Annotated in this window: 50 protein-coding genes (1 of these 50 running past the window's edge); 20 read left to right on the plus strand and 30 right to left on the minus strand. The window is 71.6% G+C overall.

Features of this window, described 5'->3' with window-relative positions; genetic code table 11:
* Positions 1–250: 250 nt before the first annotated feature.
* The 5 genes from ABZX11_RS41045 to ABZX11_RS41065 are packed head-to-tail and all read right to left on the minus strand — an operon-like array spanning position 251 to position 6,605.
* Entirely contained in the window at positions 251–1,705 is a 1,455-nt protein-coding gene (locus ABZX11_RS41045) for an aldehyde dehydrogenase (NADP(+)) (RefSeq protein ID WP_354923799.1), read from the minus strand.
* 15 nt (positions 1,706–1,720) lie between these two features.
* Complete coding sequence (locus tag ABZX11_RS41050; protein WP_354923801.1) at positions 1,721–2,848, minus strand: hypothetical protein; 1,128 nt, start codon at positions 2,846–2,848, stop codon at positions 1,721–1,723.
* A 4-nt stretch (positions 2,849–2,852) separates the two neighbouring features.
* Complete coding sequence (locus ABZX11_RS41055; RefSeq protein ID WP_354923803.1) at positions 2,853–4,109, minus strand: glucarate dehydratase family protein; 1,257 nt, start codon at positions 4,107–4,109, stop codon at positions 2,853–2,855.
* Complete coding sequence (locus ABZX11_RS41060; protein ID WP_176171243.1) at positions 4,109–5,044, minus strand: 5-dehydro-4-deoxyglucarate dehydratase; 936 nt, start codon at positions 5,042–5,044, stop codon at positions 4,109–4,111. Before ABZX11_RS41060 ends, ABZX11_RS41055 begins: the two co-directional genes overlap by 1 nt.
* 52 nt (positions 5,045–5,096) lie before the next feature.
* The gene (locus ABZX11_RS41065; RefSeq protein WP_176171244.1) at positions 5,097–6,605 is read right to left on the minus strand and encodes a sodium:solute symporter family protein; all 1,509 of its coding nucleotides are present in this window, start codon (positions 6,603–6,605) and stop codon (positions 5,097–5,099) included.
* 152 nt (positions 6,606–6,757) lie between these two features.
* Between ABZX11_RS41065 and ABZX11_RS41070 the strand changes: the two genes are divergently transcribed.
* From ABZX11_RS41070 to ABZX11_RS41080, 3 genes are all read left to right on the plus strand, one after another.
* Positions 6,758–7,567: an IclR family transcriptional regulator gene (locus tag ABZX11_RS41070; RefSeq protein ID WP_176171245.1), complete on the plus strand. Its 810-nt coding sequence runs from the start codon at positions 6,758–6,760 to the stop codon at positions 7,565–7,567.
* A gap of 42 nt (positions 7,568–7,609) precedes the next feature.
* Entirely contained in the window at positions 7,610–8,416 is an 807-nt protein-coding gene (locus ABZX11_RS41075) for an NAD(P)-dependent oxidoreductase (protein ID WP_176171246.1), read from the plus strand.
* 76 nt (positions 8,417–8,492) lie between these two features.
* The gene (locus ABZX11_RS41080; RefSeq protein ID WP_354923807.1) at positions 8,493–9,224 is read left to right on the plus strand and encodes a polysaccharide deacetylase family protein; all 732 of its coding nucleotides are present in this window, start codon (positions 8,493–8,495) and stop codon (positions 9,222–9,224) included.
* On the opposite strand, the gene ABZX11_RS41085 is transcribed toward ABZX11_RS41080, so the two are convergent.
* Positions 9,166–10,155: a histidine kinase gene (locus tag ABZX11_RS41085; RefSeq protein WP_354923809.1), complete on the minus strand. Its 990-nt coding sequence runs from the start codon at positions 10,153–10,155 to the stop codon at positions 9,166–9,168. The two genes, ABZX11_RS41080 and ABZX11_RS41085, sit on opposite strands and share 59 nt — an antisense overlap.
* A gap of 23 nt (positions 10,156–10,178) precedes the next feature.
* Here ABZX11_RS41085 and ABZX11_RS41090 point away from each other — a divergent pair, with 23 nt between their 5' ends.
* The gene (locus ABZX11_RS41090; RefSeq protein WP_354923811.1) at positions 10,179–10,757 is read left to right on the plus strand and encodes a response regulator transcription factor; all 579 of its coding nucleotides are present in this window, start codon (positions 10,179–10,181) and stop codon (positions 10,755–10,757) included.
* 88 nt (positions 10,758–10,845) lie between these two features.
* On the opposite strand, the gene ABZX11_RS41095 is transcribed toward ABZX11_RS41090, so the two are convergent.
* Complete coding sequence (locus tag ABZX11_RS41095; RefSeq protein WP_354923813.1) at positions 10,846–11,463, minus strand: TetR/AcrR family transcriptional regulator; 618 nt, start codon at positions 11,461–11,463, stop codon at positions 10,846–10,848.
* 56 nt (positions 11,464–11,519) lie between these two features.
* On the opposite strand from ABZX11_RS41095, the gene ABZX11_RS41100 reads away from it, so the two are divergent.
* From ABZX11_RS41100 to ABZX11_RS41125, 6 genes are all read left to right on the plus strand, one after another.
* Positions 11,520–12,140: an MSMEG_1061 family FMN-dependent PPOX-type flavoprotein gene (locus tag ABZX11_RS41100; RefSeq protein ID WP_176171251.1), complete on the plus strand. Its 621-nt coding sequence runs from the start codon at positions 11,520–11,522 to the stop codon at positions 12,138–12,140.
* A 1-nt stretch (position 12,141) separates the two neighbouring features.
* Positions 12,142–13,008: a PDR/VanB family oxidoreductase gene (locus ABZX11_RS41105; protein WP_176171252.1), complete on the plus strand. Its 867-nt coding sequence runs from the start codon at positions 12,142–12,144 to the stop codon at positions 13,006–13,008.
* Entirely contained in the window at positions 13,008–13,802 is a 795-nt protein-coding gene (locus ABZX11_RS41110; RefSeq protein ID WP_354923815.1) for a siderophore-interacting protein, read from the plus strand. Before ABZX11_RS41105 ends, ABZX11_RS41110 begins: the two co-directional genes overlap by 1 nt.
* Positions 13,803–14,373: 571 nt before the next feature.
* Positions 14,374–15,243 carry a helix-turn-helix domain-containing protein gene (locus ABZX11_RS41115; RefSeq protein WP_354923817.1) on the plus strand — a complete coding sequence of 290 codons (870 nt, stop codon included), beginning with the start codon at positions 14,374–14,376 and terminating at the stop codon, positions 15,241–15,243.
* A gap of 136 nt (positions 15,244–15,379) precedes the next feature.
* On the plus strand, positions 15,380–17,122 hold the full coding sequence (locus ABZX11_RS41120) for a maleylacetate reductase and hydroxyquinol 1,2-dioxygenase domain-containing protein (protein ID WP_354923819.1): 1,743 nt from the start codon (positions 15,380–15,382) through the stop codon (positions 17,120–17,122).
* Positions 17,119–18,861, plus strand: a complete 1,743-nt coding sequence (locus tag ABZX11_RS41125; RefSeq protein ID WP_176171256.1) for an FAD-dependent monooxygenase — start codon at positions 17,119–17,121, stop codon at positions 18,859–18,861. The genes ABZX11_RS41120 and ABZX11_RS41125 overlap by 4 nt, the downstream gene beginning before the upstream one ends.
* Before the next feature lie 100 nt (positions 18,862–18,961).
* On the opposite strand, the gene ABZX11_RS41130 is transcribed toward ABZX11_RS41125, so the two are convergent.
* The 9 genes from ABZX11_RS41130 to ABZX11_RS41170 all read right to left on the minus strand — a co-directional run bounded on the left by ABZX11_RS41130 (position 18,962) and on the right by ABZX11_RS41170 (position 33,842).
* Positions 18,962–19,858: a peptidylprolyl isomerase gene (locus tag ABZX11_RS41130; RefSeq protein WP_354923821.1), complete on the minus strand. Its 897-nt coding sequence runs from the start codon at positions 19,856–19,858 to the stop codon at positions 18,962–18,964.
* A 66-nt stretch (positions 19,859–19,924) separates the two neighbouring features.
* Positions 19,925–22,192: a Tat pathway signal sequence domain protein gene (locus ABZX11_RS41135; RefSeq protein WP_354923823.1), complete on the minus strand. Its 2,268-nt coding sequence runs from the start codon at positions 22,190–22,192 to the stop codon at positions 19,925–19,927.
* 25 nt (positions 22,193–22,217) lie between these two features.
* Complete coding sequence (locus ABZX11_RS41140; protein WP_354923825.1) at positions 22,218–24,512, minus strand: glycoside hydrolase family 95-like protein; 2,295 nt, start codon at positions 24,510–24,512, stop codon at positions 22,218–22,220.
* A 125-nt stretch (positions 24,513–24,637) separates the two neighbouring features.
* Positions 24,638–26,041: a M1 family metallopeptidase gene (locus ABZX11_RS41145; RefSeq protein ID WP_354923826.1), complete on the minus strand. Its 1,404-nt coding sequence runs from the start codon at positions 26,039–26,041 to the stop codon at positions 24,638–24,640.
* An 80-nt stretch (positions 26,042–26,121) separates the two neighbouring features.
* Positions 26,122–29,997 carry a Pls/PosA family non-ribosomal peptide synthetase gene (locus ABZX11_RS41150; RefSeq protein WP_354923828.1) on the minus strand — a complete coding sequence of 1,292 codons (3,876 nt, stop codon included), beginning with the start codon at positions 29,995–29,997 and terminating at the stop codon, positions 26,122–26,124.
* Positions 29,998–30,330: 333 nt separating this feature from the next.
* A complete protein-coding gene (gene der / locus ABZX11_RS41155) occupies positions 30,331–31,830 on the minus strand; it encodes a ribosome biogenesis GTPase Der (RefSeq protein WP_354923830.1) in 1,500 nt (499 codons plus the stop codon).
* A 15-nt stretch (positions 31,831–31,845) separates the two neighbouring features.
* Positions 31,846–32,505 (minus strand): lysophospholipid acyltransferase family protein, encoded by a 660-nt coding sequence (locus ABZX11_RS41160; protein WP_176171262.1) that lies wholly within the window; start codon positions 32,503–32,505, stop codon positions 31,846–31,848.
* Positions 32,502–33,206: a (d)CMP kinase gene (gene cmk / locus ABZX11_RS41165; protein ID WP_176177788.1), complete on the minus strand. Its 705-nt coding sequence runs from the start codon at positions 33,204–33,206 to the stop codon at positions 32,502–32,504. The genes ABZX11_RS41160 and cmk overlap by 4 nt, the downstream gene beginning before the upstream one ends.
* Positions 33,207–33,296: 90 nt before the next feature.
* Entirely contained in the window at positions 33,297–33,842 is a 546-nt protein-coding gene (locus ABZX11_RS41170) for a TetR/AcrR family transcriptional regulator (RefSeq protein ID WP_176177789.1), read from the minus strand.
* Positions 33,843–33,958: 116 nt separating this feature from the next.
* Between ABZX11_RS41170 and ABZX11_RS41175 the strand changes: the two genes are divergently transcribed.
* The 4 genes from ABZX11_RS41175 (at position 33,959) to ABZX11_RS41190 (ending at position 37,591) form a co-directional block, all read left to right on the plus strand.
* Positions 33,959–34,327 (plus strand): DUF4267 domain-containing protein, encoded by a 369-nt coding sequence (locus ABZX11_RS41175; protein ID WP_354923832.1) that lies wholly within the window; start codon positions 33,959–33,961, stop codon positions 34,325–34,327.
* Between the two features lie 36 nt (positions 34,328–34,363).
* A complete protein-coding gene (locus ABZX11_RS41180; RefSeq protein WP_176171264.1) occupies positions 34,364–34,846 on the plus strand; it encodes a cation:proton antiporter regulatory subunit in 483 nt (160 codons plus the stop codon).
* Between the two features lie 7 nt (positions 34,847–34,853).
* Positions 34,854–36,047, plus strand: a complete 1,194-nt coding sequence (locus ABZX11_RS41185; protein ID WP_176171265.1) for a cation:proton antiporter — start codon at positions 34,854–34,856, stop codon at positions 36,045–36,047.
* Positions 36,048–36,472: 425 nt separating this feature from the next.
* A complete protein-coding gene (locus ABZX11_RS41190) occupies positions 36,473–37,591 on the plus strand; it encodes a hypothetical protein (protein ID WP_354923835.1) in 1,119 nt (372 codons plus the stop codon).
* A 25-nt stretch (positions 37,592–37,616) separates the two neighbouring features.
* On the opposite strand, the gene ABZX11_RS41195 is transcribed toward ABZX11_RS41190, so the two are convergent.
* Positions 37,617–39,458, minus strand: a complete 1,842-nt coding sequence (locus ABZX11_RS41195; RefSeq protein ID WP_354923837.1) for a Xaa-Pro dipeptidyl-peptidase — start codon at positions 39,456–39,458, stop codon at positions 37,617–37,619.
* A 67-nt stretch (positions 39,459–39,525) separates the two neighbouring features.
* Between ABZX11_RS41195 and ABZX11_RS41200 the strand changes: the two genes are divergently transcribed.
* The gene (locus ABZX11_RS41200) at positions 39,526–40,356 is read left to right on the plus strand and encodes an SAM-dependent methyltransferase (RefSeq protein WP_354923839.1); all 831 of its coding nucleotides are present in this window, start codon (positions 39,526–39,528) and stop codon (positions 40,354–40,356) included.
* Here ABZX11_RS41200 and ABZX11_RS41205 read toward each other — a convergent pair.
* The 6 genes from ABZX11_RS41205 to xerD form a co-directional block, all read right to left on the minus strand.
* Positions 40,335–41,087 (minus strand): pseudouridine synthase, encoded by a 753-nt coding sequence (locus ABZX11_RS41205; RefSeq protein ID WP_176171269.1) that lies wholly within the window; start codon positions 41,085–41,087, stop codon positions 40,335–40,337. The genes ABZX11_RS41200 and ABZX11_RS41205 overlap by 22 nt on opposite strands.
* Positions 41,074–41,901 (minus strand): SMC-Scp complex subunit ScpB, encoded by an 828-nt coding sequence (gene scpB, locus ABZX11_RS41210; protein ID WP_354923841.1) that lies wholly within the window; start codon positions 41,899–41,901, stop codon positions 41,074–41,076. Before scpB ends, ABZX11_RS41205 begins: the two co-directional genes overlap by 14 nt.
* Positions 41,898–42,794, minus strand: coding sequence for a segregation/condensation protein A (locus ABZX11_RS41215; protein WP_176171271.1), 897 nt, complete (start codon positions 42,792–42,794; stop codon positions 41,898–41,900). Before ABZX11_RS41215 ends, scpB begins: the two co-directional genes overlap by 4 nt.
* Positions 42,794–43,207, minus strand: coding sequence for a cobyrinic acid a,c-diamide synthase (locus ABZX11_RS41220; RefSeq protein ID WP_176171272.1), 414 nt, complete (start codon positions 43,205–43,207; stop codon positions 42,794–42,796). The genes ABZX11_RS41215 and ABZX11_RS41220 overlap by 1 nt, the downstream gene beginning before the upstream one ends.
* Positions 43,204–44,175: a ParA family protein gene (locus ABZX11_RS41225; RefSeq protein ID WP_176171273.1), complete on the minus strand. Its 972-nt coding sequence runs from the start codon at positions 44,173–44,175 to the stop codon at positions 43,204–43,206. Before ABZX11_RS41225 ends, ABZX11_RS41220 begins: the two co-directional genes overlap by 4 nt.
* Before the next feature lie 146 nt (positions 44,176–44,321).
* Complete coding sequence (xerD, locus tag ABZX11_RS41230) at positions 44,322–45,224, minus strand: site-specific tyrosine recombinase XerD (protein ID WP_354923866.1); 903 nt, start codon at positions 45,222–45,224, stop codon at positions 44,322–44,324.
* A 93-nt stretch (positions 45,225–45,317) separates the two neighbouring features.
* On the opposite strand from xerD, the gene ABZX11_RS41235 reads away from it, so the two are divergent.
* Positions 45,318–45,821, plus strand: a complete 504-nt coding sequence (locus tag ABZX11_RS41235; RefSeq protein WP_176171274.1) for a DUF1707 domain-containing protein — start codon at positions 45,318–45,320, stop codon at positions 45,819–45,821.
* Positions 45,822–45,841: 20 nt separating this feature from the next.
* On the opposite strand, the gene ABZX11_RS41240 is transcribed toward ABZX11_RS41235, so the two are convergent.
* From ABZX11_RS41240 to ABZX11_RS41260, 5 genes are all read right to left on the minus strand, one after another.
* Positions 45,842–46,471, minus strand: coding sequence for an NUDIX hydrolase (locus tag ABZX11_RS41240; protein WP_354923844.1), 630 nt, complete (start codon positions 46,469–46,471; stop codon positions 45,842–45,844).
* The gene (locus ABZX11_RS41245; protein WP_354923846.1) at positions 46,468–48,168 is read right to left on the minus strand and encodes a CTP synthase; all 1,701 of its coding nucleotides are present in this window, start codon (positions 48,166–48,168) and stop codon (positions 46,468–46,470) included. The genes ABZX11_RS41240 and ABZX11_RS41245 overlap by 4 nt, the downstream gene beginning before the upstream one ends.
* Before the next feature lie 89 nt (positions 48,169–48,257).
* Positions 48,258–49,418 (minus strand): acyltransferase, encoded by a 1,161-nt coding sequence (locus tag ABZX11_RS41250; RefSeq protein WP_354923848.1) that lies wholly within the window; start codon positions 49,416–49,418, stop codon positions 48,258–48,260.
* Between the two features lie 234 nt (positions 49,419–49,652).
* Positions 49,653–50,849, minus strand: coding sequence for a peptidase S8 (locus ABZX11_RS41255; RefSeq protein ID WP_354923850.1), 1,197 nt, complete (start codon positions 50,847–50,849; stop codon positions 49,653–49,655).
* 163 nt (positions 50,850–51,012) lie between these two features.
* Entirely contained in the window at positions 51,013–51,681 is a 669-nt protein-coding gene (locus ABZX11_RS41260) for a GntR family transcriptional regulator (protein WP_354923852.1), read from the minus strand.
* Positions 51,682–51,829: 148 nt separating this feature from the next.
* Between ABZX11_RS41260 and ABZX11_RS41265 the strand changes: the two genes are divergently transcribed.
* From ABZX11_RS41265 to ABZX11_RS41280, 4 genes are all read left to right on the plus strand, one after another.
* Positions 51,830–53,251: an NCS1 family nucleobase:cation symporter-1 gene (locus ABZX11_RS41265; RefSeq protein WP_176171279.1), complete on the plus strand. Its 1,422-nt coding sequence runs from the start codon at positions 51,830–51,832 to the stop codon at positions 53,249–53,251.
* The gene (locus ABZX11_RS41270) at positions 53,248–53,955 is read left to right on the plus strand and encodes an aspartate/glutamate racemase family protein (protein ID WP_354923854.1); all 708 of its coding nucleotides are present in this window, start codon (positions 53,248–53,250) and stop codon (positions 53,953–53,955) included. Before ABZX11_RS41265 ends, ABZX11_RS41270 begins: the two co-directional genes overlap by 4 nt.
* A gap of 91 nt (positions 53,956–54,046) precedes the next feature.
* Positions 54,047–55,309 carry an alginate lyase family protein gene (locus tag ABZX11_RS41275; RefSeq protein ID WP_354923856.1) on the plus strand — a complete coding sequence of 421 codons (1,263 nt, stop codon included), beginning with the start codon at positions 54,047–54,049 and terminating at the stop codon, positions 55,307–55,309.
* 98 nt (positions 55,310–55,407) lie between these two features.
* Complete coding sequence (locus ABZX11_RS41280) at positions 55,408–55,830, plus strand: peptidase inhibitor family I36 protein (protein WP_254896840.1); 423 nt, start codon at positions 55,408–55,410, stop codon at positions 55,828–55,830.
* Between the two features lie 16 nt (positions 55,831–55,846).
* Here the strand turns inward: ABZX11_RS41280 and ABZX11_RS41285 are convergent, their stop codons facing one another.
* Positions 55,847–56,797, minus strand: a complete 951-nt coding sequence (locus tag ABZX11_RS41285; protein ID WP_176171283.1) for a copper transporter — start codon at positions 56,795–56,797, stop codon at positions 55,847–55,849.
* Positions 56,794–57,671, minus strand: partial view of a putative cytokinetic ring protein SteA gene (steA, locus tag ABZX11_RS41290; RefSeq protein ID WP_176177791.1) — the 3' portion only. Its footprint extends 307 nt past the window's final position; only the last 878 of its 1,185 coding nucleotides appear in the window; its start codon lies off the right edge, out of view; its stop codon occupies positions 56,794–56,796. Before steA ends, ABZX11_RS41285 begins: the two co-directional genes overlap by 4 nt.

The following is a 57,671-nucleotide window of genomic DNA, read 5'->3' on the forward strand; positions in this document are numbered from 1 at the left end:
GTCCCGGCCCGGCGCCCTGCGGGAAGGGCGCCGGGCCGGGTCGGCGCTCCCCGGGGAGCGCCGCTTTCAGCGGGTCAGCGGCTCCGGAAACTGTCGGTGCCGAGGGGTAGAGTGGAACCGGGGGGCGCCCCGGCGGCCTGGATGATTTCGATGCTCCGGCCCCGAAAATTGTCGGTGCCGACGATAAAGTGGAACCGGGGGGCGCCCCCGCGGGCCCGTGGTGCCGGTGGGACCAAAGAGGCCGGTGGGGTCAGCGAGCGCCGTCAGTGCGCCGGGGCAACTGCCACGGGTTGGCCTCCTTCAGCGGTTCCGGCAACAGCGCGTCCGGGAAGCCCTGCCAGGCGATCGGCCGCAGGAACCGCTCGATCGCCGCCGTCCCGACCGAGGTTGTCGTCGGGGCCGTCGTGGCCGGGTACGGGCCGCCGTGCTGCTGGGCCCAGCTCACCGTCACGCCGGTGGGCCAGTCGTTCCACAGCAGCCGGCCGGCGATGCGGGCCAGTGCGGGCAGCACCGGCCGGAGCCAGTCCACATCGGACTCCTCGCCGTGGATCGTGGCGGTGAGCCCCGGTTCGATCACCTCCAGCAGGCGCAGCAGCTCGGCCTGGTCGGCGTACGTCACGATCAGCGACGCCGGCCCGAAGCACTCCTGGTGCACCGTGTCGCCGCCTTCGAGGAACTGCTTGCCCGTCGTCGCCAGCAGCGTCGGGGTGAACGCCGGCGAAGACGAAGGCGACGAAGACACGACCTCGACGCCCGGAACCTCGCGCAATTCGGACAACCGGGAAGAGAACCCAGCCGCGATCCGGTCGTTCAACATCGGCTGGGCGGGCGCCCCGTCCAGAGCCGCCCGCAACACGTCGGTCAGACCGTGGTCTTCCGGCAGGAACAGCAATCCCGGCTTGGTGCAGAACTGGCCCGCACCGAGGGTGAACGACCCGGCGTACCCCTTGGCCACGGCTTCCCCGCGCGCCGCGATCGCGGCCTCGGTGACCACGACCGGGTTGACGCTGCCCAGCTCGCCGTAGAACGGGATCGGCCGCGGTCGAGCCGCAGCGATGTCGAACAGCGCGCGCCCGCCGGGGATCGAGCCGGTGAAGGACGCCGCCGCGATCCGCGGGTCCTTCAGGGCCGTCACCCCCTCCTCCTGGCCGAAGATCACGTTGAACAGCGCCGCCGGTGCGCCCGCCTTGATCAGCGCCTCGCGCACGATCGAACCGGTCTTCGCGGACAGCTCCGGGTGCCCGGGGTGCGCCTTGAGGACCACCGGGCAGCCCGCGGCCAGCGCGGACGCGGTGTCCCCGCCCGCGACGCTGAACGCGAACGGGAAGTTGCTGGCCGCGAACACCAGCACCGGCCCGATCGCGGTCTTGACGCGGCGGATGTCCGGACGCGGCCCCATCGGCCACTCCGGGTCGGCGTGGTCGACGGTGGCGCCGAGGTACTCGCCGTCGGAGAGGACCTCGGCGAACAGGCGCAGCTGGAACGTCGTGCGCTTCAGCTCGCCGGCCAGCCGCGGCGACTCGGGCAGGTGCGTCTCGGCGTGCGCCAGCGGGACCAGCTCGCCCGCGGCGGCGTCGAGGGCGTCGGCGACGGCGGCCAGCCAGCCGGCGCGTTCGGCCGGGGTCGACTCGGCGGCCGGACCGGCGGCTTCGGCGGCTCCCGCCAGGATCTTCTCGAGCGTGGCGGCGTCAGTGGCCTGGCTCATGGGTGGAACAGCTCCTCAGTTCTCATGGGCGGCGGCGGTGGCCGTTTCCAGGTCGGGCCAGCGACCCAGCCCGGCCAGGCCGAGGTGGTACAGGTGCAGCTCGGCGGCGCCCGCCTTGGCCAGCTCGCCGACGTAACCGGCGATGTCCGGCACCGGCGTGGCGGCCACCGCCGTGATGTAGCTCCCGATCGCCACGCGTTCGGGCAGGGCCTCCCGAGCCGCCGCGACGGCCTCGGCGCCCGTGGCGGGAGCCCACCCGAACAATACGACCGCGTCGACGTCGTCCGCAGCGGACGGCGTCAGCCCCGGCAGCGCGCCGGTGACCCACGGGTCGAGCGCGCCGTGCAGCACGATCCGGGTGCCCGGCGGCAGCGTGGCCAAAACCGCGGCCCGCAGCGCGTCGGTCGCCTGCTGCCGGCCCCGCAGCAGCATCTGCGTCGACGACGGCGGCAACCGGTCGCCGGTGATCCCCAGATCACCGGTGGCGATCAGCCGCCGGACCTCTTCGACGAGCTGGGCCCGCACCGTGTCCGCGTCGGTGTCCCAGGCGGCGGCGCAGGCGTCGCAGCAGCAGATCGACAGCAGCCGGGCCACGGCCGGTGCCCACACGCCGTCGGTCTTCTCGTGCTGGTGCTGGTGCACCGCGCCGAGCGGACCGCAGGCCTCGAGGATCACCGACGACAGCTCGAGCCCGGCGACGGAATTCGCGACCACGGCCGCGGCGTACTCGCGCACAGCGGGCTGCGAAGGGCACAGCGCCCACGGGTAGCTCTCGCCGAAGCAGTTGCGCACCACGACGTCCGGGTGCTCGTAGCCGAGCCGGGAGTTGTGGGTCAGCACGATCCAGGCGGCGGCCGGGATCCCGGCCTCGTTCAGCAGCCGGACGGCGTCACCCCCGGAATCTTCCGGAGAAACCCAGTCCGGAGTGGACGGACGCAGCGCGCCCCAGCCGTCGGTCACCGGCCGGTAGAACGCCGCGTGCCGCGCCACGACCGCCGTCCGGGACGGCGACCACGGCGTCGCCGCGCGAGCGCTGTGGTACGACAGCGCCACGGCCACCTCGTCGACGCCGAGCGCCTGAACCCGCGGAACGAACCCGTCGTCCAGGACGTCCCAGGGGTAGGCGTATCCCGTCACCTTCACCGGCTCACCACCTCGCCGTGTTCGGCTGGAAGTCCGGGACGTACTTGCGCATGTAGGTCACGTCGTCCCGTTTGGTCAGTCCACATCGGACGTAGTTCTCGTGCAGGCGGGCCAGCGCGTCCTCGTCGAGGGTGATCCCCAGCCCCGGGGTGGCCGGCACCGCGACGGCGCCGTCGCGGAACGCCAGCACACCCGGTTCGATGACGTCCTCGACCTTCCACGGCCAGTGCGTGTCGCAGGCGTAGGTCAGGTGCGGCGTGGCCGCGGCGACCTGCACCATGGCGGCCAGGCTGATCCCGAGGTGGCTGTTGGAGTGCATCGACAGGCCGACGCCGAAGCTCTCGCAGGTCACCGACAACGACTGCGTGGCCCGCAGCCCGCCCCAGAAGTGGTGGTCCGACAGCAGCACGCCGATCGCGCGCGCCCGGAAGCCCGGCTCGATGTCGCCGAAGTTGACCACGCACATGTTGGTGGCCAGCGGCATCGACGCCTCCGCCGCCACCTGGGCCATCCCGTCGATGCCCGGCGTCGGGTCTTCCAGGTACTCCAGGACGCCGTCGAGCTCGCCGGCCACCCGGATGCCGGTTTCGACCGTCCACGCGCCGTTCGGGTCGATCCGCAGCGGGTGCCCGGGGAACGCTTCGGCCAGCGCGCGGATCCCGTCGACCTCCTGCTCGGGCTCGTAGACGCCGCCCTTGAGCTTGATCGAGCGGAAGCCGTACTCGTCGATCATCCGCTTCGCCGAGCCGACCAGCGTCTCGGGCGTGGTGATCTCGCCCCAGGAGTCCTCGCGGCCGTCGATGTGCTTGCCGTACTTGTAGAACAGATACGCGGAGAACTCGACGGCGTCGCGGGCCGTGCCGCCGAGCAGGTCGGTCACCGGGCGGCCGAGGTAGTGACCCTGCGCGTCCAGGCAGGCGACCTCGAACAGCGAGTACACGCTCGCGATCGTCTTGCGGATGGAGAAGCCGCCGATCAGGCCGTGCGCGTCGGTCAGCACGGTGTCCGAGAGCGCCTCCGCGACCAGCCGCTGCAGGCCGGGCAGGTCGAACACGTCGTGGCCGCGCAGCCGCGGCAGCACCTTGCGCACCTCGCCGAGGAAGGCGTCGTCGCCGTAGGACTCGCCGAGCCCGACGATCCCGTCCTCGCACTTGACCTGCACGACGCTGCGCAGCGCGAACGGCTCGTGCACGCCCATGACGTTGAGCAGCGGCGGGTCCGCGAACGCGACCGGGGTCAGCACCACGTCGAGGATCTGCATCAGCCGAGCCCCTTCAGCGTCACGAAGCCGTCCTCCACGATCTTCTCCAGCCGGCGGACCTGCTCCGGCGTCGGCTCGACCAGCGGCGGCCGGACCGGGCCGACCTTGTCGCCGCGCAGCCGCGCGGCCGCCTTGACCAGCGAGACGGCGAAGCCGGACGTCTCGTCCCGCAGCGCCACCAGCGGCAGGTAGAAGCCGGTGAGCAGGGCGTCCATCACCCGCGTGTCGCCCTCGCCGAGCGCGCGGTGGAAGCGGTGCGCGATCTCCGGGGCGAAGCAGTGCACGGCCGAGGAGTACCGGGCGACGCCGATCGCGGCGTACGCCTTGGCCGAGACCTCCGCGGTCGGCAACCCGTTGAAGAACAGGAAGTTCCGCGCCCGCTCGGTGTCCAGCGACCGGATCGTGGTGACGATCCGGGTCATGCACTCGACGTCGCCGTAGCCGTCCTTGAGGCCCACCACCGACGGGATGTCGAGCAGCGAAGCCGCGGCCGGCGCGGTGAACACGCCGGTGCCGCGGTGGTAGACGATGACCGGCACGGACGAGTCGCCGACCGCGTAGCGGACGAAGTCGACCAGACCCGCCGACGGCCCGGTGACCAGGTACGGCGGCAGCAGCAGGACGCCGTCCGCCCCGCCCTCCTGCGCCGCCGCGATGCCGGCCCGTGCCGAGGCCGCGCCGCCCCCGGCACCCACCCAGACCGGGACGCGGCCGTCGGCCACCTCCCGGGCCCGGGTGAGCACCGAGGTGACCTCGGCGGGCGAGAGCGAGCTGAACTCGCCGGTGCCGCACGCGACGAACAGCGCACCGGCGCCCGCCGCGATGTGGCTCTCCACGTTCTCCGCGAGCGCGTCGAGGTTGACCTCGAGGTCCTCGGTGAACGGGGTGAGGGGGAACGCCAGCAGGCCGTCCAGCTCGATCTCGTTCTGTGCCATGTGTTTTCTGCTCTCTCGTCCTTATATCGGTTCGGCCGGGTGAGGCCTCTCGTCAGGCGGGCACGGTCGTGCCTTCCTGCTTTCGGCCGACGGCGTCGTCGGCGGTGTTCACGGTGTCGACGATCTCATCGGCGGCCGCGCTGCGCTCGGGAGCGAGCAGCCCGAGGCCGACGTAGAGCGCGAGCGAAACCAGGATCGGTGTCGCGACGAGCACCGTCTGGTTCGCCTTGAAGACGTAGTACACCAGCGCGTAGTCGATCAGGCCGCCCGCCCAGGAGATCAGCGCGGCGCGCGGGCCGCACTTGCGGAACCACGGCAGCATGCCCAGCAGCAACGGGATCGAGATCGGGCCCATCAGCGCGGCGACCCAGTTGACGACGATCTGCAGCACACCGCCGAGGTTCTGCGCCTGGGTGGCCACGAGCATGGTCAGCGCGACGAACACGACCGTGGTGATCCGCGCCGCCTTGAGGCCCTGGGTGTCGGTCCACTGCCGGGCGCGGCGGAACATCGCCGGGATCATGTCACGGGTGATGACCGCGGAGATCGCGTTGGCGTCGGAGGAGACCATCGCCATGGTGTGCGAGAAGATCCCCGCCAGCACCAGGCCGATCAGTCCCGGCGGGAGGAACGTCGTGGTCATGATCGCGTAGGACTGAGTCGGGTCCTTGATGCCGGGGATGAGCAGCGGCGCCGCGAACATCGGGAACATCAGCACCAGCGGCCACAACAGGTACAGCGCCGAGGACAGCCGCGCGCCGCGCTTGGCCTCGTGGGTGTTCGGCGCGGCCATGTACCGCTGCGCCAGGTTCCACATGCCTCCGTTGTACTCCAGCGTCTTCACCAGCACGTAGACGAGCAGGAAGATGGTGGTGTACTTGGACGTCACCGGGTTGACGTGCCCTTCGGGCAGCTTGTCCCACATCGTCCAGAGCGCGGAGATCCCGCCCAGCTTGCCGAGGACGACGACGATCATCACGATCGCGGCGATGGCCTGGATGACGAACTGGCCGAAGTCGGTGAGCGCGTCGGCCCACAGGCCGCCGATGGTGCAGTAGACCAGGGTGACCGCGCCGGTGATGAGGATGCCGAGGTTGTAGTCGAGGCCGGCGAAGACGTGCAGCAGCGTCGCGACGGCGAACCACTTGGCCGCGATGTCGAAGATCTTCAGCAGGCTGCCGCTCCAGGCGAGCGCCTGCTGCGTCGGCACGTTGTAGCGCTTGGCCAGGTACTCCAGCGGCGAGGCGACGCCGAGCTTCGAGCGCAACCGGTTCCAGCGGGCGGCGAACAGCCAGCTGCCGATGCCCACGCCGATGCCGATGCTGGCGAAGCCCCAGAAGTACACGGTGACGCCGCTGGTGTACGCGACGCCCGCGTACGCGACGAACAGCACGGCGCTGTAGCCGGACATGTGGTGCGAGATGCCGGCCAGCCACCAGGGCATCCGGCCGCCCGCCGTGAAGAAGTCCTTCACGTCGCTGACCCGTTTGTGCGACCACCAGCCGATCACGATCATCAGCGCGAAGTACGCGCAGATCATCGTCCAGTCGAGTGCGTGCACCGCAGGCTCCCTTCCGCGTCCACGTCGATGTGGGTCACTGTTCACATCTATGAACGGAGTCTGTTATAGTGATTATGTTCATCCATAAGAACGTTGTTCGGGACGCTAATATGGCCGGGGTCACAAGTCAACGGCCGGACGGAGGCACACAAATGCCGCAGAAGGTGGACAACCCGGCGGTGCCCGACGGGGCCCCCGCCGAGTCCTCGGGCGTCAAGTCCGCGCGCCGGGCCGTCGACCTCATCGAGACGTTCGCGGCGAACGACGTCTGGCTGTCCCTGTCGGACCTGCACGCGCGCACCGGCTTCCCCCGCTCGTCCCTGCACGGCCTGCTGCGCACGCTCCTGGAGGCGGGCTGGCTGGAGGCGGACGCGAACACCGCCCGCTACCGCCTCGGTGTCCGGGCGCTGATCTGCGGCACGGCGTACCTGGACCGTGACGCGGTGGTCCCGTTCGCCACCGAGGCCCTGGAGCGGATCCGGGAGAAGACGGGCTTCACCGCGCACTTCGCGCGCCGCAACGGCACCGAGGTGGTCTACCTGGAAACGCGCGAGTCACAGCGGTCGACGCACCTGGTCTCCCGCGTCGGGCGCACGCTGCCGGCGCACGCGACAGCGCTGGGCAAGGCGTTGCTGGCCGAGCTGACGCACGACGAGATCGAGGCGCTGATGCCGGCCACGCTGACCGCACTCACCCCGAACACGATCACCACCCTCGAGGGCCTGCACGCCGAGTGCGCGGCCACGCGCGAGCGCGGGTACGCGGCGGAGATCGAGGAGGGCACGCTCGGCGTCCGGTGCGTCGCCGCGGTGATCCCGTACCGCATCCCGGGCACCGACGCGATCAGCTGCTCGATGCCCATCGCCCAGGTGAGTGACGACGACGCCCGCCGCGTCGGCGAACTGCTCGCCGAAACCACCGCCGAGCTCGGCCAGCAGCTGCGCCGGGCCGGGATCCGTTAATCACCACAGTCCGCCGCCATTCCTGGTTGGGAGAGAAAATCCATGACGGACCAGCGCGTGCTCATCACCGGGTCGGCGGGTGTCGTCGGCACCCTGATGCGCCCCCGCCTGAGGCGCGAAGGCCGGGTGCTGCGCCTGCTCGACGTGGCTCCGCAGACCGCGTCCGACGCTGCGGAAGAGATCGTGACGGCCTCGGTGACCGACCCGGAAGCGATGGCGGCCGCGTGCGAAGGCGTGGACGCAGTGATCCACCTGGGCGGCCACAGCCGCGAGAACACGTGGGAAGCGACCCTGGACGTCAACATCAACGGGACGCAGACGGTCCTGGCGGCCGCGCAGGCCGCCGGGATCCCCAGGGTGATCCTGGCTTCGAGCAACCACGCGGTGGGCTTCCGCAGGGTGGACGAGGACCTCCCGGCGGACTCATCCCCCCGTCCGGACACGTACTACGGAGTGTCGAAGGCGGCGATCGAGGCACTGGGAAGCCTGTACCACTCCCGCTACGGCATGGACGTGATCGTCATCCGCATCGGCTCGTGCTTCGAGACCCCGTTGCCCCTGGGGCCCCGCGGCCTGACCACCTGGCTCTCCCCCGACGACGGCGCCCGCCTGTTCGAGGCCTGCCTTGCGGCACCGAACCCGGGCTACCGCCTGATCTGGGGTGTATCGGACAACACGCGCCGGATCTATTCGCTGGAGGAAGCGGAGGCCCTGGGCTACAAGTCCCTGGACGACGCCGAGGTGTACGCGGAGCAGCTGGCAGGCAAGCCCGCCCCGGCAGGACCGGCGGCCGAGTACGTGGGCGGCCCGTTCTGCACAGCCCCACTGGGCGTATACAACCCGCTCTGACGGTTCCGGGAAGCCGCGGAGGTACTAGTACCTTCGCGGCTTCCGCCGTTCCCCGGTCCTCGCCAGGGTGACCGCCATGATCTTGAAATCCCGCCGCGCGCGGAAGTGGACGATCGCCGTCGCGAGCGCGCTGGTCGTCGCCGTCGCCGGGGCCTACACCCTGCTCCAGGTGGCGAAGTCGCCCAGCTTCCAGTTCTTCGGCACGATCGTGGACCGCGTCGACACCGCCGAGAAGGTCGTCGCCCTCACCTTCGACGACGGCCCCGACCCAGCCGGAACCCGGACCATCCTCGACACCCTGAAAACCCATCAGGTACCGGCAACGTTCTTCCTCATCGGCCACGAGATGGCGGCCCACCCCGACCTGGCCCACGCCATAGCCGCAGCAGGCCACGAAATCGGCAACCACAGCTTCAGCCACGATCGCATGATCGGCGTGACCCCGGCCTGGGTCGCCGACGAGGTCGAAGCCACCGACGCCCTCATCCGCGCCGCCGGCTACCCCGGCGAGATCTTCTTCCGTCCCCCGAACGGCAAGAAGCTCTTCGCCCTCCCGCACTACCTGGCCGAACACCACCGCACGACCATCACCTGGGATGTCGCCCCGGACTCCGACGGAATCCCCGACACGGCGACCGTCGAGCGCACCGTCCTCGACCAGGTCCGCCCGGGCTCGATCGTGGTGCTGCACGCCATGTACGCCTCCCGCGAGCAGACTCGCGAGGCGATCGACCCGATCCTGGACCAGCTCAAGCAGCGCGGCTACCGGTTCGTGACCGTGTCCCAGCTGTTGGCAGCTCGACACTGACGACCCATTCGCCGTCCCGCTGCCCGTGGCTCAGCGCACCCCCGGCCGCCGCGGCCTGCTCCGCGAGCCCGGCCAGCCCGTGACCACCGCCTTCGCGGGCCGTCCCCTTGAGCGCGTTCCGCGCGGTGATCCGCACCCGGTCCCCGGATTCGACGGACAGGCGCAGCCGGACACCGGGACCGTTGTGCCGCAACGCGTTCACCGCCGTCTCCGCGACGAACCGCTCGGCCAGCTCCCGCACCGGGCGCGGCAGCGCGGGCAGCACCGGATCGCGGTCGAGCACCAGTCCCGCGGTGCGGAGGCGGGCCAGCACCTCGGCGAGGTCGGGGGTCCGTTCGGTGTCGTCACGCAGGTCGTCCAGCGTGCGGCGGACGAGGGTGAGCGCACCCCGGCCGGCGGCCAGCAGGGTGTCGAGGCGTTCGCGGTCGGCTTGGGTGAGGTCGCCGACCGCGCGCAGCGTCTCGGCCTGCACCAGCATGACGGCGGTGGTCTGGGCGAGCGTGTCGTGCAGCCGCCGGGCCGCCCGCTCGGCCCGCTCGGCGAGCGCCCGGCGGCGTTCGGCCCCGAGCAGCCAGGCGACGGCGGAGATGGTGACGGCGAGGACGGTCCCGTCGAGCGGCCCCTTCGCCGGGAAGACGGCGGCCCCGACCATTAGCGCCGAAGCCACGGCGAGCCACCGCTGCGGCGTGCTGTAGAGGGCGAGCAGCACGGGCACGTACATCGTGTTGCGCGGCTGGTCGAGCAGCAGGTGGCCGGCGGACGCGAGGGTCACCACGGCGAGCACGAGAGCCGGCGCACGACGGGCCCACAGCAGCGGGACGAGCTGAACCGCGCTGAGCCCGGCGGCGAGCCACCCCTGCTGCGGCGTCCACGCCCCGCTGGCGAAGAACACCAGGGCGACCGCCGCCGTCGTGACGAGAGACTGACGCATGGGCCGACAGTAGAGTGCCGGACATGATCCGGGTGCAGGTCGTCGACGACCACGCGCTGGTGCGCGAAGGCATCGCCCTGGTCCTGGGCGCGCAGCCGGACCTCGAAGTGGTCGCGCAGTACGGTTCGGGGCCGGAACTGCTCGCGTCGCAGGTACCGGCGGACGTGGTCCTGCTCGACCTGTACCTGCCCGGGATGGACGGCCTCGATGTCCTGCGCCGGCTCGGTCCGTCGGCGCCTCGGGTCCTGATGCTGACGACGGTCGGACGGCCGCGGGAGATCCGCGAAGCGCTCGGTTCGGGCGCGGCGGGGTTCGTGCTCAAGGACTCGTCCGGCGACGAACTCGCGGCCGCCGTCCGCGCCGCCCACCAGGGCGTGACGGCCCTGAGCCCGGCGGCGGCGTCCGCGCTGAGCGGCGGCGGTGTGCTGACCCCGCGCGAGCGTGACGTGCTGGAGCTGCTGGGCGAGGGACTGTCCAATCGCGACATAGCGGCCCGGCTGCGCCTGGCGGAGCGGACGGTGAAGGTGCACGTGGGCAACGTCCTGGCCAAGCTGGGTGTGACAAGCCGCACCCAGGCGGCGCTGGTGGCCCGGGACCGCTGAGTGGACTGGCTGCCGTCTGGAGGTCGGGTACGCCGACCCGGCTGGACCGCGACCGACCACAACGTCTTCCACGACGGACAGCGGCCGTTCACCCCTTGACGTACCGGGTCAGCATCGCGACCATCTCGTCCTCCAGCCGTTCGGCGTCGATCGGGTCGGGTTCGGCCAGCAGGTCGTGGACCGCCAGCTCGACCGTCGCGATCACCAGGCGGGCCGCCGTCTCGACGTCCGTGACGTGAACCTCCGGGTGGCTCTCCAGCAGGGCGCGGGTGTAGCCGACCATCTCCTGCTTCACCCCGCCGATCCGCTCCAGCAGCTCGTTCGACCGCGGCGCCTGCTCCAGCAGCATGCGCAGGAGGTGGGGGTCGTCGCGGTGGGCTTCGACGGCGAGCCGGACGAACACGCGGAAGATCTCTTCGATCGACTCCGGCAGCGGACCGGTCAGGACCTTCGCCGCGGCCGCCGTGCCGCCGTCGAGGTGGCGGGTCAGCAGCTCGGCGAGGATCGCGTCCTTGTTCGGGAAGTACTGGTACAGCGAGCCGATGGAGATGCCGGCGTGCTCGGCGATGCGGTTGGTGGTGCCCGCCGCGTAGCCGTGGTCGGCGAAAACGTGAGCAGCCGCGGTCAGGATCCGCTGCCGGGTCAGCTCGGCGCGGACCTGGCGCGGCTGTTTACGTGGCTGGATGCGGCGCTGGTCCGGCGTCACGGATCCCTCCCGGAAAGCGAGTAGTCAAGACCTGAGTATTTGCTCATAATTGTGCCATGACCAGCACAAACACGCTGCCCCACGTCTCCGGGGCCGAGGTGCGGGCCCGGCTGGGCGAGCCGGAGGCGATGATCAAGGCCAAGATCGGCGACCGCATCGACCCCCACGCCCGCCGCTTCATCGCGCACTCGCCGTTCCTGACGCTGGCGACCGCCGACGCCGCGGGCCGCGCCGACTGCTCGCCCCGCGGCGACTACCCCGGCTTCGTCAAGGTCCTCGACGAGCACACCCTGGCCCTGCCCGACCGGCCCGGCAACAAGATCGCCGACTCCTTCCGCAACATCGCCGAAAACGACGGCGTCGGCCTGCTGTTCTTCGTCCCCGGCATGCGGGAAACCCTGCGCGTCAACGGAAGCGCGTACGTCACCGACGAGCCGGACGTGCTCGCCCGGATGCGCACCGAGGCCAAGGCACCGATGCTGGCGATCGTCGTCGACGTCGCCGAGGTGTACTTCCACTGCGGCCGCGCGCTGATCCGGTCGCGCCTGTGGGACCCGGCGAGCCAGGCGCTGGCCGCGGAACTGCCGTCGCCCGGCGAGATCGCCGCCGAAAAGATGAACATCGACCCGGCGCTGCTCGACCGGCTCCTCGAAGACGGCTACCGGAAGCTGTACTGACATGCAGAAGACGATCCTGGAGCGCATCGAGCGCGTCACCGACGACGTCGTTTCCCTGGTGCTGCGCGGCGACGAAGGCCCGCTGGCCCCGTGGGAGCCGGGCGCGCACATCGACCTGGAACTGCCGAACTGGCTGACGCGGCAGTACTCGCTGTGCGGCGACCCCGCCGACCTCTCGGCCTACCGCATCGCGGTCCGCCACGACCCGCTGAGCCGCGGCGGCTCGGAGTACGTCCACCTGTTCCTGCAGCCGGGCCGGACGCTGCCGGTCTCGTTGCCCCGCAACCACTTCCCGCTGCGGCCGGCGGCGGAGTACCTGTTCGTGGCGGGCGGGATCGGGATCACGCCGATCGTGCCGATGCTGCGGGCCGCCGTCGCCTCCGGCGCCGCGGTGACGCTGGCCTACGCGGGCCGTCCGTTCGCCGCGGAACTGGCCGCCGAGTACGGGGAACGCGTGCGGCTCGGCCGTCCGGACCTCGTGGCGCTGGCCGAGGAGTTCCCCTCGGCGGAGGTGTACTGCTGCGGCCCGGCGTCGATGCTGGACGCGGCCGAGGCGGCGTTCCCGCGCGTGCACACCGAGCGGTTCGAGCCGGTGCGGCGGACGTTCGGCCCGGACACGCCGTTCGAAGTCGGGTGCGCCCGCTCCGGCGGCACGATCCAGGTCCCGGCGGACGAGTCGCTGCTGGACGCGCTGAACCACGCGGGACGGCCGGTGCCGTCGGCGTGCCGGGAAGGGGTGTGCGGCAGCTGCGAGGTGGGGGTCGTCGACGGCGAGCCCGAGCACCGCGACGACATCGGCGCGGCGGCGGGCCGGATGTACCCGTGCGTGTCGCGCGCGCTCTCGCCGCGGCTGGTGCTGGACGTCTGATGATCCCGAAGGTGCGCCGCCCCCGGACGCGGCGGATGATCACCCTGGAGGTGCGCGCGAACACCGCGCCCAGCCCGGCGTTCCGCACGGTCACCCTCGGCGGTCCCGGGCTGGCGGAGTTCGAGCCGGCCGGCGACGACCAGGCGGTGCGGCTGTTCTTCCCGCGCGCGGGCCAGGACCGGCTCCGGATGCCGACGCTGGACAACGAGGGCTGGATGGCCGAGCTGCTGGTGATGCCGAAGTCCCGCCGCCCGTGGGTCCGCAACTACACGATCCGCCGGGCCCGCCCCGGCGAGATCGACATCGAGTTCGCCCTCCACGACGGCGACGCCCCGGCGGCCGAGTGGGCCCGCCGGGCCCGCCCGGGCGACCCGGCAGGCGTGTTCGACCTCGGCGTGAGCTACCTGCCGCCGCCCGGGGTGCCCTGGCAGCTGCTGGCCGGGGACGAGAGCGCGCTGCCGGCGATCCTGGCGATCCTCGAGAACGCGGCGGACGACCTGGTGGCCGAGGTGTTCCTGGAGGTGCCGTCGGCGGCGGACGTCCGGGAGGTCGAAGCGCCGCCCGGGGTGCGGGTGCACTGGCTGCCGCGCCCGGAGCCCGGCCGCCCGGGCGCGCTGGCCCTGGCGACGATCCGGGAGGCTGGTTTGCCGTCCGGTCCCGGGTACGCGTGGGTGGCCGGGGAGGCGGCGCTGGCGACCGGCGTGCGCCGTCACCTGGTGCGTGATCGCGGCTGGCCGAAGGCGGACATCGCGTTCCTGGGCTACTGGCGCCACGGCCGCGCGGCGCCCGGCTGAGCCACCTGCCTCGCCCGAGCCAAGCTGTCACGACAAGCCGCCCGGCGCGGGGTATCAGCTCCCGGCGACGGAAACGGTCGGGTCGCGTACCTGGAGAGTCGGGTCGCGTACCTGGAGAGTCGGCTCGCGTACCTGGCGGGTCGGCTCGGCCACCTCGGCGGGCGATTCTTGAGGCGACCCTCCCGGTACGCCAGCCGACCCTTCCGGTACGCCAGCCGACTCCCCCGGTACGCCGGTCGACCCTTCCGGTACGCGAGCTGACCGCTTTCGAGCGGAGCTGGGGAGTCCGGGATGCTCCGTTCGCAGCGGACGGCGACCATGCCTTCGACCAGCGCGGCCCGCTTCGAGCGACCGGAATTGTCGGTGCCCTCCGGTAGCGTGGAAAACGGGGGGCGCCCCCGCGGCGGGGTGCTCGACGCGGCAACAAGCGCCGACCGGGCCGGGCAACCGGAGCACTCGGAGCAGAGGCACCACGGCGGCCAGGTGCGAGGGTGAACGCCCGGTTCGCAAGTCCGGGCGACCAGCTCAAGGCGGGTACCATCGCGAGCAGCCTCGACGTCGAGGAGGCACCGTGGGCGAACTCGGGCTGGCCGACACCAACGGCATCCTCGCGCTGCCCTGGGTCCGCCCGGACCGGACCAGCGCCGGCCTCGGCTGGGATCGCGTCTACCTCTCGCGGCAGCGGGAACGCCCCTACCGCGCGGAGTTCGGCGCGGCGCGCAGCCACCAGCTGATCTTGCACCTCGACGGCCCGGTGACCGTCCGGCGCGGGGTCGGGACCGCCCGCGAACAGAGCCGGCGGATGCCCGTCGGCGGGTTGTTCCTGCAGCCGTCGCACGCGGAGCTGTCGGTCGAGCTCGGCGGTGAACTCGACACCGTGCACGTCTACGTCGACGACGCCGCCGTCCAGGAGGCCGCCGGGGCGCCCGTGCGGCTCGCCGAAGAGCTCGGCAGCCGTGATCCGCTGCTCGAACAGCTCGTGCTCGGCCTCGACGGCGTCGTCCGCGACTGGGAGCCCGCGGCCCGGACCTACGCCGACCAGCTCGGCGCGCTCGTCGCCGCCCAGCTCGCGCGCCACCACCGCGCCGGGCACGTCCCCGAGCGCGAACCGGCCCGCGGCCTCTCCGACCGCCAGTTCGCGCGGGTCCGCGACCTGATGGCCGACCGGCTCGCCGAGCCGGTGCCGCTGGCCGAGCTGGCCGCGCTCGCCGGGCTGAGCGTCAGCCAGTTCTCGCGCCGGTTCAAGGCGCGCACCGGGCTGCCGCCGCACCGGTACCTGCTGCGGCTGCGCGTCGAACAGGCCGGGCTGCTGCTGCGCACCGGCGACGACCCGATCGCCGAGATCGCCGTCCGCTGCGGGTTCTCCCACCAGGAGCACCTCACCCGGGTGCTGCGCGCCCAGCTCGGCACCACTCCGGCAGCGCTGCGCCGCAACGGCTGACTGTCTTTCGGGGGTCCGGGTGGCGGAGCCCCCGGCCGGGGCGAAGCCCCGCATGTCACAGCACACGCGCGTTTCGTGCCGTCGCGCAGCACGAACGTGCAGGACCGGCCCCGGCGGCCGCCGGATACTGCCTCGCATGACCTCGTTCAGCTACGCCGCGAACCCCGTCCGGGTGGTCTTCGGCTCGCTCGACACCCTCGGCGACGAAGCCGCGCGCCTCGGGCTCGACCGGGTGCTGCTGATCGGCAGTCCGCGCTACGGCGACCGGGCCGCGGCCGCACTCGGCCCCCGGCTGGCCGCGCGGTTCGAAGACGCCGCCATGCACACCCCGGTCGACGTCACCGAACGCGCGCTCAAGGTCGTCGCCGAGCACGACGTCGACGGTGTCGTCGCGATCGGCGGTGGCTCGGCGACCGGGCTGGCCAAGGCGATCGCCCTGCACACCGACCTGCCGCAGCTGATCGTCCCGACGACGTACGCGGGCTCCGAGCTGACGTCGGTCCTCGGCCAGACCGCCGACGGCCGCAAGACCACCCAGCGGACCGCGAAGGTCCGGCCCGAAGCCGTCCTCTACGACGTCGGCCTGACGCTGTCCCTGCCCGTGCCGCTCACCGCGGCCAGCGGGCTCAACGCCCTCGCGCACGCGGTGGAGGCGTCCTACGCGCCGGACGCCAACCCGATGACCGACCTGTTCGCCGCGGAGGCCAAGCGGCTGATCACGAGCGCACTCCCCCGCATCGCGGCGAATCCGTCCGATGTGGACGCCCGAACCGACCTGCTGCGCGGTGCATGGCTCGCGGGGACGTGCCTCGACGCCGCCACGATGGGCCTGCACCACCGGCTGTGCCACCACCTCGGCGGCAAGTTCGGCCTGCCGCACGCCGAGACCCACGCCGTGCTGCTCCCGTACGTCATGGCGCACCAAGGTCTCGACGACGCCGCGGAGGTGTTCGACCTGGCCGCGTCGCTCCCGATCCCGCACTCGCTCGCCGAACTCGGCCTCACCGAAGCCGACATCGAGGGCGAGCCGGAGCCGGTGCGCCAGGCATTGCACGGCACCCGCCCGGCCACGCGCCCGAACCTGAAGGCGCTCACGAAGCAGGTCGTCGACAGCTTTGCCGGGGCACCGGACCGCGTGCGCGTCCTGCTGACCGACCTCGTCGAGACGCTGCACGGCTACGCGATCCGCACCGACCTCACCCAGGCCGAATGGGAGTACGCGATCGGGTTCCTGACCCGCGCCGGGCACATCACCACCGACACACGGCAGGAGTTCATCCTGCTGTCGGACACGCTCGGCGTGTCGAGCGTCGTCGACGTCCTGACCAACTCGCGGACGCCGGACACGACACCGTCGGCCGTGCTCGGGCCGTTCTACGTCGACGGCCCGCCGGAAACGCCGCAGGGCGCCGACCTCGCCGCCGGGCTTCCCGGGACTCCCCTGGAAGCGGACATCCGGGTGGTCGACACGGACGACCGGCCGGTGGCGGACGCGGTCGTCGACGTCTGGCAGTCCAATGAGGACGGCTTCTACGACGTCCAGCTGCCCGAAGTGGACGGTCCGGTGCTGCGGGCCCGCTTCCGCACCGACGCGGAAGGACGGCTGCGGTTCCGGACGATCGTGCCGAGCGCGTACCCCATTCCCGCCGACGGTCCGGTCGGGCAGATGCTCGATGCCGTCGGCCGGCACCCCTACCGGGCGCCGCACGTGCACTTCATGATCGCCAAGCCCGGCTACCGCACGCTGATCACGCAGCTGTTCGTCGCCGGCGGCGAGTACCTCGGCTCGGACACCGTGTTCGGCGTCAAGGACGGCCTGATCGTCGACTTCACCGACGGGCTCGACTTCACCTTCCGGATTTCAGGGAGCAGCGCATGAGCTATGACACCGACGTCATCGTGGTCGGCAGCGGCCCGGCCGGCGGCGCCGCGGCGCTGCTGCTGGCCACCTACGGCGTGCCGACCGTGCTGGCCACCAAGTACGGCTGGACGGCGAACACGCCCCGCGCGCACATCACCAACCAGCGGACCATGGAGGTGCTGCGCGACCTCGGCGTCGAGGACAAGGCGCTCGCCGTCGGGACGCCGCCGGAGCTGATGGGCGACACCGTGCTGTGCACGTCGCTGACCGGGCCGGAGATCGGCCGGATCGCCAGCTGGGGCACCGGCGACCGGTCGGCGTCCGAATACACGGCCGCGAGCCCGTGCCACATGATCGACCTGCCGCAGACCTACCTGGAGCCGATCCTGGTGAGCGAGGCGGCCGCCCGCGGCGCGAAACTGCGGCTGGACACCGAGTTCCTGTCCTTCGAGCAAGACGGCTCGGGGGTCACCGTGCGGTTCCGCGACCGCGTGCGCGGCGACGAGTTCACCCTGCGTGCCAAGTACCTCATCGGCGCGGACGGCGCCCGCAGCCGGGTCGCCGAACAGGCCGGGCTGCCGATCGCCGGGCAGACCGGCAAGGCCGGCAGCATGAACATCACCTTCACCGCCGACCTGGCGCAGTACGTGGCGCACCGGCCGAGCGTCCTGTACTGGGTGATGCGGCCGGGCGCGCACCTCGGCGGGATCGGGATGGGCCTGGTGCGGATGGTGCGTCCGTGGAACGAGTGGCTGCTGACCTGGGGCTACGACATCGCCCAGCCGCCACCCGAGGTCGACGCCGAGGAAGCGACGCGGCTGGTGCGTGACCTGGTCGGGGATCCCGCGCTGGAGGTCGAGATCACCTCGACGTCACTGTGGACGGTCAACCACAACTACGCGACCGAGTACCGCAGCGGCCGGGTGTTCTGCGCCGGGGACGCGGTGCACCGGCACCCGCCGTCGAACGGGCTGGGGTCGAACACATCCGTCCAGGACTCCTACAACCTGGCGTGGAAGCTGGCGATGGTGCTGCGCGGCGAGGCGGGCGAAGGGCTGCTGGACAGCTACACCGCCGAGCGGGCGCCGGTGGGCAAGCAGATCGTCGACCGGGCGAACCTCAGCCGTGACCAGTTCGGGCCGATCTTCGCCGCGCTCGGCATCTCCGGCGACACCGACGCCGACGGCATCACGGCCGGGCTCGAGACCTGCCTCGCGGCGACGCCCGAGGGGGCGCGCAAACGACGTGAGCTGGAGCAGGCGATCGAGCTCAAGCACTACGAGTTCAACGCCCACGGCGTCGAACTGGACCAGCGGTACGTGTCCGGGGCGGTGCTGCCCGACGGCGTCCCGGCGCCGCCCGAGCGCGATCCGGAGCTGTTCCACCGGCCAAGCACCGAACCGGGCGCGAAGCTGCCGCACGCGTGGCTGGTCGGCCCGCACGGCCGTCGCGTGTCCACTTTGGACCTCGTGGGCGGCGGCCGCTGGACGCTCCTGACCGGCCTCACCGGCACGCCGTGGCGCGACGCGGCGGCCAAGGTGGGCGCGGAACTGGGCCTGGACCTGCGGACGGTCCGCATCGGCGACCCGGGCGTCCGCGACGCCTACGGCGACTGGTCCCGCCTCAGCGGCATCGCCGAGGACGGCTGCCTCCTCATCCGCCCCGACGCCTACGTCGCCGCCCGCCACCGAACTCTCTCCCCCACCCCCGCAGCCACCCTCCTCAAGGACCTCCGCCACCTGCTCGACCGTGCTTGAACCCGTACTTGGCGTGATTGAGCACGGGACCCGCGTGATTGAAGCCGTAACTCGCGAGTTCGGGCTTCAATCACGCGAGTTACGGCTTTGATCACGCGAGTTACGGGGTGGCGGTGACGTGGGTGAGGGTCACCGGGGTTTTCGGGGGGCCGCTGCCGTCGCCGATGCCGGGTTTCGCGGTGTCGATTCCGGCGCGGGCGATCGCGTCGAGGGTGGCCAGGCCCGGGTCGTCGATGCTGCCGAAGACCGTGTACTCGGGCGGGATGTTCGTCTCGCCGAAGACCAGGAAGAACTGGGAGCCGCCGGAGTCCGGGGCGGCCGTCTTGGCCATCGCCAGGACGCCGCGGCCGTAGGTCAGCTCGGGGAACACCTCGTCGCGGATCGTGTAGCCCGGGCCGCCGGTGCCGTCGCCGACTGGGTCGCCGCACTGGAGCATCTGCAGCCCCGTCTGCACCGACAGCCGGTGGCACGACGTCCCGTCGTAGAAACCCTGGCCGGCCAGGCTCAGGAAGTTGACCACGGTGCACGGCGCCAACGCGCGGTCCAGGGTGAGCCCGACTTCTCCCGCACTGGTCGCGAGCCGGGCTTCGACCGTGCCGGACGACGGCGCCGGGCCGTCCGGCGGGAGCGCGACCTTCTTCGGCGCCGGTGTGCCGGGGTCCGGGGTGAACGCGCACGTCACCGGGTCGGCCAGCGGGCGAGGCCGCTTGGGCATCGGCGCCCGGCCGCCCGGCAGCGTCACCGGGGTGCTCGGCGCGGTCGGGGTGACGACCGTCGCCGAGCCGGCAGGCCAGTGTCCCGGCGCGACCTCCGCGTGCCCGTCCGCCTCCCGCAGGAACCCGGGATATCCCCAGGCCAGGAAGGCCAGCGCCATCAGGATGACGACCACGACCGACCCGGCGATGAGCACCACGGCCGCCGGTGACATCCGCTTCGGCGGCACCGGCGGCTGCCACGGCGGGTACTGGTACGGCGGTCTGCCGTCCGGCTCGCTCATCGTGCTCCCCTCGTCCGAGAGCACCATTCTGCCGTCAAGGCCACCGCTGCGGGCGGGAACGCCCGATCACGGCAGGCCCCACGGCGCACTCGGCCCGGCCGGCGCCACCGGCCGGACGCCGAAGTCCGGCTTGTCCCCCTTCCGGTACACGAACGCGTCCTCGCCGCGGCCGAGTTCGACCTGGACGTCCCCGGTGGGCAGCCGCCGCCAGCGACGGGCCCGGCCCCGCGCGTCGGTCACCGCCAGCTCGCCGTCGATGCCCGGCCGCAGCACGCACGGCGCCCCGGCCTCGCTGTGCACCTTCAGCCAGCGCGTCTTCCCGCCGGCTCGGGACGCGCTGAGCAGGAACGCGCCTTCGGTGCGGAAGTCCCGCAAGGCGACGTCCCCCCAGGCGGCGGGCGCCGCCGGGAACAGCCGGAGCACGCCGCCCCAGCTCTGCACCAGCATGTCCTGCAGCGACTTCGCCGCCGAGAGCGGCGTCTCGATGACCGGCCCGGACTCCTTGTACATCGTGTTCGGCTGGATGTACCGCCGCTGCAGCTCGCCGAGGTAGAACGCGGCCTGGTCGCCGCGCAGCATCTGCGCCGAGATCGACGCCGCCCCGGTGAACGTGTAGCCCTGCAGCGCGCCTTCGAAGCCGACCCAGTGGTTCAGCGATGTCTCGATGATCGCCCGGTGCTCCGGCTGCTCCCAGGTGACGTCGTAGAGCGGGTAGATCTGCAGCAGGTGCGAGTAGTGCCGGTGCGACTTCGCGAACGGCACCCCGGCCCCGATCATGTAGCCGTTGCCGTCGGCCGGGTAGTCGACGAGGTTGGCGAGCACGTCCTGCCAGCGCGGCGCCAGCGGGTCGCCGGGCGCGTGCTGCAGCAGTGTCTTGCAGCCCCACCGGATCAGCGACAGGTCGTAGTTGCAGTCCGGCGCGTTGACGCCGTACTCCGGCGAGAACGTCGGCGGCAGGTGGAGCTTGCCGTCCGCCCCCGGCGCGAGGAAGTGCAGGTAGTAGTTGATCGCCCTGCGCAGCAACGGGATCAGCGTGCCCTGGAGCAGTGTCCGATCTAGAGTGTGCCGGTAGGACAGCCAGACGTTGTGCAGCGCCCAGGTCAGGTTGCCGACCTCCGGCGTCGGCGTGTCCTGGCCGGGGATGCCGACCGGGAACCCGCTGGTGGTGTTCGAGACGCCGTTGAGCAGCGTCATGTCGGTCGTGCGCGGGATGCCCGCCGAGTCGGCCTGGTACGGAGTGGCGACCTGGCTGGACAGATTCGCGCGGTACTTGTCGAGCGCGTGGCTGACCGCGTCCAGTTCCAGGTGGTTCGAGCCGTGGATCAGCCAGTACTCGAGCTGGACGTTCAGGTTCCACCAGGTCGCCGGCCACGGCGTGTTCTCCAGCCACGGCCCGGACGTCGCCATCACCGGCGCCTCGCGCCGGGCCGCCGAGGCGACTTTGTACAGCTGGATCCAGTAGAAGCCCTGCAGCCGGGTGTCCGGAATGGACAGGAAGCTGCGGCGGTAGTAGTCGTGCCACCACCGCCGGTGGTCCTGAGTGGACGCGGCGAACGGAAGTGCCCGCCGGACCGTGCTCAACGCCCGTGACACCGAAGTCTTCTCGGGGTGCGACCACGCCACCGACGTGTACAGCGTGCGTGTGCCGCCGCGGGTGACCTCGCGCCAAGCCGTCACGTGCTCGCCGCCGGCCAGCAGCGGCTGGACGGCGAGCTGCGCGTCACCGCTGCTCGACAGCTGCACCGGCGGGTTCGCGGTGTAACCCGCGGGCGGCGGCTTGTTCCACACCGGATCGGCGCGCGGGCTGACCGCCACCGCTGGGTGGAACACCCACTTGAACGCCCGTTCCCCCTCGGACGGCCGGATTTCGACGGCCAGCAAAGACTGTCCGGTGTGGACGATCGCGCGCAGGCCCAGGCTGCCTGCGGCCGTCGTGATCGTGCCGGTGAGCTCGGCGTTCCACAGGTCCATCCGCCAGTCGATCGCGGTGATCGCGCCGACCGGTTCGAGGGTGAAGTAGCCGATCGGGAGCCGGGCCAGGCCGAACAGCGAGCCGAACTCCGGCCGGTGGTCCTGGACCTGGCTGTGCTGGACGTTGAACCGGATCGCGTTCTGCCCCGGCTCGGCGTAGATGCCGGAGCCGAGGAACCCGTTGCCCAGGAACGGGCCCTCGTACCAGGCTTTCGGCAGCCGCCGCCAGAGCAGGTCCGCGGTGCCCAGGAACCCGGCCCAGCCGAAGTCGTCACTGCCCGCCTCGGCGGTTCCCGGAGTCAGGCCGGCCGCGGCGAGCCCGGCGAGGGCGCCGCCGAGCACGGTTCTGCGGGTGATGTCCATTCGACCTCCTTGTCGAAAAGCGGGTTCAGCTCGGCAGGCCCCACGCGGGTGCCGGGCCGAGCGCGGGGACGTCCCGCGGCGCGAAGTCCGGCCGCCCGCCCCGCGGGGTGACGACGGCGGTGCCGCCGCGGCGCAGCCCGATCGCGATCCGCCCGGGCCCGGCCGGACGCCACGGCAACCGCCGGCCGTGCTCGTCGCGGACGTCGACGTCCCCGGCGACGCCGTGCTGCAGGACCAGCGGTTCGCCGGCTTCGCTGCGCACGCGGACGAATTCGGTCCGGCCGTCGCGGCGGGCGGCGTCCACGAGGAACGCGCCTTCCGCGCGCAGCCCGGCGATCGAGGCGTCCCGCCAGGTCGCCGACACCGACGGGAAGACCTTGAGCACCCCGCCGGAGCCCTGCATCAGCATGTCCACCACGGACTGCGCGGCGGTGATCGGGCTCTCGATGGCGAAGTTGGCGCCTTCGCGGTACATCGTGTTCGCGGTCAGCTCGGTGTCGGCCACGATGTTGCGGTCGAGGAAGAACTTCAGGTACCGCAACGCTTCCTCGGGCGCGTCCATCACCGACTTCATCGACGACGCGGCTGCGTAGCTGTAGCCGTGCCATGCGGACTGGTCGGCGGCCCAGTGGTCGAAGGTGCGCGTCATGAGGTTGCGGTCACCCGGGGTGTCCCAAACCTTTTCACGCAGCGGGTACAGCCACAGCAGGTGCGAGAAGTGCCGGTGCGAGGCGGCCAGCGGGACGCCGTCGCCGATCAGCACGCCGTTCGCGGGATCTTCGTGGTACGGCACGATTTTCGCGCCGATCTCCTGCCAGCCCGGCACGCGCGGCTCGTCGAGGCGGAGCAGGCGCGCGGCCTCGACGAGCGTGCGGGCCGCCCACCGGATGAGGGAGAGGTCGTAGGTGCAGTCGGGCGCGTCGGCGTACTCCGGCGAGCGGGTCAGCGGCAGGTGGAGCCACCCGTCCGGGCCGGTGAACAGGAAGTGCCGGTAGAAGTTCAGCGCCTTGGCCAGGGTCGGGTAGAGGACGTCGCGGAGCACCCGCTCGTCCAGGTGGTGCCGGTAGGCCAGCCAGACGTTGTGCAGGCCCCACAACAGGTTCCCGGTCTGGTCGGTCTTGGACGTCGTCCCGGGGACGCCCACCGAACGCGTGCCGCCGGGCCGCAGCCGCCAGTCGCCGGGGTGCGAGAGGGCGTAGGTGTCGCCGTCGCGGTACGCGGGCGGGACGGACACCTCGAGGTTCGCGTGGTCGCGGCGGAAGGTCTCGGTGACGGCGTCGAGTTCGGGGTGGTTGGTGCTGTTGACGATCGGGTAGGTGACCTGGACGTTGAGGTTCCACCAGACGGCGGTCCAGCTGTTGCCCACCTCGGGGAACCACGGCCCCCATTCGGACACGACCGGCCCGCCCGCACGCGTGGCGGCGGCGATCTTGTACAGCTGGATCCAGTAGAACCGCTGGACCTGCTTGTCGGGCACCGAAACGAAGCTGCGGCGGTGGTAGTCGTTCCACCAGCGGCGGTGCCGGGCGAGCAGGACGTCCGGCGGGACGGCAAGCGCTTTCCGGACGGCGGCGCGCGCGTCCGCGGTATGCGTGGTGCCGGGGAAGCTGTAGGCGACGGTGGCCACGAACAGCCGTCGCGTGCCGATGGCGCGTTCCTGCCAGGCCGTGGTGTACCCGCCGCCGGCGAGCAGCGGCTGCGCGCAGTAGCCCTCGGCCTGCTCGGGCGCGGGGTTGGCGACGTACTCGGGCGGCTTGCGGACGGTCCGCGTGGTGGCGGATTCGAGCGGCTGGAACACCCAGGCGGCCGCGGCTTCCCCGGCGCTGGGGGTGAGCGAGACGAGCAGCACGCCGAGGTCGTTGTGCACGACGGCGGAGAAGGCGACCGAGCCCCGGGTGGTGGTGATGGTGCCGCCGAGTTCGGCGTTGTAGAGGTCGAGCGCCCAGTCGATGCCGGTGATCGCGCCGGCCAGGGTGAGCGTGAAGTAGCCGATGGGCAGGCGCGAGAGCCCGATGCCGGCTTCCCATTGGATGCGCTGGTCCTGCACCTGGGTGTGGCTCAGCATGAACTTGAGCGTGTCCGGCGTCTTCCCGGCGTAGACCTGGACGCCGAGGTAGCCGTTGGCGAGGAACGGGCCTTCCTGCCAGTTCTTCGGCAGCCGCCGCCAGAGCATCCGCGCATCTCCGGCGACATCCCGGTGCGGGTTCCCGCCGGTGGCGAGCGCGGGCGGAGCCGCACGGGCCCACAAGCCTCCGAAGGCCGCCGCCCCGGCGAGGACCGAGGCAGACCGGAGCACCGTCCGCCTGGACACAGAGTCCATGAAGCATCCTCCGAATTCATACAACGTTTCGGCAAGATCCAGCGGCGGCGTTCGGCCATACTTGCAGACAGGTGCCCAAAATGCCAGGGCAGTTCACCCGGACAGCGGCAGAGACATCCGATGAATCAGAGAGGCGAGGGCAGCGCCGGGGTGTACAGCCAGCGGGTGAAGAACGTGCTCAGCGACCGCCCGGCCTGCGCCTCGGCCGCGGCCACGAACGCCTCCGTCGTCACCAGCCCGTGCCGGTTCTCCTCGGTCCACGACTTCAACAGCGCGAAGAACGCCGGGTCCCCGATCTCCGCCCGCAGGGCGTGCAGCGTCAGCCCGCCGCGCTTGTAGACGCGCTCGTCGAACATCCGGGCCACCCCGGGGTCGGCGATTCGCACGTCCGCGGGCTTGGCCTTGATCCGCGCGTACCAGTCGCGGGCCAGGGCAGCCGCCGACGCGCCGCCCGACTCCTCCGACCACAGCCACTCGGCGTACGTCGCGAAGCCCTCGTTCAGCCAGATGTGCCGCCAGTCCGCCACCGTCAGGCTATTGCCGAACCACTGGTGGGCCAGCTCGTGCAGCACGAGCCGCTCGTGGGTGCGGCGGCCGTCGACGTGGTTGGCGCCGAAGATCGCCATGCCCTGGGCCTCGATCGGGTCGTCCAGGTCGTCGTCGGTGACCACGATGACGTACTCGCCGAACGGGTACGGGCCGAACAGCCGCTGCAGGAACTCCATCATCCGGCCCTGCCGCCCGAAGTCGCGCTCGAACGCGCGCCGCAGGCGCGGGGGCACCGCCGCGTGCTGGGGCACCGTCGGCGTGACCGACGCGATGCCGGTGCGGCCGAACCCGAGGATCAGCCGGCGCGCCCCGGCGCCACCGGGTGAGCCCCAGCCGCGGCCGGTCAGCTCGACGTCGTCGTAGCGGCCGATCTGGACGCTCATCAGGTACGTCGCCGTCGGCTCCGGCCGCTCGAAGACCCAGCGCGTCGTGCTCGCCGACGTCGAACGCTCGACCAGGCTCCCGGTCACCGCGACCAGGTACGGCGTCGCCGTCGTCACGCTCACCCGGTAGGACGCCTTGTCCGACGGGTGGTCGTTGCACGGGAACCACGACGGCGCCCCGACCGGCTGGCTCGCCACCAGCGCGCCGTCAGTCAGCTCGTCCCAGCCGACGTCACCCCAGCGGCTCCCCACCGGGCGCGGGTTGCCGACGTAGTGCACCTCGACGACGAACATCCCGCCCGCCGGGATCGACTTGGCCGGCTTGACGTGCAGCTTCAGCCCGCGCTTGAGGTACTTCGCGGGCTTGCCGTCGACCAGCACGCGGTTGATCCGGAACTCGCCGAAGTCGAAGCTGACCCGGGACAGTGCCTGAGTCGCCTCCGCGGTGATCACCGCCGCAGCCGAAAGCCGGTTGGGCGCGACCTTGTAGTCCAGCGTCAGGTCGTAGTGCCGGGTCCGGTAGCCGCCGTTGCCGTGCGCGGGCAGGTAGGGGTCGCCGGAGGTGTCCGCGCCGGGGGCGGGAGCCTTCGAAATCACCCGTGGCGAACCTTTCGTCGTGCGTGCTGGAACCAGGCTCGCACGGACGGGTGAGTCCGGCGCGCCCGGTCCTGCATTCGTTACTTACCGGGCCACGCGGAGATCGGGTTGCCCAGCCAGCGGGTGTCGGCGGGCACCTCGTCGCCGCGGGTCACCAGCGACCCCGGGCCGACCGTGGTCCGCGCGCCGATGCCCGCGCCCGGCAGCACGATGCCGTGCGGGCCGAGCGTCGCGCCCTCGCCGAGGGTCACCCGGGACATGCTCATGATCCGGTCGTGGAACAGGTGCGTCTGCACGACGCAGCCGCGGTTGATGGTCGCGCCGTCGCCCAGCGACACCAGGTCGGCTTCGGGCAGCCAGTACGTCTCCAGCCAGACGCCGCGGCCGATCTTGACGCCCATCGTGCGCAGCCACGCGGTCAGCAGCGGGGTGCCGCCGACCGAGCCGATCAGCCACGGCACGGCCAGTGCCTCGACGAAGGTGTCGGCGAGCTCGTTGCGCCAGACGAACGAGCTCCACAGCGGGTGGTCGACCTCGCGGAACTTGCCGACGAGCAGCCACTTCATCGCCGTCGCGGTCAGTGCGGCGACGATGCCGGCGGCCAGCAGGGCGGGCCCGGCCAGCAGCAGCGCGATGCCGAAGCCGAACGCCGTCGCCGCCCACAGCAGCCCGAAGGCCACCGAGACGGTCAGCGCGACCCCGCACATGACCGGGATGATCCGGCACAGCTCGACCAGCGCCCGCGCCGCCTTGAGGTGCAGCGCCGGGGTGTAGGTGCGGCTCGTGTCGGCCTCGCCGATCGCGCGGCGGACCGGCAGCGGCGGCATCCCGAGGTACGACGAGCCCTTCTTCGCCTTCAGCGGCGTCGAGGACAGCACACCCACCAGGCCGCGCTTCGGCACCGAGCGACCGGGCGCGGTCATCCCCGAGTTGCCGAGGAACGCCTGCTTGCCGATCCGCGCCGGGGCGACGTGCAGCCAGCCGTGGCCGAGCTCGTAGGTGGCGACCATGGTGTCGTCGGCCAGGAACGCGCCGCTGTCGACCTTGGTCATCTTCGGCAGCGCCAGCACGGTCGACGCCTCGACGTTGCGGCCCACCTTCGCACCCAGCATGCGCAGCCACACGGGCGTGAACAGGCTGGCGTACAGCGGGAACAGCCCTTCGCGGGCCATGCTCATCAGGCGTTCGGTCGCCCAGACCTGCCACGCGACGCGCCCGTGCACCGGGTGGTAGCCCTCGACCATGCCGATGCTCAGCGCCCGGACGCCGACCAGCACGAGCAGCATGTAAGCCAGGAAGTACGCGGCCGTCGCGGCCGGGACGAAGACCAGCGCGCGGGTGAACGCGTCGAGCAGTGTCGGGGCACCGGAGATCGCGTAGCCGAGCACGGCGACGCCCGCCTGCGCGGCGATGCCGGGCAGGAACCCGAGCACCAGCGAGGTCGCGCCGTAGACGGCGGCCCAGAAGTGCGAGCGCGGCGGGCGGCTCGACGGCCACTTCAGCGCGTCGCGCTCGTCCTTCGCCACGCGAGCGGCGGGCGAACCGGCCCAGCGCTGCCCGGCCGGAACGGCGCCGCGGACGGTCGACCCGGCCGCGATCTCCGCGCCCTTGCCGACGCGCGCGCCGGGGAACAGCGTGCTGCGGGCACCGACGCGGGCTTCCGCGCCGACGCGGACCTTGCCGATGTGCACGACGTCGCCGTCGACCCAGTGGCCGGACAGGTCGACCTCCGGCTCGATCGCGGCGCCGCGGCCCAGCTTGAGGAAGCCGGTGACCGGCGGCGGCGAGTGCAGGTCGACGTCCTTGCCGATCCGCGCGCCGAGCGCCTTCGCGTACGTCGTCATCCAGGACGCGCCCGCGACGCTGTCGGCACCGGAGAACTCGGCCAGCTTCTCGGCCGTCCACAGTCGCAAGTGGACACTGCCGCCACGCGGGTACGTGCCGGGCTGCACGCCCGACAGCAGCACGCGCGAACCACCGGCGGCGATGGCGATCCGGCCGGCCGGGCTGAACAGCACCACCCAGGCCAGGCCGATCCACGCCCAGCTCAGCGTCGGCGCCCAGGCGAACCCGAGCAGGGCCAGCACGTTCGACAGCGCGGCGGCGAGCGTCGCCCAGCGCAGCCCGACCAGGCCCGTCAGCGGGACCATCAGCAGGGTCTGGACGACGCCGGCGCGGCGCTTGGTCGGCGCGATCTCCCGGCGTTCGGTGGCCTGGCCGCTCAGCGCGTCCAGCATCGCGGCCAGCGCGCCCAGCTTGGGGTGGGCGTAGACGTCGGCGACCGACACCTGCGGGTGCCGGGTGCGGATCCGGGCCACCACCTGGGCGGCGGTCAGGCTGCCGCCGCCGTGGGTGAAGAAGTCCGCCTTCGGGCTGTCGACCGACACGCCGAGGATCTCGGCCCAGCCTTCGGCGAGCCACGTCTCGGTCGGGGTCAGCCCGGAAGCCTCCACTGTGGACAGCGGCCACGGGAGGGCGTTGCGGTCAACCTTGCCCGAAGTGCGGGTCGGCAGGTCGTCGACGACGGCGAGCAGCGGGACCAGCGCGGCGGGCAGGTGCTCGCGCAGGCGGGTCGCGGCCTGGTCGTGGTCGAAGCTGTCGTCGGCGGGCACGACGTACCCGACGAGGACCTGGTTGCCCGCCTTGGTGCGGCGGATCGCGGCGGCCGCGCCCTGCACGCCCGGCAGGGCCTGCAGCGCGGCGTCGACCTCGCCCAGCTCGATGCGGCGGCCGCCGAGCTTGACCTGCTCGTCGAGGCGGCCGAGGAACAGCAGGCCTTCCTCTTCGGCGCGGACCATGTCGCCGGAGCGGTAGGCGCGCTGCCAGCCCAGCGACGGCAGCGGCGCGAACTTCTCGGCGTCCTTGGCCGCGTCGAGGTAGCGGGCCAGTCCGACGCCGCCGATGACCAGCTCGCCGGTCTCGCCCATGGCGACCGGCTCGCCCTCGTCGTTGACCACGGCGAGCTGCCAGCCGACGAGCGGCAGGCCGATCCGGACCGGGCCCTCGCCGGTCAGCTGCGCGGCGCAGGCGACGACGGTGGCCTCGGTCGGGCCGTAGGTGTTCCAGACTTCGCGGCCTTCGACGGCGACGCGCTCGGCCAGCTCCGGCGGGCACGCTTCGCCGCCGAAGATGAGCAGGCGGACGTCCTCGAGCGCGTCCGCAGGCCACAGCGCGGCCAGCGTCGGCACGGTCGAGACGACGGTGATGCGCTGCGCGACCAGCCACGGGCCGAGGTCGACGCCGGTGCGGACCAGCGCGCGCGGCGCGGGCACCAGGCAGGCGCCGTGGCGCCAGGCCAGCCACATCTCTTCGCAGGAGGCGTCGAAGGCGACGCTCAGCCCGGCCAGGACGCGGTCGCCGGGGCCGATCGGCTCGTCGGTGAGGAACAGCTCGGCCTCGGCGTCGACGAAGGCGGCGGCCGACGCGTGCGTGACCGCGACGCCCTTGGGCTTGCCGGTGGAGCCGGAGGTGAAGATGATCCACGCGTCGTCGGCCGGGCCGGGGACGCCGTCACGGCCACCCGGGGTGCTGTGGACCTCGATCTTGCCGTCGGTGGCCACGGCCGCGACCTGGGCTTCTTCGAAGACCAGCTCGGCGCGCTCGTCCGGGTCGTCCGCGTCGACCGGCACGTAGGCGGCGCCGACGGACAGGGTGGCGAGGATGGCGACGTACAGCTCGGCGGTGCCGGAGGACATCCGGATGCCGACGCGGTCGCCGAGGCCGACGCCGTAGCTGCGCAGCCGGCGGCCGTAGACCTCGATCTCGTCGAGCAGGCGCCGGTAGGTCAGGGTGGTGGTGCCGTCGTCGATCGCGGCGGCGTTCGGGTGCCTCTCGGCGGTGGCGGTGAGCACGTCGAGGAGGGTGCGCTCGGGGGCACCGAGGCCGGACCAGAACAGCGCCCGGTCGGCGAGGGTGACCTCGGGGGTGGTGCCGGTGGGTTCGATCGTGACGGTCATCGGGCGTTCACCTCGACCGGAACGAAGACGTGCAGGGACAAACCATGGGCGCGCAAGCCCACCACTCACCTTCCGGGAGCCTCAATCGGGCTCGCTCTCCTGGTTGAGGCGCCCGCAACGACCCTTCACCATACCTGCGAATCACCGAAAGATATCCCTGAGGTCACGCTAGCGTGTCGGACCTCACCCTCCGGACGAACCGCCGTGAAGGAAGGGTCAGCACGCGTGATCGGCAGGTCGACACGACGTCTGGCCGGACATTCGTCGTGTCGACCCCTCAATCACGCGTGTCGACCTCTCAATCACGCGTGTCGTCCGAAACGGGTCGGGAAATCACCGGGTGCGGGCGGCTTTTCCGCCGACCTTCGGCTTCGCCTTCTTCTCGCGGACGCGGACATTCACCCGGACGGGGCTGCCGGTGAAGCCGAACTGCTCGCGGAACTTGCGCTCGATGAACCGGCGGTAGCCCGCCTCGAGGAAGCCGGTGGTGAACAGCACCAGCGTCGGCGGGCGGATACCGGCCTGGGTGGCGAACAGGACCTTCGGCTGCTTGCCCGAGCGGACCGGCGGCGGGGTGGCCGCGATCAGGTCGGACAGCCACGCGTTGAGCTGGCCGGTGGGCACCCGCTGGTCCCACGACTTCAGCGCGGTCCGCAGCGCCGGCGCGAGCTTGCGCACCGAACGGCCGGTCAGCGCCGAGATGTTGACCTTCTCCGCCCACGGCACGCGGACCAGGCCGCGGTCGAGCTCGCGGACCATCGCGTGCCGTCGGTCCTCGTCGACCAGGTCCCACTTGTTGAACGCCAGCACGCACGCGCGCCCGGCCTCGACGACCATGGTCAGCACCCGCAGGTCCTGCTCGGACAGCGGCTCGGCCGCGTCCAGCAGCACGATCGCCACCTCGGCCGCGTCGATCGCGGTCTTGGTGCGCAGCGACGCGTAGTACTCGGCGCCCGCGGCGAAGTTGACGCGCTTGCGCAGGCCGGCCGTGTCCACGAACCGCCAGGTCTCGCCGTCCAGCTCGACCAGCGAGTCGACCGGGTCGACCGTGGTGCCGGCGACCGAGTCGACGACCGAGCGCTGCTCGCCCGAGAGCTTGTTGAGCAGGCTCGACTTGCCGACGTTCGGCTTCCCGACCAGCGCGACGCGCCGCGGGCCCGACGTCACGACGCCGCCCTCGCGCGGCGACTCGGGCAGAGCCGCGAGGATGGCGTCGAGCAGGTCGCCGGAGCTGCGGCCGTGCAGGGCGCTGACCGGGTGCGGCTCGCCGAGGCCGAGCGACCACAGCGACGCGGTGTCCGCGAGCAGCCGGTCGTCGTCGACCTTGTTGGCGGCCAGCAGCACCGGCTTCTTCGAGCGGCGCAGCACCTTGGAGACGGCCTCGTCGGTCGCGGTCGCGCCGACTGACGCGTCGATCACCAGCAGCACCGCGTCCGCGGTCTGCATGGCCAGCTCGGCCTGGGCGGCGACGGAGGCCTGCAGCCCGGTCGCGTCCGGCTCCCAGCCGCCGGTGTCGACCAGGGTGAACTTGCGCCCGCCCCAGTAGGCGTCGTAGGCGACGCGGTCGCGGGTCACGCCCGGCACGTCCTGCACGACCGCTTCACGCCGGCCGAGGATGCGGTTGACCAGCGTCGACTTGCCCACGTTGGGACGGCCGACGACGGCGAGCACCGGCTGCGCGAGAGCAGCCTCCTCGGCCGCTTCCGCCGCCTCGATCTGCGCGTCGAGCGCGGCGAACTCGGTCTCGTCGGACCAGGTGCCGTCGACTTCGCCGACGCTTTCGAACTCCGCCGACGTGCTCTTTCCCGCGGAGGCGGCATTAAATTCAGTCATTGGAACCTATTTCCCTTATACCGCGCCGAATCCGTGTTCGGCACGCCAGTCGTCCAAAGTCTTGACGAGCGCCGCGAGCTCACCGCGCAGCTCTTCGGTGCCCTGGTCGAGCCCGGTCTTCCCGGGCCCCACCTTCGGCGAGAACGGCTCGCCCACGAGGATGTCCACCCGCGGCCGGAACCGTCGCCTGCCGTCGGCCGGCTTGAGCGTGCCCCGCGTCGCGACCGGGAGCACGGTCGCGCCGGAGGCCCGGACCAGCCAGGCCGCACCGCGTTCGGCCGCGCCGACGTCCCCGGTACCGCGGGTGCCCTCGGGGAAGATCCCGACGACACCGCCGTCCTTGAGCACGCCGACCGCGGTCAGCAGCGGTTTGCGGTCGATCTCGCCGCGCTTGAGCGGGATCTGCCCGATCGCCAGCATGAACTTGCCGACGATCCCGCCGAACATCTCGGCCTTGACCAGGAACGCCGAACGCCGCGGAAGCATTCCGAAGATCAGCTGCGGCTCGATCATGGAGCTGTGGTTGGCGATCACGAGCAGCGGCCCGGTGGCGGGGACGCGCTCGCGGCCGTGCACCCGGATGCGGAAGGCCGAGCGCAGATAGTACCGGGCGAAGACCCGCCCGGCGTCGTGGAGCCTGCCGACGGATCCCTCGGGGAGTCCGTCAGCGCTCATCGAGCGACCTCGGCGTTGCAGCCCTCGAGGATGCCGCGGTGGCTGGCCAGCTCGCTCAACGCGACGATCACCTGGTCGATCGACAGCTCGGAGGTGTCGACGTGCACGGCGTCGTCGGCCGCGCGCAGCGGCGAGGCGGCGCGGGTCGAGTCGAGGTGGTCGCGGCGCTCGACGCTGGCCAGTGCGTCGGCCACGGACGACTGCCGCCCGGCCGCGGTGTCCTGGGTGCTGCGGCGCGACGCGCGGACGTCGGCCGAGGCGGTCAGGTAGACCTTGAGCGGCGAGTCCGGCGCGACGACGGTGCCGATGTCCCGGCCCTCGACGACGATCCCGCCGCGGTGGGCGACGACGTCCTCGATGATCCGCCGCTGCCGCGCGACCAGCAGCTCCCGCACGTGCGGCACGGCCGAGACGGGCGAAACGGCCTTGGTGACCTCGGGCCCGCGGATGTCGGCGGCGACGTCTTCGCCCGCCAGGCGGATCTCCGGCCGGTCGGGGCTGGTGCCGATGCCGAACTCGGCCCGGTCGGCGACCGCGGCGACGGCGGCGGCATCGGCCGGGTCGACACCCGCGCGCAGCACGGCGAGGGTGACCATCCGGTACATCGCCCCGGTGTCGAGGTAGCCGGCGCCGAGGCGCTGGGCGAGCTTGCGGGCGACGGTGGTCTTCCCGGTCCCCGACGGGCCGTCCAGCGCGACCACACCTCGTAGGGCTCCCGTCACCGGCACTCTCCTCGCGTTCTCGTCCCGTTCGGCTTCACCCCCATTCTGCCGGTCGGGGTGCGGAGGAGATCAGTCGCCCCGCGCGCCGAAGCGCGCCACCACGAGCGCAAGCCGCTCCTCGCGGTGGGCCGGCGAAAGCCGGCGGCCGCGCTCGAGGGTCACCAGGCCGTGCAACGTGCTCCAGAACACCTCGGTCAGCGGGCCGGGGTCCTGCCGCCCGGCGACCGGCTCGATGACCGCGAGCAGCTCCGCGAAGTTCGCCTTCATCACCTCGGGGGTGTCGTCCTGGGCGAACGGCAGTTCCGACGCCAGCGTGAACATCGCGTCGTACAGCGCGGGCTTGGCCGCGGCGAACTCGACGTAGGCGCGGACGACGCTCGCGAGACCGCCGCCGCGGGCGCCCGCCAGCACGCCGGCCAGCTCGGCGAAGCCCTCCAGCGCGGCCGCGGCCATGATCGCGTCCTTGCCGCCCGGGAAGTGGCTGTAGAGCACCGGCTGGCTGTACTCGATCAGCGCCGCGAGCTTCCGGGTGGTGACCGCGTCCCAGCCTTCCTCCTCGGCCAGCTCACGCGCCGCGGTGACGATCCGCTGCGCTCGCTCGGTCCGGTCGCGCACTCGCCGTTGTCGCTGGGTCATACGTCACATGCTAGCACTGCTAGACAAACTAGCCTCGCTAGATTAGCGTTGCTAGCAATCCTAGCGATGCTAGAAAACCATCTGGAGGGAACATCATGGTCATCACCGGTTACGTCCTCACCGCGCTCGTCTCGCTCGGGATCATCTACATCGGCTTCAACTACGTCTTCGCGCCGGTGAAGACCGCAGCGGGCTTCGGCTTCGGCAGGGTCCCCGAGAACGCGGAGACCTTCCTCAACGTCAAGGGCGGCCGCGACATCGGAGCGGGCCTGATCCCCCTGGCCCTGATGATCTACGGCGACGCGCACGCGCTCGGCTGGGTCATGCTCACCGCGGCCCTCTGGCCGGTCTTCGACATGCTGCTGATCCTGCGCCACCGGGGCAAGAAGGCCATCGCCTTCGGCGTCCACGGCGTGACCGCCGCGGTCATGGTCGTCGCCGCCCTGCTCCTGCTGCTCGGCTGAACGTCGCGAATCGGACACGTGGGTTACGGTGGTTGGGTGAACGTCGAAGTAACCCCACTTCCCGGCATCGGGGTCCGCAAGGACTTCAGCACCCGTACCGGCCGCCGCATCGGCGTCGTGTCGCAGCGGGACGGCCACACCGAGCTCATCGTGTCCAAGTCCGACGACCCGGACGCCTGCGCCGCCTCGATCCCGCTGACCGCGGACGAGGCGGGCACGCTGGCCAACCTCCTCGGCGCGCCGCAGCTGGTCGCGCAGCTCACCGAGGAGCACCAGGACCTGCCGGGCATCAGCACCAAGCAGCTGCCGATCAAGCCGTCCAGCCCGTTCGACGGCCGGACGCTCGGCGACACGGCGATGCGCACGCGCACCGGCGTCTCGGTGGTCGCGGTGGCGCGGGCCGGCCAGGTGCACCCGTCGCCCACGCCCGACTTCGCGCTCACCGCCGGCGACCTGCTGGTCACCGTCGGCACGAGCGAAGGACTCGAAGCCGCCCTCAAAATCCTGAAGTACGGCTGATCCCACGATGGACCACACCGCGCTGTCCCTGATCGAACTGGGGGCGGTCTTCTTCGTGCTGGGCGCGCTCGGGCGCCTGGCCGGCAAGATCGGCCTCTCCCCCATCCCGCTCTACCTGCTCGGCGGCCTCTGCTTCGGCTCCGGCGGCCTGATCCCGCTGACCGACATCGGCGGCTTCACCCACCTGGCCAGCGAAATCGGCGTGGTGCTGCTGCTGTTGCTGCTGGGCTTGGAGTACTCCGCCGCCGAGCTGTTCACCGGCCTGCGCCGGTCCTGGACGGCCGGCCTGCTCGACATCGTCCTCAACGCCGCCCCGGGCGCGGCCGTCGCGCTGCTGCTGGGCTGGGGCCCGATCGGCGCGATGGTGATGGCGGGCGTCACCTACATCTCCTCGTCCGGGATCGTCGCCAAGGTCCTCGGCGACCTGGGCAGGCTCGGCAACCGCGAGACGCCGGTGGTGCTGTCGATCCTCGTGTTCGAGGACCTCGCGATGGCGCTCTACCTGCCGATCCTCACCGCGGTGCTGGGTGGCGTCTCGCTGCTCGGCGGCCTGGAGGCGGTCGGCATCTCACTGCTGGTGATCACGGTGGTGCTGGTGGTCGCGCTGAAGTTCGGCCGGTACGTCTCCGCGGCGGTCGACAGCCCCGACCGCGAGGTGTTCCTGCTCAAGGTGCTCGGCGCGGCCCTGCTGGTGGCCGGGCTGGCGTCGGCGATGCAGGTGTCGGCCGCGGTCGGCGCGTTCCTGCTCGGCATCGCGATCTCGGGCTCGACGGCGGAGAACGCGACGCACATGCTCGAGCCGCTGCGCGACCTGTTCGCCGCGGTGTTCTTCGTGGTCTTCGGCCTGAACACGAACCCGGCGTCGATCCCGCCGGTGCTCGGCTGGGCGATCGTGCTGGCGGTGGTGACGACGCTGACGAAGGTCGCCACCGGCTGGTGGGCGGCCCGCCGCCAGGGCATCGGCAAGATGGGCCGAGCCCGAGCCGGCGCGGCCCTGGTCGCCCGGGGTGAATTCTCGATCGTGATCGCGGGTTTGGCGGTGTCGGCGGGAGCGGTGACGGGCGAGCTGGCCGCACTGGCCACGGCGTACGTCCTGCTGATGGCCATCCTCGGCCCGACGGCGGCCAGGGTGGTCGAGCCGATCGTCCGCGTCCTGCAGCGGAAGTCGGCCACCAAGGCGGCCACGGCGGAGGCGAACTGACGCAGGTCCACCCGGCCCTGCAGGAGCGCGGCCGGGATGCCGGGGGAAACGCCGTGAGTGCAGACTTTCGAGCGGATTTCCGTGCTCTTGGGGGAGCGATTCCAGGCATGGGTTCCAGCCGGGCTTTGCCGAGCCTAGTGTCGAGCAGGTAGGCCCGAACGGCTGCGAGAGTCCGTGGCGAGGTGCGCATGAGTCCTGAGCACGACATCGCGATGCCCCGGCACGAACGCTCTGCCTCGGCGGGACCGGGCCGCACTGCGACGGACGATCGGCCACTGGTCCGCGGTCACCTCGATCCGAAAACCCTCGCGACTTTGCAGAGGACAGCCGGAAACCACGCCGCCACCGGGTTGATCGCCAGGTGCACGACCGCGCAGCGGCAGGTGGTCGGTACTCCGGTGGCGCCCGGTGTTCCGCCGCCACCGTTGACGTCCATCCCCTGGACGCCGATCGTCGGCGAGACTCCGCTGACTTTCTCCAGCGTCGGTGCGGCGGCGGCCCAAGGCGCACCACTGGCCGAAGGCGCCGTGTCGGTGGCCGGGACCGCGCTCGGCGAAGGCACGCTCATGGCCGGGGCGAGCAGCACGGCCGTGGTCGTGGAAGGCGCGATCGTCGCCGATGGCGCAGTCACCGTGGGCGGTGCTCTGGTGGCCGAAGGCATCGTGGTGACCGGCGGCACGGTGGCAGCCGGCACCACCGCAGCCGGTGGCACCGCCGCTGCCGCGGCCGGGGGCGGGCTGGCCGCTTTGGCATTGCCCGCGCTGGTGGTGATCGGCGCCGTCCTGGTCGTCGCCGGGATCACCTACCTCGTGGTGAGGGCGGTGAGCGAAGAACCGGCGCATGCCCCTGGGCGGGATGACGGAGCGCCGATGACCGATCCGCGGCCCGTCGTTCCCGCCGGGGCGCCGGGCTCAGGCGGCCGAGAGCCGGTTTCCGACCCGGGCCCGCGTTCCCCGCTCGGCGCACCGTCCGCGCCCGTCTCGCATGCGGTCCGGTTGGCCGGGCAGTCGACTCGGGAGAACGAGGCACTGGTGCAACGCCTGCGCGAGCTGCGCGGGCGCAACCCCGGGCTGACCCGGGATTGGGACGAACTGGAGCAGCGGCTACGTGACGCCGACGTCGCGGTGCACCGCGCGGCGGCGGACGAGCTGGGCCGGCTGGAGGTCGAGGACTTCCAGCTCGGGCCGCGGACCGAGCCCGAACCGGCCGACGTCGGCGACATCGACGCCCAGCAGAACGTCTACCACGACCTCGCGCAGCACGCCTGGGACGATCTCGAGCACCGGCAAGACCTCACCGAGGCCGGGGTCCGCACCGTGCGCGAGGCGACGCAGCTCATCGGGGAGATCATCGCCCGCGCCGGGCGGCGGGACTGGTGGGACCGGTCCGGGCCCAGACGCGACGCCGAAGCGGTCCTCGATCGGGAAACCGGCCTGGTCGTGATCATCAACGGCCCGGACTCGTCCGAACCGGGTACGGTGTTCCGGCCCGACGGCGGCGGCAAGCGATATCTGGAGCGCGGCGGGTTCGTTCGACGCAAGTGAGACTTCAGGGTGCGGCCTGCCCGCATCAGCGCAGGTCCGCCCGGTCCGCCGACGGCACGTGCTCGCCGCCGGCGGGGGCCGGATGGGTCGTCGCCGCCGGGACCGCGCCCGCCAGCGGGACCGACACCGATGTCCTGGCCAGGTCCAGCGTCACCCGGCCCGGCTGGACCGGTCCGCGGATGAAGCTGCCGTCCGTGCCGCCGATGATCAGGGCCAGTGCGTGGCCCCGGGGCACGATGTGGTCCGTCGAGGCCAGCCGGAACGTCATCGTGTACGCCGTCCCCGGGGTCAACGGCCGCTCCTGGGACAGGGACGCGTAGTTCGCCAGGTCGGCCCAGCCCCGGCTGAGGATCGTGTAGTTCACCTTTTTCACGTCCGCAGAGGCGATCCGGTAGCAAGCGTCGTCACCGGACGTCGACGAGCCCCAGCAGTTCTCGGCGGTCCCCGTCTTGATCCCCTCGCCACTGCCGGCGAAGTTGCGGATCGTCGCCGGGCCGAGGTCCACGAGCAGGGCCGACACCCGCGCCGAGGACGTGCCCGGCGTCGCCGTCACCGTGACCGACGAAGTCCCGGAGACCTGCACGTCCGAGGCCAGTGCCCCGGTCGAGTAGGTCAGCGCCGCGCTGCCCGGGTTGGTCACCCAGGTGTCCTCGCCCAGGCTCGGGTTGTCCGTGAACGACGCCGTACCCGAGGCCGCCGACGTGCCGAGAGTGCCGGAAGAGTGCGGCCGCAGCGTCGTGGCCAAGGCGTTCGCCGCCGGGTACGCGCTCTGGTCCACCCACTGGTCCGGCTGCCGCTCGACGCTGGCCTGCGGGCCGTTCTGGACGCCGTTGTCGATGCCGAGCAGGTAGTGGTCGAACCACCGGTGCAGCAGGTCCACCCAGGCGGTCCGCCGGTAGTCGAACGGGTCGACGTGCCCGGTCTGCGACAGCCAGATCTTCTTCTCGACGTTCAGCCCGGCCCACCACTGTCCGAAGTGGATGGTCTTGACGTTGAGGTCGTTGACGCCGTGGGACAGCAGCACGCTCGCCCGCACGTTGCCCGCCCGGGTGACGTAGTCTCGGTCCGCCCACAGCGGCCCGTAGTCGCCGTTCGCGGTGGCGCCGGTGGCGAGGGCCTGGTTCTGCGCCGAGCAGTCCTGCCCGCTGTTGCGCGCCTCGACCGTGCGGGCGAGCCCGTCCGGGTTGAAGCCGAAGGTCGCGCCGTCGGAGCGGTAGTAGTCGTACCAGGAGCTGATCGCCGAGATCGGGACGATGGTCTTGAGGCCCGCGACGCCGGTCGCGGCGACGCCGTTGGCGATCGTGCCGTCGTAGGACTTGCCGATCATCCCGACGTCGCCGGTGCTCCAGCCCGCGGTCACCGCGGTGCCGCCGGTCTTCGCGCTGTAGCCGGTCGCGCGGCCGTTCAGCCAGTCGACGACCTTGCGCGCCGAGCCGACGTCCGAGGCGCCGCCGACGTCCGCGCAGCCCGCCGACCGGTTCGTCCCGGCCAGGTCGACCAGCACCACGGCGTAGCCGCGCGGGACGAAGTAGTTGTCGTAGAACAGCGGGAACTTCACCGGCTTCCCGGCGCTGTCGTAGGACTTCAGCTCGCTCTCGTTGCCGCGCCCACAGCACGAGTAGTACGGGCTGGCGTCCATGATCACCGGAACGCGTGACGTCGCTTCACCCGGCCGGATGATGTCGGCGGCGACGCGGTCGGACTTGCCGTCACCGTCGCCGTCACGGCCGATGTCGACCCAGACGGTCTCGCGGACCGCTTTCGCGTAGTCGTAGACCGGTTCGCTCGCCGCGGGAGCCGCGGCCGCCGGCGCCACCGCGCCGGCCAGGAGCACCGCCAGGACCCCGCACACCACCCCGAGTCGCATGCCCGTCACGCTAGCGAGCCGCCGCACGCCCCCACCACGGCGGAAAGTCGGGCGTACGTTGGGAAGCGTGCCGGACTCCCTGCCCGCCGTGAGCGTCACCGCCGTCGGTGTCGCCGCCCTGCGCGCGTACGAAAGCCGCCGCCCGGATCGCCTGTTCGACGACCCGTACGCGGCCGCGTTCCACGCCGCAGGGAGCTCGCTCCTGCCGGTCGCGCCGGGCGAGACCCCGCAGGACGGCCTCGGCGCGCTCTTCGCCCGGCAGGTGGCGATCCGCACCCGCTTCTACGACGACTACCTGCTGGCCGCCGGGTGCGCGCAGGTCGTGGTGCTCGCCGCGGGCCTCGACGCCCGCGCCTTCCGGCTCGCCTGGCCGCCGGGCGTGCGGCTGTTCGAGCTCGACCTGCCCGAGGTCCTCGCGTTCAAGGACGAAGTGCTGGCCCGGCAGGACGCCGTGCCGTCGTGCGAGCGCGTGGTGGTCCCGGCCGACCTGCGCGACGACTGGGCGGCGGCCCTGCGGGCAGCCGGGTTCGATTCCGGCACGCCGACCGCATGGCTGGCCGAAGGCTTGCTGGTCTACCTGTCCCGCGAAGAAGCCGAAGCGCTGCTCTCGACGGTGACCGAGCTGTCCGCGCCGGGCAGCCGGGTGTCGTTCGAACACCGGTCGGCCCGAACGCGGGACGGCCTGCTTGCCCGGGCCAAGGCCACCCCGGGCGCCGAGCGCGTCACCCGGCTGTGGCTGGGCGGCCTCGGCGGTGAGGCGCCGGAGTGGCTGCGCGGCCACGGCTGGACACCCACCGTCGTGTCGCACGCCGAACTGGCGGTGAAGTACGACCGTCCGGGCGACGAGACGCTCGACGGTTTCCTCACCGCCGTGTTTCAGAGCTCGACGTTGCGGTAGAGCGCCCCGACCTCGGTCTTCGTCAGCCGCCGGATCGAGCCGACGCGCTGGTTGCCGAGCTGGACGTCGCCGACCGCGGTGCGGACCAGCTTGAGCACCGGGTGCCCGGTGTCCTTGAGCAGGCGGCGCACGATGTGCTTCTTGCCCTCGTGGATCACCAGCTCGACCAGCGACTTGCCGGAGTGCATGTCCTTGACCCGGAACTGGTCGACCTTGACGATGCCGTCCGGCAGCTCCCAGCCGTTGCGCAGCTCCTTGCCGAGCCCGCGCGGCACCAGGCCGTCGACCTCGGCGAGGTAGGTCTTGAGCACCCGGTACGACGGGTGCATCAGCCGGTGCCCGAGGTCGCCGTCGTTGGTCAGCAGCAGCAGGCCCTCGGTGTTCTCGTCGAGCCGCCCGACGTGCACGACGCCGGGGGTCTCCTCGTAGCGGCCGCGCAGGTAGTCGCCGACGCAGGGGCGGCCGCGGTCGTCCGACATCGTCGAGTGCACGCCCTTGGGCTTGTTCAGGGCGAGGTAGATGAGGTCGTCGCGCAGGTTCACCCGGGTGCCGTCGACGTGGATGATCGCCTCGTCGGGGTGCACGCGGCGGCCCAGCTCGGTGACGACCTCGCCGTCCACCTCGACCCGGCCGGCGACGATCAGGTCCTCCGCCGCGCGCCGGGAGGCGACCCCGGCCTGCGACAGCACCTTCTGCAGCCGGACGCCGTCGGGGTGTTCACTGGATGTCATCGATGGTGTCCACTTCGGGTAGCAGCGGAGCGATCGGGGGCAGGTCGTTCAGTGACGACAGCCCCAGTCGCTCCAGGAACAGCTCGGTCGTCACGTACAGCGTGCCGGTCGTCTCGGGATCGGTCCCCATCTCTTCGATGAGGCCGCGCGCGAGCAGCGTCCGGATCACGCCGTCCACGTTCACGCCCCGCACCGCGGCCACCCGCGCGCGGGTCACCGGCTGCCGGTACGCGATCACGGCGAGGCTCTCCAGCGCGGCCCTGGTCAGCTTCGACCGCTGGCCGTCCAGCAGGAGCTTCTCCACGAACGGGGCGTAGACGTCCCTAGTGTAGAACCGCCACCCTTCGCCGACGCGCCGCAGGTCGATCCCGGAGTTCCGGTCGGTGAACTTCTGCGCCATGGTGCGCAGCGCGACGACGATCCGCGACTTGGGCTGGCCGAGGGTGTCGGCCAGGAGTTCTTCGCCCGCCGGGGAGTCGACGATGAGCAGGAGCGCCTCGAGGGCGGACTCCAGGTCCTCGTCGGAGGTGACATCCGGCATGGCGTCGGCATCACCGGCGGCGACCAGGTCGGACTCCGGATCGGCGGGGTCAGGATCGGCAGGCGCCGCCTCTTCCGCGACCAGCGGCTCCACCGGCTCGCCGTCTTCGGTCACCGGCTCGCCGGACAGGGCCTCGTCGAGCACGAGCTCCGCCGCGGCCTCCGTCGGCTCGCCCGCGGGCGGCTCCACCGGCTCCGGTGCTTCGACCCCGGCTGCCGGCTCGTCGGCCGGGACCTCCGGTGCCTCGGCCTGCTCGTTGTTCTCCGGGCTCACCCGTACTCCTCTTCGTCTCCGAACGCGCGGTCGAGCTCGGCCGCCGCGGAGGCTTCTTCCTTCGAGCCGCCCGTCCAGCGGACGTGCAGCTCGGCCAGTGCCTCGCTCTGCTCGAACTGGACCGTCGCCTCGCGGTAGAGCTCCAGCAGCGCCAGGAAGCGCGCCACGATCTCCACCGTGTGCTCGCAGTCGTCGACCAGCTCGCCGAACGTCGCCTGCCCGCGCTCGGCCAGCATCACCCGCAGGATCGCCGCGTGCTCGCGCACCGAGATCCGGCCCATGTGGATGTGGGCGATCGAGACCGTCGGCGGCGGCTTCGGCCGGAACACCGCCACCGCGATGTCGGCGAACTTCTGCGGCGTGACGCCCAGCATCACCTCGGGCAGCAGCCCGACGAACCGCTCCTCCAGCGCCACCGACCGCGGGTACCGCCGCAGCGCGTTCTGCTCCAGCTCGCCGAACAGCGCCGCCACCTGCTTGTACGCGCGGTACTGCAGGATCCGCGCGAACAGCAGGTCACGGGCTTCGAGCAGCGCGAGGTCGTCTTCGCTCTCCACCTCGGCCGACGGCAGCAGCCGCGCCGCCTTCAGGTCCAGCAGCGTGGCCGCGATGACCAGGAACTCCGTCGTCTCGTCGAGGTTCCAGTCGCTGCCGAGCGCGCGCGTGTACGCGATGAAGTCGTCGGTGACCCGGTGCAACGCCACTTCGGTGACGTCGAGCTGGTGCTGCGAAATCAGCTGCAGCAGCAGGTCGAACGGGCCCTCGAAGTTCGCCAGCCGCACCTTGAACTTCGACGTGCTCAGCTCTTCGGTGTCGACGCCTTCGGGGATCATCCCGCCGTGCACGGTCTGGTGCTCTTCGGGGACCTCCGGAGCCGGTTCCGGCTCGTCCATCAGCCCTCGGTTTCGCCGCCGTCTGAGCCGACCACCCGCAGCCGCTGCACCAGCACCGATTCGTCGCCGTGCTGGTCGAAGTCGGCCAGCAGCACCGCCACGGCCTCGCGGACCAGCCGGCCCCGGTCGACGACCAGGTCGTGCTTCGCGCGCAGCGTCAGCCGGGCCTGCTCCATCGCGACCAGCTCGTCACCGGAGACGTACACGGTGATCTTCGCGTCGTGCTTGGTCCGGCCGGACCCGTGCGGGGCCGCGCTGCGGGCGAGCTGGTCGGTGCGGCCGTCGCCCGCGGGCTTGGGCTGCTCGGCGGGCTCGGCCGGTGCGGGCGGGGCCTGGGGAGGGAGATCGAGGGCGGGACTGGAGGTGATCCTGAAGAGTTCCGACGCTCCGGGCAGGGAAGCGCGCCTGCTCACCGAGCGATCACCTCGCGGGCCAGCTGGCGGTACGCCGCCGCGCCGGCCGACTTGGGCGCCCAGGTCGTGATCGGCTCACCCGCGACCGTCGTCTCGGGGAACCGCACGGTGCGGTTGATGACCGTGTCGAACACGGTCTCGCCGAATGCCTCCACCACGCGAGCCATGACCTCCTTCGAATGCAGGGTTCTCGGGTCGTACATGGTGGCGAGAATCCCGACTATGTCCAGTTTGGGGTTGAGGCGTTCCTGCACCTTCTCGATGGTGTCGATCAGGAGGGCGACGCCTCGCAGACTGAAGAACTCGCACTCCAGCGGGATGATCACGCCGTCCGCGGCGGTCAGCGCGTTCACCGTGAGCAGGCCGAGCGAGGGCTGGCAGTCGACAAGAACATAGTCGTAGTCGTTCATGACCGGACGAAGGACCCGTAACAACGTGTGCTCGCGCCCTACCTCGGCGACGAGCTGGACCTCCGCCGCGGACAGGTCGATGTTGCTCGGCAGCAGGTCAACGCCGTCGACGCGGGTTTTCATGAGCACGTCGGTGGCGCTGACCGAGCGCTCCATGATGGCGTTGTAGACCGTCTGGTCCAGCTCGTGCGGCTGGATGCCGAGGCCGACGGCGAGCGCGCCCTGCGGGTCGAAGTCGACCAGCAGCACCTTGCGCCCGTACTCGGCGAGGGCGGCACCCAGGTTGATGGTCGACGTCGTCTTGCCGACGCCGCCCTTCTGGTTGCACATCGCCATGATCTTGGCCGGGCCGTGCTTCTCCAGCGGCGCCGGATCGGGGTGCTCGCGGATCGGGCGGCCGGTCGGCCCGATGCCCTCGAGCTTCACCTTCTTGCCGTTGCGCTCGGCCGCTTCGTCGCCGTCGTGATCGGTGGGTGTCGCGATGGTGACCTGGCTGAGGTTCGCCGCCGCCGACCCGGCGGACTCGGCCGGGACGGCCGGCTGGTTCGGTGTCGACATGGCGAGAAGGCTCCTTGTTCGTCGCGTCCGCCGCAGCCTATGTCCGGAGTCGGAGCCCCGGCAAAGCAACGCGCCGGACTCGACGGGGCAATGTCACTCGACCGTCGGTGCAGGCTACGAAGGCTGTTCGCCGTTTATAGGGCCGTCTAGCCCAAAGCCCGCGGGTGCGCCGTGGCGTACACCTCGCGCAGGGTGTTGACCGTGACCAGCGTGTACACCTGGGTCGTCGTCACCGACGCGTGGCCGAGGAGTTCCTGGACGACGCGGACGTCGGCGCCGCCTTCGAGCAGGTGCGTGGCGAAGGAGTGGCGGAGCGTGTGCGGCGACACCGCGGCCTTGATGCCCGCGCGCTCGGCGGTGTCCTTGAGGACCTGCCACGCGCTCTGCCGCGACAGCCGGCTGCCGCGGGCGTTGAGGAACAGCGCCGCCGTGCCGCGGCCGTGCGCGGCGAGCGCCGGGCGGGCGCGGACGGTGTAGGCGTGCAGCGCGGCGAGCGCGGGACGGCCGATCGGCACCAGCCGCTGCTTGCCGCCCTTGCCGTCGAGCAGCACCGTGCGCTCGCCGTCGTCGACGTCGTCGACGTCGAGGCCGACCGCCTCGGAGATCCGGGCCCCGGTCGAGTAGAGCAGCTCCAGCAGCGCCCGGTCGCGCAGCGGGCGCTCGCCGTCCGGCGGCGGCGTCTCCAGCAGGCGCAGCACGTCGCCGACCGGCAGTGCCTTGGGCAGCCGCTTCGCCGGTGTCGGCGGCCGGACCTCGCGGGCCGGGTTGTGCTCGGTGAGGCCCTCGGCGTGCGCGAACTTGTGCAGGCCCCGCACGGCGACCAGGGCGCGGGCGGCCGAAGACGCGGCGAGCGGCTTGTGCTCGTCGTCGCCCTCGCGCAGGGCGGCGCCGAAGGCGGTGACGTGCGCGGACGTGACGTCGGCGATCTTCGCCACGCCGAGGCCGTCCAGGTGTGCGGCGTACCGGCGCAGGTCGCGGGCGTAGCTGTCCAGGGTGTTGCGCGCGGTCCCGCGTTCGACGACCAGGTGGTCGAGGTACGCGGCGATCACGCCGTCCGTGCTGCCCGGGGCTGCCACGCCGTCACCTTAGGCCGCCGGGCGCTCGTGACCCGGCAGAAACCCCGTTCGGCTACCGTGGATCCCATGGGGTCGGAGGAGCTCCGCATCGGCACGGCCGAGCGGGAAGAGGCGGCGAGGCTGCTCGCCGACCACTTCGGCATGGGCCGCATCACCCCGGACGAGTACGAGTCACGGGTGACCGACGCCTACGCGGCGACCACGCTGGGCGAGCTGCGGCCGCTGTTCCGCGACCTCCCCCACCCGCACCCCGGCTTCTTCGGGCCGCCGCCGGGCCCGATGCCGATGCCGGCGCAGCACGTGTACGCGCCGCCCTCGATGCCCTTTCCGATGCCCTACGGGCCGCCGCCCGTGGTGTACTCGCACCGGTCGAAGACGGTGGCCGGGGTGCTGCAGATCGTGCTGCCCTTCGGCGTCGGCCGGTTCTACACCGGCCAGACCGGCCTGGGCATCGCCCAGCTCTTCGCCACCTTCTGCACCGGCGTCGGCATCTTCTGGCCGATCATCGACGGCATCGTGCTGCTGGTCAACGGCGGGACGGACGCCGAAGGCCGCCCGCTGCGCCCCTGAGCGGGGCGCAGCGGGACAGCTCAGGCTTCCTTGCGCTTGGCGAACGCGGTCGGGCGGTCCTCCCACGGCGCGTCCGCCGGCCGGGCCGGCGCCGCGCCGGTGAGGACCGCGTGCGCGGCCAGCACACCGGACACCGTGGCGCCGTTGACCAGCTCGCCGGCCAGGGCCATCCGGACCGCCTCGGCGAGCGGGAACTTGCGGATGACCAGGTCCGCCTCCTCCTCGCCGAGCACGTTCCGGTCCACATCGGACAGCCCGCGGGCCAGGAAGACCCGGACGACCTCGTCGGTGAACCCGGGCGACGCCGCGACGTCGACCAGGGTCACCCAGTCCGCCGCGGCCAGGCCGGCCTCCTCGACCAGCTCGCGCTTGGCCGTCCCGACCGGGTCCTCGCCGAGGTGGTCGATCAGGCCGGCGGGCAGCTCCCAGAGCCGGTGCCCGATCGGGTGCCGGTACTGGTGGATGAGCGTGACCTGCTGCTCGTCGTCCAGCGCGACGATCGCCACCGCGCCGAGGTGCTCGATCACCTCGCGGACCGCGGTGTTGCCGTCCGGCATCACGACGTCGTCGATGCGCAGGCCGACGACGCGTCCGATGTGGACGTCGCGGCTGGACGCGACGCTGAACTCGTGCTCGCCCGGCGCGGTCACCGGGCCGCCACCGGGGCCTCGGGCAGCTCGACCGGCAGCCGCTCGGCGACCTTGCGGTCCACGACGGCCTTGACGAACGCGCTGAACAGCGGGTGCGGCCGGGTCGGGCGGCTCTTGAGTTCGGGGTGCGCCTGCGTGCCGACGAAGAACGGGTGCTTGTCGGCGGGCAGCTCGACGAACTCGACCAGGCGGTCGTCGGGCGAGGTGCCCGAGAACACGAGGCCCGCGTCCGAGAGCTGCTTGCGGTAGGCGTTGTTGACCTCGTAGCGGTGCCGGTGCCGCTCGGACACCTCGGTGCTGCCGTAGGCCTTCGCGACCTGCGAGCCCGGCTTGAGCTTCGCCGGGTATGCGCCCAGGCGCATGGTGCCGCCCATATCCCGCTCGCCCGCGACGACGTCGCGCTGGTCGGCCATGGTCGAGATCACCGGGTGCTTGGTGTTCTCGTCGAACTCCGACGAGCCGGCGTCGGTGATGCCGGCCAGGTGCCGGGCCGCCTCGATGACCATGCACTGCAGGCCGAGGCACAGGCCGAGCAGCGGGACGCCGCGGGTGCGGGCGTACTCGATCGCGCCGACCTTGCCCTCGATGCCGCGGATGCCGAACCCGCCCGGGATCAGCACACCGTCCACATCGGACAGCACGGACGCAGCGCCGGACGCGGTCTGCGCGTCGTCGGAGGCCACCCAGACGATCTCGACCTTGGCGCGGTGGGCGAACCCGCCCGCACGCAGGGCCTCGGTGACCGAGAGGTAGGCGTCCGGCAGGTCGATGTACTTGCCGACGACGGCGATCCGCACGACCTCGCTCGGGTTGTGCACGCGGTCGAGCAGGTCGCCCCACACCGTCCAGTCGACGTCGCGGAACGGCAGCCCGAGGCGGCGGACGACGTAGGCGTCGAGCGCCTCGCCGTGCAGCACCTTCGGGATGTCGTAGATGGACCGCGCGTCCGGGCAGGCGATGACGGCCTCGGTGTCCACGTCGCACATCAGGCCGATCTTGCGCTTGAGGTCCTCCGGGATCTCCCGGTCGGCCCGGCAGACCAGCGCGTCCGGCTGGATACCGATGTTGCGCAGCGCGGCGACCGAGTGCTGGGTCGGCTTCGTCTTCAGCTCGCCCGACGGCGCCAGGTACGGCACCAGCGAGACGTGCAGGAAGAAGCAGTGGTCGCGGCCGACGTCGTGGCGGACCTGGCGGCAGGCCTCCAGGAACGGCAGGGACTCGATGTCGCCGACCGTGCCGCCGACCTCGGTGATGACGACGTCCGGCGACTGGCCGGTCTCGTCCGGCCCGGCGGCCGCGGTGATCCGGGCCTTGATCTCGTCGGTGATGTGCGGGATGACCTGCACGGTGTCGCCGAGGTACTCGCCGCGGCGCTCCTTGGCGATCACCTCGGAGTAGACCTGGCCGGTGGTGACGTTGGCCTTGCCGTCGAGATCGCGGTCGAGGAACCGCTCGTAGTGGCCGATGTCGAGGTCGGTCTCGGCGCCGTCGTCGGTGACGAACACCTCACCGTGCTGGAACGGGTTCATCGTCCCGGGGTCGACGTTGAGATAGGGGTCGAGCTTCTGCATCGTGACGCGAAGCCCGCGCGCGGTAAGGAGCTGACCGAGGCTGGAAGCCGTGAGTCCCTTACCCAGAGAGGAGGCGACGCCTCCGGTGACAAAGACGTACTTGGTTGCCCGTGACTGAAGTCCCACGGGCCGCCAGCATATCCCACTCCTGCGGATCCGCGCGCTGTGACTCGCCCCAAGCTCCGGATATGACTCCCGCCACCCGCCCGGGTGAGTCAAGCCGCGGCCTTCGCCGGCGTCAGCCGGGGCCGTCCGGTGAGCGCCCGGCTGCCGGGCAGCCGCCGCAGCACCTCCACGATCAGGACGGTGAGCACGATCGTCGCCACGTAGATGATGATGCTCAGCCACGGCGCGCCGAACCGCTCCGCGACGTGCGGGATCGCCGGCCCGAGCAGCGCCAGCGCGAGCGGGTGCACCAGGAAGATGCTGAAAGACCGGTTCGCCGCCCACGAGACCACCCGGGCCCCGCGGCTGCCTTCCCGGCGGCGGGCCGCCCACCGGGTGGCGAACGCGTAGATCGCCACGATCACGGTGAGGAACCACGGGATCAGGTACGGCTGGAACGGGTCGCTGGCCACCTGCGGGAACGTTCCACTGTGGACCGTCCGGAAGTAGAACCACTCGGTGCCGGCGAGCACGACGACGAACAGGCAGGCGAGGAGCAGCCGGTGCCGTCCCGCCCAGGCGTGCACGGTCTCGAAGTGCATGGCCACCACGGCGCCGAACAGCGTGTAGAACTGGTACGGCAGGATCGTGCCGTACAGGTGGGTGATCGTCTCGTAGCTCACGCCGAGCGGCTGGTAGGTCATGAACAGCGTCACGCCGACCTGCACCAGCCCGCTGCCGAGCAGCAGCCACCCGTGCTTGCCCTCGGTCGCCCGCAGCAGCTTCATCAGCACCGGGAACAGCAGGTAGACCTGCATCGTCACGAGCAGGAAGTACAGGTGGTACCAGGCGCCGCCGGTGACGAGGTCCTTGAGCAGCAGGCGCATCGACGCCTCGAGCGAGCCCGGCTGCTGCTGCCCGGTGACCAGCGAGTACGCCCAGAAGAACATCGACCACGCGAGGTAGGGCGTCGCGACCAGCGGGAGCCGCCGCCGCCAGAAGTCGCCCGCGGTGAACTCGCGGCGGCGGTTCTGGAACACGAGCACGAACCCGGTGAGCGCGAAGAAGGCCTCGCGGGTGAAGTGCAGCGGCGTCTCGACGGCGTTGGCGCCGACGTCCTGCGCGAAGTTCGTCGCGCCCACCACGTGGATGAGGATGACGCAGGCGAAGGTGACCAACCGGAAGAGGTCGATCTGGTGGAGGTAGGGCGCTTTGCCGCCCGGTCTCGTACCGCGGGCGGGGGCCTCGAGCGTGGCCTGGGCAGTCGTCATCGTGCCGCCGTTCCGGCACCGTCGTCGGCGTGGTTCACGTTGTCAGACTTGCCACCCATTCTGTGAATTTCCCATGAAGCCGCTGGGAGGCGCCTGTTGGCGGGGCTTCTCTGGCGTGTCGGATATGCCACTCCCGCTGGGAATGCACGACTACGGTGATCATGTTAATGCTCAGCGTGAGGGGCCACCACCCGGGCGGCGCCGCGCCCGGGTGGTGGCCCCTGGTAACGAAAATCAGAAGGCGGCGGCCCCGTTCGGAGTACCGAGGCCGGTCGGGCCGTCGTACCCGGTCACGGCGGTGCAGAGGTAGCCACCGCCGCACGAGCCGTTGCTGCCGCCGCTCACATCGTTGAGCGACGATGTGTGCGAGTACACAGTGTTCGCCCCCGTGACACCACTGACACCACCCAGTGCGTAGACGCCGCCGACGACCGGCGCCGCCACGCTGGTGCCGCCGAACACCAGCCAGCCGGAGCGGCCTTGGTAGGCCGTGCTGTCGTAGACGGCGACGCCGGTGGCCGGGTCGGCGACGGCGCTCACGTCGGCCACCGTCCGCTTGCCGCAGCCGCTGTCGGTCTGCCACGCCGGCTTGGTGATGTAGGCGGAGCAGCCGCTGCCCGCGCCGCTCCACGCCGTCTCGCTCCAGCCACGAGCGTTCGACGCCTTCTTCAGGCTGGTGCCGCCGACCGCGGTGACGTACCGGGACGCTGCCGGGAACTCGACGCCGTAGCCGGAGTCGCCGGAGCTGACCGTGATCGCGACGCCCGGGTGGTTGAAGTACTGCCCTTCGGAGCTCGCCTCGCCGGAGAACTCGCCGCCGCCGTAGCTGTTGCTGACGACTTCGGCACCGAGCCGGACCGCGGTGTTCACCGCGGTGCCGAGGTTGGCGAAGCTCGACGAGGTGCCCTCGACCAGCAGGATGTTGCACTTCGGGCAGATCGCCGACGCCATGTCGAGGTCGAGGGAGATCTCCTGGGCCCAGCCGCCGTCCTTGCGCGGGTAGCCGGTCCCGCCGCTCTGGTCCGCCTTGGCGAAGCAGGCGGTGGTGCTCGCGTTGATCGACGACGGCGTGCAGGACGCGAGCGCGGGGATGCCGTACTGGGCGCGGTAGACGTTGACGTCGGCGAAGGCGGTCGGGGCGTCGTAGGCGTCCACGATGGCGATCGTGCGTCCGGCGCCCGCGCTGCCCGCGAGTGAACCGAGGTTGTACGCCGAGAGCAGGTCGGCCGGGCCGAGCCCGGACGGCGTGGCGGCCGCGGCGAAGGCGGTGACGTCATCGGTGTTGAGCCAGGCGTTGCAGGCCGCGAACCCGGCCGGCGCGACCGAGCAGACGCGCTGGGCGTGGCCGTGGGCGGCGGGTGCCGCCTCGGCGACGCCGGTGACGGTCAGGGCGAGGGTGAAGGCGGCGGCCAGTACTGGTGCACTACGCACGGTGAACCTCCCGGACGGCGGGGATCCCGGTCGGCGAGACCGGTGAACGAAGACCGTAAGCAGCCGTTCGGCGGCGTGACACCGACCGAAGTCGGGTCGCCGCTGGTGCGAATGGCTGAAAAACCGGGCGCGGGTGCGCATTCCCCGGCAAAGGGGACGGCACTCAGCCCGCGGGTCGCTCACCGGGTTCTGCATCGAAAAGGGAACGCAGTGTCACCTCACGGTTCACCCGCACGTGTTCCACCGCGGACGCCTTGGCCCGCTCCGCATCCCCCGACGCGATCGCTTCGTAGAGCCGCCGGTGCTCGTCCAGCAGCTCGGCCCAGTGTTCGTTCTGGCTCGTGAGCCAGCGCAGCCGGCCCTCGAGGGGCTGCAGCATCGTGGTCAGCAGGGCGTTGCCCGCGATGGCGACGATCTCGTCGTGGAAGCGCGAGTTGAGCACGGTGATCCGGGCGGCGTCGCCGCGGGCCGTCGCGCGGGCGGCGTCGGCGAGGGCACGCTCCAGCCGTTTGAGCTCCGCCGCGCTCGCGCGGGACGCCGCCAGCCCGGCGGCCAGGCCTTCCAGCGCCTCGCGGACGTCGAACAGCTCCTCGACGTCGACCCGGGCGAGCTGCCGGACGACCACCCGCCGTGGCGACTGGACGACGAGGAACCCCTCGGCCTCCAGGCTGCGGATGGCCTCGCGGACCGGCACCCGGGAGACGCCGAGGTCCTCGGCCAGCTCGCGCTCGACCAGCCGGTCGCCCGGGCGGAGCCGTCCGGTCAGGATCCGCTCGCGCAGCTCCTCGCGAACCCGCTGCCGGGTGGCCGCGAGGGGTTGCCGCTCGTTCACCGCGCCCCTCCTTCAACACCGCCGTAACCGGCCGTAACACGAGTTTATCGGCCGGAGGGTTGACTCCGCCCGACCACGGGGCGATATTTGGGATTCCAAAGTTTGGTATCCCAAATCGCCGTGCTGCCACGTCGATCGGAGGGCCCGCATGACCGCCGCCCCGCTCACCGCATCCTCTCAAGAGACGACTCCGCCGCCCGATCCCCGCCTCTGGAACGAGGACCTCGCCCCGGCCGAGGAACGCCGGTGGAAGGTCTACGACATCTTCGCGCTGTGGATGTCCGACGTGCACAACCTCGGCAACTACACCTTCGCCGCCGGCCTGTTCGTGCTCGGGCTCTCGGCCTGGCAGGTGTTCACCGCGCTGCTGTTCGGCTTCATCATCATCTACATCGGCATGAACCTGATGGGCCGGATCGGCCAGCGCACCGGCGTCCCGTTCCCGGTCGTCGCGCGGATCAGCTTCGGCACGTTCGGCGCCAACCTGCCCGCCTTGATCCGGGCGATCATCGCGATCTTCTGGTACGGCATCCAGACCTACCTCGCGAGCGTCGCCATCACGCTGCTCGTGCTCGCCATCGACCCCGGCCTGAAACCGCTGACCGAACACGGGTTCCTCGGCCTGCACGCGCTCGGCTGGATCTGCTTCGTCGCGCTGTGGGCGGTCCAGGCGCTGATCCTGACCCGCGGCATGGAGTCGGTGCGCAAGTTCCAGGACTGGTGCGGCCCGGCGATCTGGGTCGTGATGATCGCCCTCGCCGTCTGGATCCTCGCCGCCGGCCACTGGAACATCTCCTTCACCAGCAGCCCGAAGCAGCTGTCCACCGGGGAGCAGATCCGGCAGTGGTTCGGCGCGGCCGGGCTCATCCTGGCCACCTACGGCACGCTCATGCTCAACTTCTGCGACTTCTCCCGGTTCGCCCCGGACCAGAAGACGGTGAAACGCGGCAACTTCTGGGGCCTGCCGATCAACTCGACGGCGTTCGCGCTGCTGTCGGTGATCGTCACCGCGGGCAGCATGCAGGTCTTCGGCGAGGCCATCACCGACCCGGCCGAGCTGCTGGCCAAGGTGCACAACACGCCGGTGCTGATCGTCGGCGCGCTGACGTTCGCCGTCGCCACCATGGGCGTCAACATCGTCGCGAACTTCGTCTCCCCCGCCTACGACCTGGCCAACATCTGGCCGAAGCGGATCACCTTCACCATCGGCGGGATGATCAGCGCGGTCGCCGCGCTGTGCGTGCTGCCGTGGAAGCTGTACTCCTCGCCGGCGGTGGTCAACTACTTCCTCGGCGGGCTCGGCGCGTTCCTCGGCCCGCTGTTCGGGATCATGATCGTCGACTACTACCTGATCCGGCGGGGCAAGGTCGACGTCGCCCAGCTGTTCGTCGACGGCGGGAGCTACCCGCGGGTGAACCCGCGCGCGCTGGTGACGTTCTTCCCGACCGCGGCGCTGTCCGCCGTCATCGCGCTGGTGCCGTTCTTCGCCCCGGCCGCGCCGTACTCGTGGTTCATCGGCACGGCGTCCTCGGCGGCCCTGTACTTCGCGGTGTCGAGGAAACACCGATGAGGATCGTCGTCACCAACTGCAACACCACCGAAGCGATGACGAAGGAGATCGAAGCCGGGGCCCGCGCGGCCGCGAGCCCCGGCACCGAGATCCTCGCCAGGACCCCGCGCTGGGGGCCGGAGTCGGCCGAGGGCTGGCTGGACAGCTTCCTCTCCGCGGCGGCCGTCCTGGACCTGTTGCGGGGCCTGGACGAACCGTTCGACGCCGTCGTGCTCGCCGGGTTCGGCGAGCACGGCCGCGAGGGCGCCCGCGAACTGCTGGACGTCCCGGTCGTCGACATCACCGAGGCGGCCGCGCACCTGGCCTGCCTGCTCGGCCGGCGCTACGGCGTGGTGACCACTTTGGACCGGACGTGCGGGCTGATCGAGGACAGCCTGCACGCCGCCGGGGTGGCGCAGAACTGCGTCACGGTGACCGGCGCCGGCCTCGGCGTGCTGGAGCTGACCGACGAACGCCGCACGGAATCGGCGTTGCTCACCGCCGGCCGCCGCGCGCGGGACGCCGGGGCCGAGGTGCTGGTGCTCGGCTGCGCCGGGATGACCGGCCTGGACCGGAAGATCGCGACGATGCTGGACATTCCCGTCATCGACGGCGTCGCGGCCGGGATCCGGCTCGCGGAATCCCTGGTGGCGCTGGGGTTGAAGACGAGCCGCGCGGGTTCCTACGCGCGGCCACGGGCCAAGAGGCGCGTCTGGCCCGATTGACACCCGCCGCTCCGCCCGGTCAGAATCCCTGCAGCCGTACCGCCGCCCGGTGACGACGTGGGGATTTTGCCGTCCCCGGAAGGCGGTCGACGTGCGAAGGGTTCTTTGCGCACTGGCGTTGTCGGTGAGCGTGGTGGTCCCGGTGAGCGGGACGGCGGTGGCCGCGTCACCACCGCACACCGTGGTCACCGACGGCGCCAAGCTCGCGAACATCCGGCAGGCGATCCGCGGCGGGCACGCCACCGCCGCCCAGCGTGACGCGCTGAAGGTCGTGCTGGCCAAGGCGGACACCGCGCTCACGGCCGGGCCGTGGTCGGTCATGGACAAGCCGTCCGCGCCGCCGAGCGGCGACAAGCACGACTACACGAGCCAAGCTCCATACTGGTGGGCCAGTCAGCCGAAGACGCCGGAGAACCCGCAGGGCTGCCCGTACGTCAGCAAGGACGGCCAGCGCAACCCGGAGGCCGACGCGATCACCGACCACACCTACCGGATGTGGGCCTGGGACGCGATGTACTACCTCTCGCTCGCCTGGTACTACACCGGCGACGCGAAGTACGCGAAGCGGGCGGCGCTGGACATCCGGACGTGGTTCCTCGACCCGGCCACGAAGATGAACCCGAACATGACGTACTCGCAGATCGTGCCGTGCCGGAACACGGTCAGCGGCACCGGGATCATCGACTCGACGCAGTCGTTCAGCCAGCTGATGGACGCGTTCGCGCTCCTCGACGGCGGCGCGCCGGGCTGGACGGGCAAGGACCGCTCCGGGATCAAGGCGTGGCTCACGCAGTACCTGGGCTGGATGCAGACCAGCCCGCAGGCGAAGCTGGAACTGGCCGCCACCAACAACCACGGCACGTTCCTCGACATGCAGAACGCGGTGATCTCGGCGTACCTGGGTCACCACGACGCCGCTCGCAAGATCGTGCTCGACGCCGAGCAGAAGCGCTTCGGAGTCCAGTTCGCCGCCGACGGCAGCCAGCCGCTGGAGCTGTCGCGCACGATGTCGTGGCACTACGTCAACTTCAACCTGACGGCGTGGGGCCGGCTGGCGGAAGTGGGGAAGAACCTGGGCGTCGACGTCTGGAAGTACCGGGCGCCGAACGGAGTGACGCTGCGGAAGGTGGTCGACCAGCTGATCCCGGCGGCGCTGCACGGCGCACCGGCATGGCCGCACCAGCAGATCGGCGTGTTCGACCAGTCGATCGCGGCGGACATCTTCCACGCGGCGGCCAACGAGGCCCACGACACCGACGCGGCGGCGGCGCTCAAGCAGATGCCGCTGCCCACCGGCGGCGACACGTGGCCGGCGCGGGTGTCCTGCTTCCCACTCGACCCGCCGCTGCGGTAGCCCTCCTCCGATCGGGTGACCAGCATCGGCGGCCCTCAACCGGGATGCCGGCCGGAGCGTGTGGTCACGGCAGGGCACAACCGATTCGGGAGGTCACCGTGAAGAAGCACCTTGTCCGGGCTTTGCTCGCCGTCGGCGCAGCCGTCGCCTCGCTCGCCACGGCCGCACCGGCGGCGAACGCGGCGACGGCCCGCAACGGCGTCTGCGAAACGGGCGAGTTCTGCCTGTACTACGGCCCCGGCGAAACCGGATCCGTCTCGGACTTCAGCGGGTCGATCCCGAACTACGGCAGGACTCAGCCGGACTGCTACGAGTTCAAGACCCCGGGTCTCGCCGGCTACGGGCAGTGCATCAAGAACAACGCCCGATCGGCGAAGAACAACACCACGCGCTACGTCGTGAAGGTCTACTTCAACAGCAACTACGGCGGGTCCAACGTCACCTACAACCCCGGTGGCGCCGGAGACCTGGGCTCCCTCACCCGGGAGAACGCCTCCCACCTGTTCGAGCCGGTCAGCTGAACCGCGCCGGCCGGGATCAGTTGCCGGCCGGTGCGGTGACGCCCGGGGCCGGGGCCTGGGCATTGCCCGCCACGCCGTAGCGGCCCGCGCCGCCGTCGAGCTGTTCCTTCAGGGCCAGCACCGCGCTCACCCGGCCCGCCGAGGTGTCCGCGTTGTCCACTGTGGACAGGATCGACGTCGCCGACGTGTCGGCCCGGACCACGCCCAGCGCGCCGGTGCCGTCCGCGGAACCGGCGTCGCCCGCCAGGACCGTGCCCGCGCCGCTGCGGTCGAGCTGGGTCGCGAACCGGGCGATCGTGGCCGCGCGGTCGCCCGCGCCGTCGCCGGTCGCCTGCGCGCCCGTCAGCACGACGGCCAGCTGGGCGGGCTTGACGTCCTGGCCCGCCTTGACGAACCCGCCGTCGCCGAGCCCGCTCAGCGCCGCCGCCAGTTCCTCGGGCGAGGACTGCGGCTTGGCCGTGGTCTTGTCCAGCAGCAGCACCGAGCCGAGGAGCGCGCCCGCCAGCGTGCCCGAATCGCCCGCGGTCGGGAACTTCGACCCGGCCGGCTGCAGCCGCGTGACGACGTCGCGGAGCTGGTCGGCCTTCTCCGGGTCGGCGAACGCCGAGGTCAGCTGGACCTCGCCGGTCACCGACGCGCCGGACTGGCCGATCAGCTGCTTGAGCGCGTCCCGGTCGGCCGGGCGGGCGTCCTCGGTGGTCACCAGCACCACCGACCGCTTGTCCAGCGCACCGGCGACGACCTTCGGGCCCATCGAGCCGGCGAAGGCGTCGGCGTCGGCCAGCCGGGCGTTGAGCGCGTTGCGCTGCGCCTCGAGGTCGGCGACCTGGCTGCCGAGGTCCTTCTTCTCCCCCGCCAGCCCGGACAGCAGCGTGCCGTTGAGCGCGGTCGAGCCGAGCACGACACCGACGGCCAGCGCGAGGAAGCAGGCGGCGATGGAAACGACGTGGTAGCGCAGCGAAATCACGTGAACAATCCCTTGACCCAGGCGAAGAACGAATTCCAGGTGTGCTTGAGCCAGTCCAGGTAGACCGAGCCGACGTCCGACACCAGCAGGGCCGCGGCGACCACCACGACCGCGGCGAGCACGAGCAGGACCACCGCCCCGATCGACACCCGGTTGCGGTGCAGCGTCGCCACCGCCTTGCCGTCCACGAGCTTGGTGCCGAGCTTCAGCCGGGTCAGGAACGTCGACGGGTTCGAGCCGGACCGGCCGTGGTCGAGGAACTCGCGCAGGGTGGCCTGGAAGCCGACGGTGACGACCAGGCTGGCGCCGTGCGCGTCGGCCAGCAGCAGCGCGAGGTCCTCGGCGTTGCCCGACGCCGGGAACGTCACCGCGCCGATGCCGAGGTCCTGGATCCGCTCGACGCCGGGGGCGTGCCCGTCGGGCTGGGCGGGCACGACGACCTCGGCGCCGCCGCGCAGGGTCGCGGTGCCGATGCCGGTGGGGTCGCCGACGACGACGTCCGGCTGGTAGCCCTGCACCCGCAGGGTGTCGGCGCCCGCGTCGACCCCGATGAGCACCGGCCGGTGCTCGGCGATGTACTTCTTGAGCTTCTTGAGGTCCTCGGCGTGCCCGTTGCCGCCCGCGACGACCAGCACGTGCCGGTCCCGCAGCGCCACCTTGAGCTCGGGGACGCCGACACCGTCGAGGATCAGGGTGCGCTCACGGCGCAGGAACTCGATGGTGTTGGCCGAAAACGCTTCCAGCTGGGTCGACATCCCGGCCTTGGCCTCGATCATCTGGTCGGCGACGCTCTCGGCGGTCTGCGCGATGCCCGAAGCGACCTGCCGCTCGCCGATGTAGACGACGCCGTCGAGCAGCCGCAGCTTCGTGCCGT

Origin of the sequence: Amycolatopsis sp. NPDC004169, assembly GCF_040610315.1 — a bacterium.
Classification (GTDB): Bacteria; Actinomycetota; Actinomycetes; order Mycobacteriales; family Pseudonocardiaceae; genus Amycolatopsis.

Bases quoted from the DNA above. Each gene is read 5' to 3' on its own strand.
- ABZX11_RS41045 (WP_354923799.1), bottom strand. From the start codon at position 1,705: ATGAGCCAGGCCACTGACGCCGCCACGCTCGAGAAGATCCTGGCGGGA.
- ABZX11_RS41055 (WP_354923803.1), bottom strand. From the start codon at position 4,109: ATGCAGATCCTCGACGTGGTGCTGACCCCGGTCGCGTTCGCGGACCCG.
- ABZX11_RS41060 (WP_176171243.1), bottom strand. From the start codon at position 5,044: ATGGCACAGAACGAGATCGAGCTGGACGGCCTGCTGGCGTTCCCCCTC.
- ABZX11_RS41070 (WP_176171245.1), top strand. From the start codon at position 6,758: ATGCCGCAGAAGGTGGACAACCCGGCGGTGCCCGACGGGGCCCCCGCC.
- ABZX11_RS41075 (WP_176171246.1), top strand. From the start codon at position 7,610: ATGACGGACCAGCGCGTGCTCATCACCGGGTCGGCGGGTGTCGTCGGC.
- ABZX11_RS41080 (WP_354923807.1), top strand. From the start codon at position 8,493: ATGATCTTGAAATCCCGCCGCGCGCGGAAGTGGACGATCGCCGTCGCG.
- ABZX11_RS41085 (WP_354923809.1), bottom strand. From the start codon at position 10,155: ATGCGTCAGTCTCTCGTCACGACGGCGGCGGTCGCCCTGGTGTTCTTC.
- ABZX11_RS41090 (WP_354923811.1), top strand. From the start codon at position 10,179: ATGATCCGGGTGCAGGTCGTCGACGACCACGCGCTGGTGCGCGAAGGC.
- ABZX11_RS41100 (WP_176171251.1), top strand. From the start codon at position 11,520: ATGACCAGCACAAACACGCTGCCCCACGTCTCCGGGGCCGAGGTGCGG.
- ABZX11_RS41105 (WP_176171252.1), top strand. From the start codon at position 12,142: ATGCAGAAGACGATCCTGGAGCGCATCGAGCGCGTCACCGACGACGTC.
- ABZX11_RS41110 (WP_354923815.1), top strand. From the start codon at position 13,008: ATGATCCCGAAGGTGCGCCGCCCCCGGACGCGGCGGATGATCACCCTG.
- ABZX11_RS41120 (WP_354923819.1), top strand. From the start codon at position 15,380: ATGACCTCGTTCAGCTACGCCGCGAACCCCGTCCGGGTGGTCTTCGGC.
- ABZX11_RS41125 (WP_176171256.1), top strand. From the start codon at position 17,119: ATGAGCTATGACACCGACGTCATCGTGGTCGGCAGCGGCCCGGCCGGC.
- ABZX11_RS41130 (WP_354923821.1), bottom strand. From the start codon at position 19,858: ATGAGCGAGCCGGACGGCAGACCGCCGTACCAGTACCCGCCGTGGCAG.
- ABZX11_RS41135 (WP_354923823.1), bottom strand. From the start codon at position 22,192: ATGGACATCACCCGCAGAACCGTGCTCGGCGGCGCCCTCGCCGGGCTC.
- ABZX11_RS41140 (WP_354923825.1), bottom strand. From the start codon at position 24,512: ATGGACTCTGTGTCCAGGCGGACGGTGCTCCGGTCTGCCTCGGTCCTC.
- ABZX11_RS41150 (WP_354923828.1), bottom strand. From the start codon at position 29,997: ATGACCGTCACGATCGAACCCACCGGCACCACCCCCGAGGTCACCCTC.
- der (WP_354923830.1), bottom strand. From the start codon at position 31,830: ATGACTGAATTTAATGCCGCCTCCGCGGGAAAGAGCACGTCGGCGGAG.
- ABZX11_RS41160 (WP_176171262.1), bottom strand. From the start codon at position 32,505: ATGAGCGCTGACGGACTCCCCGAGGGATCCGTCGGCAGGCTCCACGAC.
- ABZX11_RS41175 (WP_354923832.1), top strand. From the start codon at position 33,959: ATGGTCATCACCGGTTACGTCCTCACCGCGCTCGTCTCGCTCGGGATC.
- ABZX11_RS41185 (WP_176171265.1), top strand. From the start codon at position 34,854: ATGGACCACACCGCGCTGTCCCTGATCGAACTGGGGGCGGTCTTCTTC.
- ABZX11_RS41195 (WP_354923837.1), bottom strand. From the start codon at position 39,458: ATGCGACTCGGGGTGGTGTGCGGGGTCCTGGCGGTGCTCCTGGCCGGC.
- ABZX11_RS41205 (WP_176171269.1), bottom strand. From the start codon at position 41,087: ATGACATCCAGTGAACACCCCGACGGCGTCCGGCTGCAGAAGGTGCTG.
- ABZX11_RS41215 (WP_176171271.1), bottom strand. From the start codon at position 42,794: ATGGACGAGCCGGAACCGGCTCCGGAGGTCCCCGAAGAGCACCAGACC.
- ABZX11_RS41225 (WP_176171273.1), bottom strand. From the start codon at position 44,175: ATGTCGACACCGAACCAGCCGGCCGTCCCGGCCGAGTCCGCCGGGTCG.
- ABZX11_RS41235 (WP_176171274.1), top strand. From the start codon at position 45,318: ATGGGGTCGGAGGAGCTCCGCATCGGCACGGCCGAGCGGGAAGAGGCG.
- ABZX11_RS41250 (WP_354923848.1), bottom strand. From the start codon at position 49,418: ATGACGACTGCCCAGGCCACGCTCGAGGCCCCCGCCCGCGGTACGAGA.
- ABZX11_RS41265 (WP_176171279.1), top strand. From the start codon at position 51,830: ATGACCGCCGCCCCGCTCACCGCATCCTCTCAAGAGACGACTCCGCCG.
- ABZX11_RS41270 (WP_354923854.1), top strand. From the start codon at position 53,248: ATGAGGATCGTCGTCACCAACTGCAACACCACCGAAGCGATGACGAAG.